The sequence below is a fragment of the Rothia sp. P7181 genome (assembly GCF_048513015.1).
Lineage (GTDB): Bacteria > Actinomycetota > Actinomycetes > Actinomycetales > Micrococcaceae > Rothia.
In genome coordinates, this window is sequence record NZ_JBLXXZ010000004.1 from 57,672 (window position 1) to 115,151 (window position 57,480).

Below are 57,480 nucleotides of genomic sequence, written 5' to 3' on the forward strand. Positions count from 1 at the left end.
TAGTGGACGTAGCCACCGGAGTTTTGCTACACGAGGACGAAAACCAGCCTCAGTACCTCGAGTTCCATGAGCGTAGAGAAGCCATCGGCCTGTTACCCGTTCCTCATGGACGGGGAGAACCATGTCTAAGATTTTTTCGAGTTCTTCACCTGTTGCAAGAACAACTAATTCTTCCGTAATTTTTTTATCGTTCATCATGTCTTTGATGCCGTAGCCGGCGACGTTGATTACGACTTTGTACCAGTTCAAAGATCGCCAGAGAACGCTCTGATTAATCTGTAGCCCTTGGATTCTTGATACGGGTACGCTCTGGGTCACGGTATCGAATAGTCCATAACGAATTTTAAGACCTTCAGGAGTATCTGCAATACGGAAATTATAGCGGCGGGCAAAAGTGTTAAATAGAGAGCTCGCAAAACCAAACAAAATGATGATGGACGTAATACTTGAGAAGAAGCCTACACCCACTTCTCGCAAAGTAACCACTATGAAAATGAGAAAAAGCAAAAGCTGGAATAGCACTTTCACGTCCAACAATAATGACGCGACAAGACGCTTGGGCGGAACTCTTAGAAGCTCTTGTTCTGAAGAATCCTCAACTGCCGTAGGCGTTGGGAGATTCTCCTGCTGTAAAAATTGTTGCAGTTTCTCTTCTTCCGAGAGCACTACGGTAGGTACGTCTTCTGATTCTTCTCGTGTGGGCGCAGCATGCTGAGACTGCTTAACGTCCGTTATTCTTTGGAGCAAAGTCGAACGTAATTGTTGAGCATGTTGGTGTTTGAGGAATTTAATCGAAAGAGCACTACCGTCTCCGTCCGCTACGTCAACTGTCATTTCTGATAGACCAAAAAGACGAGCGAGGAATGGGGACGTAATATCGATGGACTGAATTTTGTTGATATTTGCTTTACGGTTCTTTTTGACGAGAAGAACCCCCGTTTTAAGGTGAAAGAATTTTTCTCCAACAGCAAAGAATGTAAAGAACCAGCCAAGATACGTTACCCCATAATAAATCACCACAGATAACAGTGCCGGAACAAAAATTTTAGGGGTTGAAGTAATGAAAGTTAAAAAGTCTCGTAGAGACTCAAGCAAAGAAGTATCTGACTCTAAAAACCCCGATTCGAAGAGTTCTTTACCGGTAATCCATACGATCCACGCAAGAATAAACCAGCTTGAGGCAAGAGGACTCAGCGGGTGGGCACGTTTCCAATGAAGTTCTTCATCTGGTACTTGTTCGCTATTTTGAGGTTCGTCATGTGTGTTGTTCTTGGCATCATCGTGTCCAAGAGAAAAATTATGTTCTTGTGGTGTTTCGCTCATCGTTACTTCACCATCTGTTCTACGCCGTCTTGAGTCAGAATCTCTCGTATTTTTTCAGCTTCAGGTTGAGGAAGCCCCGGGATTTTTGCCTCTGTTCCAACAGAAGCTGTATGAAGCTCTAGAGAAGCGAGTTTAAAGATTCCTGACACGAGGCCAGAGGTAACGTCTACGTATTGCAAACGCCCATAAGGAACAGAGATGACTTTTCGCATCAAGATTCCTCGGGTGATAACGAGATGGCGTTCATCAAGGTGATACCCAATAGATTTGACGTAGCGAGGTGCCAGCAGAAGGTATGTCAGTTGTCCGAGGAAGAGAACGCCTAGGACTCCCAGAATAATAGGAAGTTTGAGGCCAGAGGAGAAGAACTCGTCTTCACGAAACATCCAGACAAGACCTGCGACACTCATGATGACCAGCAGGAAGATGGCCCTATTGATAAGGACAATCTTCACATAAGAGGGTGATACTCGTATCCACGGCCGCTGCTCAATATCTCCTATTGTTGAGTTCTGTTGAGTCATGAGAAGGTACCTCATTTTCTAGTGCCCATAATTTTAACTACACACTATCGAAAAGTAACCTGCATCTCAACCTTCAAAATAGTTATTAAATATCATCCTGACGTGCATATCCACGGCTATCACGCTCAAGAATGTGCTCGTCTTTAGGGACATGATCGTCAGAATCAGAAGGTGGTATTTTACACAGATGCTCCACCCAAACACCGACACCACATAAAAGCGCACCGGCAAGAACATCAACAATCGACGTTACCAGCGGAGGCCATGCGGCACGAAGAGTGAACATATACAACTGGTACGAAAGCAATGCGCTATGCCAGCCAGCAATCATCACACCCGTATAGGCGCTAGATTGAGCCAGCACAACAGTACGAGCTGCCAAAAGAGGGTTCATTCGCCCAGCATCAACCCGCCGGTCTCGCTGACGAAAACGTGATACCTGAACACCCAACCACATCAAGGGAGCACAAATTACCACTGAAACGAGAAGACTCGAAGGTGAAAGCATCAGCTCTGCGCCACCCCAACGCACGCTCAGCGCATTAGCTAAGGCGCCAACCATAAAAGCACCAAGAAAAACACTGAGTAATACTCTCAGACGTAAAGACGTCATGCACAAACCACCGGTGCTTCACGAATTTCGCGGATACCATCACGATCTTCAGCTTTTTGCGCCAACTCAGCAACCGGCACACCTTGTAGCTCGGCAGAAGGGTCCATACGAAGCCACGGTTCTAGAACAAATGCACGCTCAGCAGCTCGAGGGTGAGGAATCGTCAAATCGGTCTGAGTCATCTGAATATTGCCGTATTCGATAATGTCGATATCTAGAGTACGAGGACCCCAATGAACCTCACGTGTACGATGATGTTTCGTTTCTACGCTCTGCGTATACTCCAACAATTCAAAAGGACGTAAATCCGTCTCAATCTGAATCACTAGATTCAAAAAATCAGGCTGTCCGTCAGGCCCGCCCACTGCAGCAGTCACAGCAACCGGAGAAATGTTCTGTACAGAAATCTGCGAATGACTACACAAGTCTGCAATCCCCCTAATGAGGGTTTCTTCTCTATCTCCCATATTTGAACCAAGAGCGAGGATGGCAGTTACACTCATTTTTTCTCCCTGAAAATCGTCACCGATACATCCGAAAAAGTCACTTCAATAGGAGCTTTCGGTTTATGCACGGTTATCTCAACGGCAAGAAGAGGGAAATGTTCTAACACTTCTTGCGCAATTTTTTCCGCCAATGTCTCAATCAAATCGACAGGCTCTCCCATCACCACATCACGAATAGTTTCAGCGACTTCAGCATAATTTGCTGTCTGCGTAACGTCATCGTCAGCAACAGCTCGTGAGAAATCGGTGAACATCGTAATATCCACAAAGAACGGCTGACCAGTTTGCCTCTCACTATCGAGAACGCCGTGATACCCAACGCACCCAACACCATTGAGGGTGATACGGTCTGCGGTACGATACGCAGAGGGCACAGCTTGTTCTGTAATAGTGCGGTACTCCGTCACAATGTTCCTTTGTTCGGCAGTATGGGGTATTACCGTCTCCTATTATCCACTGTTCCTGAGCATACTTAGTGTTGTTTGTCGCCACATTGAACCCCGTCAACATGTCAACGAACCCCCTCTTCCGCACCATTGCAAGGTTTTAAAGTTAAAAAACGAACTAAATGCGCTTGGAATAGAGGTTAAGCTCACACATGTTTTTAGGTCAAAAACACCTCATGTCGCTTCATCAATACAAAAACATCACATTTCCGAAGAATAAGCTCTCACTTGTTGAACAACAGCAAGAGCATCAGCACTAGAGCGAACATCATGAACCCGCACACCCCACGCACCATTTAACGCCGCAATAACACTCAGCGCTGCCGTCGCCGCATCACGCTCATCAACAGCACGACCCCGAGGCTCAACACCCAGGCGTTCAGCACGCTGACAATCTTCAACCTCCAATAAACGCCCTAAAAAGCGCTTACGAGATCCAGCAATCAATAGCGGATGCCCCAGCTCTCGAAAACGTGTCATCGACGCACACAACTGCCAATCTTGCATACCAACTTTTGCGAAACCTAAACCAGGATCAAGAATGATATTCTTCGACGCCACTCCCCCAGAAAGAAGACGATCACGCAAAGAACGAAGCTCAAAAAACACTTCATCAACAACATCCTCATAGCTGGCACAATCATTCATCGTCGCAGAAGTACCACGAGCATGAGTCAAAATATAAGGAACATCCAGTGACGCAACCGTATCAATCATCTGCTCCGAAAGATTCATTCCCGAAACATCATTAATAATGTCTGCACCAGCTTCAACCGCAACACGAGCCGTATCGGGATTAAGCGTATCGATACTCAAAAAAGCAGGAATATCACGTAATTTCTCAAGAACAGGCAAAATACGACGCTGTTCCTCAACACTTGAAATACGAGTAGAACCAGGTCGAGTTGATTCACCACCAATATCAATAATCGTGGCGCCATCTTCAACCATACGGTATGCATGGTCTACTGCTTCTTGCAACGTATAGTGTTCACCACCATCCGAAAAAGAATCAGGAGTGACATTCAGAATACCCATCACATGAGTACCAGAAGAAGCAAACACAGAAGACACCACAACGCCCACTTTCTAAAAATTTATCGATAGCAACTAAAACATACAGACACCACAAGAATACGCACAAATACACACCGCATAAGGGTGAGGGCACCTACGAAAATATCGTAGGTGCCCTCACCCTTGCGTCGGCAGAAGATTCTTCACAAACTTCCGGAACTACGAGCGAGAACTATTAATCAAGCTCATTGCCTCAGCACGAGTTGCCTCAGCACGTAATTGACCGCGCACAGCACTCGTCACCGTCTTAGCACCCGGTTTACGAACCCCGCGCATTGCCATACACATATGTTCAGCTTCCACAACAACAATCGCACCAGCAGGACGTAGATACTTTTCAATAGCATCTACAATTTCCGTTGTCATACGCTCTTGTACCTGCGGACGTTTAGCGAATAAGTCCACGGTACGAGCCAACTTTGAAAGACCCGTCACTTGCCCAGAATCCCCCGGAATATAGCCCACATGTGCCTGACCAAAAAACGGTACAAGATGATGCTCACACGTAGAATAAAACGGGATATCCTTCACAAGCACTAGTTCTTTATGGTCAATATCAAAAGTCGTCCCCAGAATATGGCCGGGTTCATCGTGCAAACCAGAGAACATCTCTGCATAGGCACGCCCCACTCGAGCAGGGGTGTCGACAAGACCCTCACGATCGGGGTCTTCCCCAATCGCTAATAGAATCTCGCGAACAGCTGCTTCAATACGAGGCTGATCCACTGCCATTAGCGTGCACCACCCCAAGGACTTTCATCTGGGCCTTGAGCACCGTTATCATTGCCCATACCAGGAGCGGGGTCTACATCTGTCACAGGCTTCTGAACCGGAGAAGAATCCGTATCAATCACAGGCTGTTGAACAATAGGCTCATTCTCTTGCGAATCTTCTGAAGAACCGTCCACCTCGCTAGGAGCCTTTACTGGGGGTAAAGAAGAAGGTTCACGAGTTGTTTTAGAGTACCAATGTGAACGCTCAGGACGTTTACGAACATCCTTGAAAATCTCTGCAATCTCTTTCTCAAGAAGAGTTTCTTTCTCAAGAAGAGCATAGGCAAGACGATCCAAAACATCTCGGTTCTCGGTCAGAATCTCAAAGGCCTCATCATGGGCGTTCTCAAGCAAAGCAGCAACTTCTTGGTCTACCACATAAGCAAGTTCATCCGAGAAGTTATTGCCTCCACCAGCGCCACCGCCAAGGAACGGATCAGACTCACGAGCAGCAAGACGAACAGAGCCGATACGTGAGCTCATGCCGTACTCGGTAACCATCTTACGAGCTGTTTCAGTAGCTTTTTGAATATCATTCGAAGCACCGGTCGAAGGATCGTGGAAGACCACTTCTTCTGCTGCACGTCCGCCCATGGCGTAAGCCATCTGATCAAGTAGCTCATGGCGAGTTGTCGAATATTTGTCGTCCTCAGGCATCACCATGGTGTAGCCCAACGCACGCCCACGAGGAAGAATCGTAATCTTTGTTACTGGAGAAGAATTACGCAAAGCAGCCGCAACCAAGGCGTGTCCGCCTTCATGATAAGCGGTAACTTTTCGTTCATGTTCTTTCATAATGCGAGAAGAGCGCTGAGGCCCAGCCATCACACGATCAATAGCCTCATCAATGGCACGCTCATCAATCACGTTTCCACCATCACGAGCTGTCAACAAGGCAGCCTCATTCATGACATTTGCGAGGTCGGCGCCGGTAAACCCAGGGGTTCGTTTCGCCACAGAAGACAGCTCTACACGGCGGTCAATAGGCTTACCCGCCGCGTGCACCTCGAGAATACGCTGACGCCCCTTCAAGTCAGGAGCATCTACTCCAACTTGACGGTCAAAACGGCCCGGACGCAACAAAGCAGGGTCTAACACATCAGGTCGGTTCGTTGCAGCAATCACAATGATATTTGAGGTTCCGTCAAAACCATCCATCTCAACAAGAAGCTGGTTTAGAGTCTGCTCACGCTCATCGTTACCGCCACCCATACCGACACCGCGTTGGCGGCCTACAGCGTCAATTTCGTCAACGAAAATGATGGCAGATTTATGGTTCTTAGCCTCTTTGAAGAGGTCTCGCACACGAGAAGCACCCACGCCCACGAACATCTCCACAAAGTCAGAACCAGAAATAGAGTAGAACGGAACTCCAGCTTCCCCAGCAACAGCTTTCGCGAGAAGAGTCTTACCGGTACCGGGAGGGCCATACAAGAGAACGCCCTTAGGAATTTTTGCGCCAAGACGAGTAAATTTCTCTGGTTCAGCAAGGAACTCACGCACTTCTTCAAGCTCCGCGAGAGCTTCATCAACACCGGCAACATCAGAGAACCGTACGGTCGGGTTGTCTTTATTGAATTTCTTTGCACGAGACTTCGAGAAATTCATAATCTGAGAGCCGCCAGAACTGACTCGAGACATCAAGAACCAGAACAATAAAGCAATCAGAACAAAAGGTGCAAAGAATGTCAGTAACGAAGTAAACCAGTTATTCTGTACAGGCTGATCGGTGTAACTCTTCAGTTTTCCATTATCCACAGCCTGAACCACATCACCAGCGCGAGCATTTACGAAATAGAATGTGACATTCTTTCCGAGATTCTGCCCCTTAGGAGTGGAATAGTCGTCTTTAAGCTCTAAATCTACGCGCTGATCGCCATCATAGATTTTCGCGCTCACAGCTTTATCGTTCTTCAATAACTCTAAGCCGACATTCGTATCGACACGGTTTGAACCGTTAAACATCGAGGTAATCGAAAAAGTCGCGAAGATGGCTAAAGCGAGCACCACCCAGAACCATGGTCCTGAGATGAACTTGCTGAAGAACCCTTTATCTTCTTCTGGGTTCTTATTGGTTTTTTGCGCCAATGCGGTAATCCTCCAAATATGGGTGACTACCCGTCTAGTAGAAGCACGAGGCAACCACTATAGGGGCAGAGGTTATTCTGCACATTAATGTACAGGTGAAACCTGTTAAGTTCCCGTTCAGTCAGGTGCGTTCCCCTCAAGGCTAAAATTTTACGGTGCGAGCGAGCGTACTATTTTTACCTCGTTCGCACCGTACAAGAGGAGAATCTTAGGTGTATTTAGGAATAGACGTGCGGAGCTAAAGTCGCAATACAGTCCAAGTTACGGTAGCGTTCTGCAAAGTCTAAACCGTAACCAATCACAAATTCAGGGTCGATATCCCAACCAACATATTTGCACTGAACATCAGTTTTAACGCATGTTGGTTTACGCAGAAGAGCACAGATTTCAACGGAGTTTGCACCACGAGAAATGAGATTCTGTTGAAGCCACGCAAGAGTAAGCCCAGAATCAATAATGTCTTCGACAATCAGAACATCACGTCCAGTCAAGTCGGTGTCAAGGTCTTTGAGAATACGAACAACACCAGAAGACTTTGTTCCAGAACCATAAGAAGAAACAGCCATCCAGTCCATGGTGTAATGGGTGCTCAATGCTCGTGAGAGGTCTGCAACCACCATAATTGCACCTTTGAGAACACCTACCAGAAGAACTTCTTTACCTGCGTAATCTTTATCAATCTGTGCAGCGAGTTCTTTAATCTTTGCGTCAATATCTTCTTTGGTGAAAAGAACGTGTTTGATATCGTCCTGTACGTCTTCTGCCTTCACGATTCCTCTAATCCTTTGTGATTGATATGGGGGCTGTAGAAAATTAGTGTACCGTCTAGCAGATAGCTGCGCTAAAGCAAACCGGCACCTAAACATGTTTTTCTCGGTATTCGTTCTTTAAGTATGGAGCTTACACGGTGGTGAGTAAAACAATAACCCCAGTTTCTTTCAAAAGAATCTCTTTTTTCTCTGCAGATGAACGAAGTTCCACTGTAACTTTCGCAGGTGGACGGCGACGGTAAGCACTCACCTTACCTGCCAGCTGTATAGGGCCAGCAATAGTGTGGCCGCACAAGAGTTCTCCTAATGCTTGTAAACGTTCAAAACTTGGATTTTCTCCGCCCAAAGAACGAACAGCCAAAGATAATACTCGATGCTGTAACGCTGGATGTTCTTGACTCAACGCATAACGGTTAATCACTACGACACCCTGCATATTAGTCTCAGTAGGAAGGTTCAAAGATTCAACTCCACCTACCGCCGAGAGTTCAAGCTGTACCCGAGCAAAAACTCTCTCAGCTTCTTCTTCAAGATACTGTGCGTCAGGGCCACTAATAGCAGCAGTACGGGCCAATGAGAGAGCAACAGAACCACCTAAATGCTCTTCCAAAAAAGGAAGAATACTATGACGGACCTTCGCTCTCATAAGGCTCTGGTCGAGGTTCGTAGGGTCATACCACGGGTCTAAACACTCAGCAACACAAATTTGTTCGACCTCATACCGACGTAAATTCAGCAGAGGACGGAGATAATTCACACCATGGTGAACACGCACCGGACTCATCCCGCCTAAAGATTTTGTACCCGACCCTCGCGCTAAACCAAGAAGCACTGTCTCTGCCTGATCGTCTAACGTATGTGCAAGCATAATTCCTTGTGCACCAGTTTCTTTAACGGCATCTTCAAACGCCGCATATCGCGCAATACGTGCCGCCATTTCAGGTCCCTCATGGTCAGCGTCAACAGTAACAGAACGTACAAGCACCGGAGACAATCCCATATCACGGCATGTTTGTGCAGCCTGTGCAGCGACTTCGTCAGAGCCTGTTTGAAGCTGATGATCAACAATTATTGCACCGATACGTATCTCACCACGACGTACAAAGTGGGCTGCCAATGACGCTAACGCCAAAGAATCAGGGCCACCAGAACAACCCACCAAAAAAAGTGGAGGATTCTCTTGTGGACGCGCTTTACCTGAAGCGTGAATAAGTGTTTGCCCCAAAAAATGATTGATGTTTTGTTCAAGAAGGGTGCGTGCGCGTCCTACTGCCGGATGTAAACGTCCTCGTCGTCCGTTTTGCATGAGTTATTCTCCTGCCCAAGGGATGACGCGTTCCGTTGACGCTAACACCCTATCAATCCATTGCTGGGGGTGATGTATTTCTTGTTCAGTAGGAAGATTCTCAGGGCGTTCCCACATCATGTTGAAACGCTCCATACCCTGAGCGTCCACAATGTATTGAACGAATTTTTGTCCGTCTTTATATTGTTGAAGTTTTCGTTCCATGCCAAAGAGTTTTTGCACTATTTTGTGGAAGAAGGTGTGTGTTTGGCTGCGACGGTTAAACCGTTGGCGAATAGTTTTGATACTAGGAACTACTGATGCGTCAATAGAGTCCATGACAACGTTAGCGTGACCTTCAAGAAGACTCATCACAGCAGTCACCTCAGAAAGCGTCTTATGGGCAGAATCGTTAAGAGCCAAAGAATTTGCCTCTGATTGAGAAGAAGTAGAGTGGCCCAAGGAAGTTTTCGCTGTATGGATAACATGACCAAAGAGCTCTTCAGTGTTCGACCCTAAATCTGAAGATAGGCGGTGCACGAGTTGAAGGATATACTCATCAAGCCACGGCGCAGCGGCAAACTGCACACGGTGTGTTTGTTCGTGCAAACAGACCCATAGTCTAAAATCTTCGGGATCGAGGTGAAGTTCTTCCTCTAGTGCAAGGATATTGGGGGCTACGAGCATGAGCCGTCCACCCGATGCCCCGCACCCGGCGCGGGCAGCGTATGGTTCGTATTGTCCTAGTACTCGTGTGGAAAGATAAGCGAGCACGGCACCAACTTCAACTGCCGTTGCATAGTTGACTAATGTTTTTTGGGTTTTTGTTAGTTTCTTCATCTTCTGTGCTAGACGTGAAGAAGGTTCGGTGTTAAGCATGGTTGAGAATGCTTGTGTGTTTGCTTTAGACCATGTGGGGCGGTCTACAACGAGAACTTGTGAGTCTGTGAGCTGGTGAGCTACCTCAAGTTGAGTGATACGGTGTACGTGCTCCACTGACACTAAAGCCGCATAACGGATACTTTCTACAGCACGAGTCATCTCTTGAACTGTTTTTTGAGGTCCAGCAGGTACAAGCTGAGCAGCAACTTGGGCTGCTGTATCCCAAGCTACAAGGTGAGAAAGAGTATTTTTTTGAGTCATTGTTCTTTACTCTATACCACAGTTTTCTCATCTTTCTTATCCTTTAGTTCTTCACTCAACACACGTTGCACGTTTCAGAAAGATGTTGATTGTTCAAGGTATCTGCTTGCTGTAGTTCTTTCCATAAGGAGGTTTATCTCTGGCAACAGAGGCGAACCTTAGAAAAGTTTTACTCGTTTTATATCGTCTATAAATAAAGAGGTGTCATGGACAAGATACATGTTCTTGCCCATGACACCTTATAGGTTTTGGTTGGAAGTGCTTAACCTCTAACGCATGAATTTATGCGTTGTGGCGGTCGATAGCTTCCTGAACCATTTTTTCTGCAGCTTCGCGGCCTTCCCAGCCTTCACCTTTAACCCATTTACCGGATTCGAGGTCTTTGTAGCGTTCGAAGAAGTGCTGAATTTCTGCTTTGAGCTGTTCAGAAACGTCTTCAAGTTCTTGGATGTGGTCATAGCGTTTATCGGCAGGAACGCAGAGAACTTTTGCATCTCCGCCAGCTTCGTCAGTCATATTGAAGACTGCGATGGGGCGAGCTTCAACAACAACTCCGGGGATAACGTCAACGTCGAGGATGACCATTGCGTCCAGTGGGTCGCCGTCTTCACCAAGGGTGTTATCAAAGTATCCGTATGCGGTGGGGTACTGCATTGAGGTGAATAGAACACGGTCAAGGCGTAGACGTCCGGTTTCGTGATCGATTTCGTACTTTACGCGTGAACCGCGATTGATTTCGAGGGTGACGTCAAGTTCCATGAGGTCTCCTTATATGTTGTGAGTTGGGGCGTACCTGTTGCAGGTACGTTTAGCATATCGGTGTACAGTCTAACCTAGACATGAGATATACCTGAGTTTTTACGGCTATTCTCTTATAGTCTAACGTTCGTGACTTTTGCTGGTGAATAGTGTTGGGAGAATATATGAATGGTGAGGAATTTATGTCTTCGTCAGAGACATCAAAGAAACGTCAATGGATATTACCTAGCGTTTTAGGTGTTGCAACGCTAAGTGTTGGGGCGTGGGCAATTCCTCACGTACAGTCAGCCCATACTTTAGCTGATGGTGCAACGTCTTCGTATGTTAGCCCTCAGCCTGTTCAGATTCCTTCTGCTGTTCATTCTTCAGTAAGCTCTCAAAAAGCGACTCTTACGCAAACTCTTGACCAGATTTTAGACTCTTTACCTGACGGGAACGTGACGGGATTAGTGATTGATAAAGATTCGGGTGAAGTGCTCTATCAGCGTGGTGCTGAACAGCAGAGGGTTCCAGCATCTAACCTGAAAATTCTTGTCGATTATGCTCTTCTTCAGCGGGTTGATCCGACCGCACGTTATGAAACAAGTGTCCGTCGTCAAGACCATGTATTGACTCTTGTAGCGGGCGGAGACACTCTTTTAGGAACTGGTTTATCGCGCCCTGACGATGTTGTAGGTCATGCAGGTTTAAGGACGCTTGCTCAGAAAGTAATTCAGGGGCTATCACAGGGGTCTTCTCATTATCGTGTCAATCTTGATACGTCTATCTATCAGGGGCCTTCGGTTAATCCGGCGTGGGCGCAAGGAGATATTGATGCTGGGGAGGTCTCTGCAGTCAGCCCTATTGCGTTCTACTCTCATTATTCTCCCGATGCTCAGGGGAAGGCTTCTCGTTCCCGACCGGCACAAGCAGGACAGGAAGTACACCGTTATTTTGTGTCTTTACTCAACGAGTTAGGTGCGCAGAAAAATCTAAGTTTCTCTATGGGGGAGGAAACAAACGCACCAGAACATTCAGAGGTTCTTGCTCAGGTGAGTTCGGCAACGGTTGCTGAGCAGGCAGCGTATATGATGCAACATTCAGATAACATGTTGGCAGAGACTTTAGGACGTAATCTTGCGGTTTCTTTAGGTCGTGAAGGCTCTTTTGAGCAAGCACGTACCTCAATTCAAGAGACGTTAGAACAAAATGGTATTGATACGACGGGGTTTCATCCGGTAGATATTTGTGGTCTTTCGGGTGATAACAAAGTCACCAATAAGATGATTGTTCAGGTACTTGAAGCTATTGCTGACTCGTCTTCTCACACGACATTGGCGTTAGACGGTTTTCCGGTTGCTGGTGGTTCGGGTACGTTAGCTTCACGTTTTGGTGCTGCTGATACAAGGCAGGCACAGGGATATGCGCGTGCGAAGACTGGAACTTTATATTCTGTGATTTCTTTATCGGGTTATGCACGTTCTGCTTCCGATAAAACTTTGGTGTATTCGTTTATCACTAATGACATCAACGATATTGGTGGGGCTAAAGAAACGTTGGATCGTGCGGTAGCTGTTTTAGTCCAGCGTTAGGTGCATTAAACACATCAAGCTTTGGGTGTGAACCAATATTGGTTCACACCCAAAGCTTTATATGGATGAAGTTTTGTACCGTGTCTTAGCTTTTGAAGGCGCGTACACGTCCTGTGCGTGAATGCCAGGCGATAGTGTAGCCTTTACTGAAACGCTGGTGCACTTCAATACCGTGGCGATATTCTCCGGTGATGGGGTATCCGTATCCGCGTTCGTAGTCGTTGCGGCTCCATTCTGCGGAGATTGCACCGTATTCGAGGATGGGGTGCGCGCCGTAGCGTGGGTGCCACATAATTTTGGTGACGCGATTTCCTCGTTTGAATCGCTGGTATGCGCCACCGCCGATGAGACCGCCTGTTTCGTACATGAGGGGGTATCCTAGGACGTTTTCTTCACCGTGTCGTGCCCAGTACCGACCAATATCACCTTCAAAGTGCACTGGGTACGCGCCGGTGTCTGCGGTCCAAAGGAATTGGGAGATGTTGCCGTTTTTACTGTAGTTCTGGTAAATGCCCCCTTCGACGAGTCCACCTTTTTCGTTCATGATGGGGACGCCGAATCGAGCTTCGCCGCCGCCGTTATGGTAGCTTGCACCGATTCCGCCTTTGATGGCGTAGGTTGGCTGTGTGGATTGTGTTGCGATACGGCTTCCGCCAGCGATAGTGGGTTGAATGTCTGATGGTCCACGTCCACGTTCGTAGCGGTAGATTCCGACGTTTCCGAGGACTCGCCAAGGGAGTCCGCGTCCGTTGCCGTAGCATAGTCCGATTCCGCAGGTGTTTGCTTGTGGAGCAAGAATTGCGGCGCGGTGCGGCGGTGAGCTCTTCCAGAATGCTAGAAGTTGGCTGATATCCCCGTTGTAGGACAGTGCGATGACTTCGCGCACAAAGCTGTATCCGCGCACTTTGGGGTTGTACATGAATTGGGTGCCATGCGAGAAGTAGCCCTGAATAAATTGGCGCCGAGCTTCTATGTCCATTACGGATGCAACGGTTGCTGAATGTTGCAGGGGTTGGAGCCCGTATTGTGCGCGATATTGGTTGATGAGGTTGAGTAAGCGCTGCGCATCTGCATTTCGGTATGCGGTGCTTACTCGTCGAATATCGCTATAAGCGGCTTGGGCAGCGGTGCTACCTAGCGCTGTTGCGCCGAGTCCCGCAAGAGCAATTTTTCCTACCTGGCGTCGGTTAGGAAGAAGACTCTTGAGAGAACTGAGTTCTGTATTTGACATGTCTTTCTCCGATGGCGATCTTTTGGAATGCTGTAATAACGGACAATGTGCGTACACAACTTTATAGAATCGTTATCAAATTCTATGGATATTTTATGGTTTTTTGTGATTTTTGTGTCCATATTTTCGATAATTCACAGGATTCGAACACTGCTTAGCGTCTCTATATTTCAATTAAAAATCTGTGCTATATATGCGTTTTCTTGCACAAATACACAGATGGCTTAGTTTGCCATTATGGCTAACGAGGGGCACATTTGAGAGAAATTCACAGGTTTTGTTCGATAATTAGATGCGCTTTCTTGGCGTTTCGTTCACCACTATTCACAGCTTTTCGAAAATCAATTCAGAATATGAGATATATTCGATTATTTATTCGAACATTAGATATATTCATCCGTACCATTGCATTCTTAATCGACATAAAAGCAATTAAATGAAAAATATGTATTTTATTAATATCTCACCTAAAAATTTCACTTTGACCTGACAAGCTCATTCCCACAAGACGTTGTTACCTAAGCATTTACCGCCTATTTACCGACCTTTAAAACAACAATATTTTTGCCACGCAACGACACAATTCCCTGCACCCACTGACGAATACACAGGTTTTGGCACTACCCCCACAGCACAAACCACGACCGCTAAAATCAGTACAACAAGACCACAAGCTCGTCCACGAACAGGCACCCTCATAGCACGAAAGACACCATGAGTTCAGAAGAGTTCCAAGAACACACCCCATACCTATTTCACCAAGAAAACCTCACCATAATCCTTGGAAAATCAGCACAGCTAGCAACCATTAAAGAACTCATACACTCCACCCAAACACCCACCACAACAACATACTGGGGGCAACACGCATCAGAAGAACTCATCAGCTCACTCGCCACACCCCTGACCAGCCAAAATTTCTGGGAGACAATCACAGAAGGGCTCCTTCTGCAAACCCATTGGCCCACACATCCAGAGGGAACCCTCTACTACCCCACCACGCCCCCATGGCTTAACAACGCACCATCATGGGAATATGACCCCATCTGTCCACCTGACGGGCCGGGGCCCCTCGGAGGCTGGATACATCTGAAAGGACCCACACTGCCAAACCACCAACTCGCCCTCTTCCAACTCACAGACAAAGACTCATTCTGGATTTTTAGCTCACCAGAAACGCTCCAACACATACTGCAACTATGCAAAGACATCGCACCCATAAGAGAACATTTCGAATACGCCACAGGCTATCTCGGCGATGACGCACAATACCAGTGCATAGCACTACCCATTACCTGTAGAAATATCCTCGAAGACGAACTCACCCTCCAAGGAAAACACTACGACTCCTTTTTCTGGGAGTAAGCTACGCCTCTTTTAAGCGCAAAGACTGGCATACTTAACTCGTGTATGTTTTGACCTTTATTCGCCGCAAAGGCGCAAAAGCTCTTCCCCTCGAAGAGCTCTGCGAAAAACTCAACGCTCTAGAACCGTTCGTCCCATTCACCAAAACCTACCCCGACGAAGTACAAGGCGCGTTCGATCACCCAGAACATGCAACACGAGCGTTCCTACTCGGGTCCCTCTACAACGGGTACTGGATTGGTATTGGGGTGGGAGGGCTACGCGTCCCACGATTTGCGATGGCTCTCGGCGCTATCGGCACACCAGAATGTTCCGGAGACGCTATCAGCTACTCACGTCTTGCCGTAGAACAAGCACCCACCGGAGCACCCTCAAAATGTGTCGTGGTACTTGGTAACGACCAAAAACTTTCACAACATGCCACAGGTATTGCACGATTGCTCTATCGAGTCTGCTCAGAACGCTCAGAAGCCGAAAACCGCGTCATATCCTTACTAATCCCAGGTGTGCGAGGGCAGCAAAAGGCAGTAGCGCAGGCGCTCGGTATCAGTTCACAAGCAGTCAGTAAAACACTAGTTAGAGCACAATGGCATGAACAGGAAGCAGCGTTACCAGTACTTCAAGAGCTCCTCAGCTCTATCCATCGGCTGACGCCAAAGCATTAGAACTCTTACGAACGTCGTGGCAAAGAACAGGTAGATCCGGGAAGACGCCAGCGATTCTCTGCGATGAGAGCGTACACTTTTTCAGCAGGTAAACGTCCTATAGGAGACAGAAGATACCGTCCTAGAAGTTGTAAAGAACGACGTTGGCTCGTCTTCAGAACAAGTCCCACGGCAATCACACCATAGGTCGTATGTCCGTCATCTGTTACAAGGGGAATAGCTCGAGAAAAACGTTGAGGGTCAACCTTCGAAGAAAACTCCTCATCGCTCCAGGCCGGAAGAATGTCAGCACCTACCTCTTGCTGAGCAAGCCAATGACCTGCTTGAGTGCAAATACCACAGTCAGGGTCATAATAGAGTCTCATACAGTATCGCCTAAGAAAGAAGCGTCGCTAAAGTACGTGCTACGCCATCATCATAGACACTAGTAGTGACCTCATCAGCAACAGCAATCACTTCCTCAGGGGCTTGTCCCATGGCAACTCCACGAACTGCCCAACGTAACATCTCTTTATCGTTATGCCCATCGCCAATAGCAACCGTATAGGCGGGATCAATGCCGAGGGTACGTCGTAGTTGTTCTAAAGATGATGCTTTTGACACACCGTGTGCAGCGATATCTAACCATGCGGTCCATCCCACTGCATAGTTCACTCCGTGAAGACCTGCGGCATAGATGGCCTTTTTAAAGTCTTGAGGGTCAACGTCTTCGGCGAAGACAACAACACGGGTGGCTTCACGATGTTCGAGAAGATCTGTTTTTGTTACAGGAATCGATGATGCGCCAAAAGATCCATCTTCAAAATCGTCTGTTGCATAAATATCGCCAGAGATGGTCTCCAACGCCATCTGAGCATAAGGAAGTTTCTCCTGTAATAAGCTCAATGCGCGCTGTGGGTTAAATGCCACACTATCAATGACGTAATAGCCGCCATTTTTGTCAGAGAGCTCGAGCGTAACCGCACCGTTAGAGGTCACCATATATCCTTCGGCGATACCAAGCTGTTGTGCAATGGGAAGTGCTGCTTGACGAGAACGCCCCGTCGCGATAATTACGGCATGACCAGCTGAGATAACATCTTGAACAGCTTTTTTAACGGCCTCGCTTAAGGTCCCGTCGTGATGCACCAGAGTCCCGTCAATGTCTATGGCAATCAAGTAGCGGGTATTCGGTTCAAGAACCCAGCTACTTGAGACAGGCGGGTGGACTCGTAGTTTTTCCATCATAGTTTCAGGTGTCTTTTCTTATGGTGGGTTCAAGGTAAAAATAGCGGTCGTTCAAAGACTCTACCCGCTCAATAGGCTACCCATCATACTGGAGTATTAGCGAGTATTCTCTCCTGTTAGTATATTCCTATGTCTCTTTCTGATTTATCTGAAAGCACCCAAAACTATCTTAAAGAAATCTGGGGAATATCGGAGTGGTCTCAGCACGTCGCAACGACAACATTACTTGCACAAAAAACAGGTAATCGGCCTTCGAGTGTTTCTGACGCGCTTAGAAGGTTGGCGAATGCTGGTCTCATTTCGTATCGCCCATATGCTCCAATTGAGCTAACAGAGCTAGGGAAAAAATATGCGGTGTCGATGGTTCGTCGACACCGCCTTTTAGAGACGTTTCTTGTGCAGGTTCTCAACTACCCTATTGACAAAGTTCATGATGAAGCAGAGGTGTTAGAACATGCTGTCTCAGATATCATGATTGAACGCATCGATGCACTACTAGGACATCCCACTCGTGACCCTCACGGAGATCCTATCCCTGCCGAAGACGGTACGGTAGATAACCCAGAACAGAGCACCCTCACAGACTATCTTCTAGAACATTGCTGCCAAGATCCACAGCGCCTCAGAATAGAACGTGTTAGTGATAAAGATGCCAAGATTCTCAGCTTTTTTATTCAACACCAACTCGTTCCAGGAAAGACTATTCTTGTACGTAGCAGCAGGAACCTAGAAGATATACAAGTTCGCCATGAAGGTTCAGCAAAAAGTATTGAACTTAACTCTGAGCAAGGGAAGAAGATTTTTGTGATTGAGTGCGAATCTTAGTGTAGATACGCTCTGAGATGAAGACTACCGCAAACATGACTCCTTGAGTAAGCACCACTGCACCACCAGGAGAAATATCAACATAGTAACTAATGTATAGTCCGCTAATAGACCCGACTAATGCAAAAGTCACTGAGTAGCACAGCATTGTTGTGAATTTATTTGTCAAAAGACGTGCGGTAGAACCTGGAATAATCAGCATTGCAACCACCAAAATAACACCAACAACTTGCAACGCAACAACAGATGTTAACGCCAGCGAAAACAACAAAATACCCGATAACAAGCGAGTAGATAGACCAATAGCGGCAGCGTATGAAGGATCAAAAGCGTAGAGAGTAAGATCTTTACGTTTGTAAAGTAAAACGCCTGTGACAAGAGCAGCTAGCACACACACCTGAGTAAGAGCAGCGACACTAACACCAAGAACGTTACCGTAGATGATTTCGTTCAGGTCAATGTGTGAAGGTGTTACAGAAACCATCACAATACCTAAAGCGAAGAGTGTCGTGAAGACAATACCCATGGCAGAGTCTTGACGAATCTTTCGATGAGAACCGACAGCCCCGATGAGCATCACCGCCACTAATGCTGTGACAAGTGCACCAATCGCAAAAGGAATTTGAAGAATATAGGCAAAGACAACACCAGGTAGCACAGCATGAGATATAGCGTCCCCCATCAAAGACCAACCCACAAGAACCAACCAACAAGAAAGCACTGAGCAGACTAGTGCTGCAACGATAGTTACAGCAAAAGCGCGCTGCATCAGCCCTAGGCTAAGCGGGGAAAGAAGAAAATCAAGCATGACAGTTTCGCTTTCTGTCCGCATTGTTGGTTGGTTAATGCGGGCTGGTTTATGAGGGGGAAAAGAAAAGTTACTGGGGTGATAGAACGTCCGTACCAAAAACCTTCATGAGGTTTTCGGGGCGGAGAACTGTTTCGACATCAGCATGAGCAAGCACTGTGCGTCGCAACAGAATTGCTTCGGTTGCTAACTGGCTCAAAGAGCTTAAGTCGTGGGTGGAAACGAGGATAGTTGCCCCATCTTGTGCTAACTCATTGAGGAGACTAACAATCATCTTTTCAGAACGCTTATCGACCCCTGCAAAGGGTTCGTCAAGCAAGAAAATGTTTGCTCCTTGCGCCATCGCACGCGCAACAAAAGCTCGTTTCCGCTGACCTCCCGAGAGTTCACCAATTTGGCGTTCTGCGAGGTCTGTAAGTTCTACACGTTCTAATGCCCGTGCAACCGCCTGTTTTGCTTGAGCATCGAGGCGGCGAGTTGTTCCGAGTCGCCAGTATGTTCCCATTGAAACCACATCACGAACAGATACCGGAAAGGTGAAATCTATTTCTTCGCTTTGAGGAACATAACTGACGACTCCAGTCGAACGCGCCTGTTGTGGGCTATGACCGTCAAGGGTAACAGTACCTGTACAGTCACGATGTACTCCCATCATGGTTTTGAAAAGGGTTGATTTTCCTGATCCATTCATCCCAATCAAACCGCAAATACGTCCTGGTTCGACGCTAAAGTTAACGTCGTCGAGGGCGTGGACGGAACCATAATGGGCAGAAACCCCAGTAACTTTGATGGCGCTCATAATATTTTTTTACTTTTCCTGAGTTAGAGCTTTAGAGATGGTCTGTGCATCGTAGGTGATCAGGTCTAGATAGGTCGGAACAGGTCCACCCTCTTCAGAGAGGGAGTCTACGTACAGTGTTCCACCAAAAGGTGTTCCGGTTTCGGTAACAACCTGTTGCATGGGGTTGTCAGAAACGGTGGATTCGCAGAATACTGCAGGGACTTTTTTGTCTTTGACGAATTCAACAACTGATTCGATTTGTGAAGGTGTTGCTTGAGCGTCAGAGTTGACTGCCCAGATGTATTTTTCTTGAAGTCCTGCGTCTTTAGTGAGGTAGGAGAAAGCTCCTTCACAGGTGACGAGTGCTCGTTGTTCTTCGGGGATAGTGGAGATACTTGCGACGAGGTCGTCATGTACTTTTTGTAGTTTTTCTTGGTAAGCGGAGGCATTGGCGCGGTAGTCAGACTCGTGTGCTGGGTCGAGTTTTACGAATGCGTCAGCGATATTATCGACATATTTCTTGGCGACGAGCGGGCTCATCCATGCGTGAGGGTTTGGTTTACCAGCATAAGCGTCTTCGGTAATGCTGATTTCTGGGACGCCTTCACTAACTTTGACGTGGGGCGCATCGGTGTTTTGAACAAATTTTTCGAACCATGTCTCGAGGTTTAGTCCGTTGTCGAGGATGAGATCTGCTTGGGTTGCTTTTTCGATATCACCGGGGGTTGGTTCGTAGCCGTGGATTTCTGCGCCAGGTTTGGTGATGGATTTGACCTCTAGGTGGTCACCAGCAACGTTTTGGGCGATGTCTTGAAGAACGGTGAAGGTGGTAAGAACCTGTGGTTTGCCGCTGGATGCTGATGCTTCTGCGCTGCTCTTTGCGGAGGGAGAGCCTGCACCACCGCAGGCACTAAGGAGCAAGACTGCTGAAGTGCACAGAGCTAGGAATTTAGGTGATTTTTTCACGATGAATACCTTTCACATCATGAGGTTTGATAAGGCTACGCCTTGTGTTATCTGAGAGTTAGAAGTCTGTGTGTATTGACGAGTATAACTTAAATGTTCGTCTAGACGAACATTTTTCGAGGGTGTCCCGATAACACCTCATATACAACAAAAGAGGTAGCCCTTGAAAACCAAGAACTACCTCTTTAATGAGCCATAAAAATAGCAAACACTACTGAACGACAGGAATAACCTCTAGCCCACCCATATATGGGCGCAAGGCCTCAGGAATACGGACAGAACCGTCCTGCTGCTGATGTGTTTCTAGAATGGCGACAAGCCAACGAGTTGTTGCTAGCGTTCCGTTGAGCGTAGCTACCGCACGAGTGCCACCCTTCTTCGTTTTACCAGAAGAATCAACAGTGTCAGCAAGACGTTCACGAATGTTCAAGCGACGAGCCTGGAAGGTTGTGCAGTTTGATGTTGAGGTTAGCTCACGGTAGGTACCTTGGGTAGGAACCCATGCTTCGCAGTCAAATTTACGAGCAGCAGAAGATCCGAGGTCTCCAGCGGCGGTATCAATAACACGGTAAGACAGCTCGCACTTTTGAAGCATCTGCTCTTCCCATTTCAGAAGCTGAGCGTGCATATCTTCAGCCTCTTCTACGGGGCAGTACACAAACATTTCAGCTTTATTGAACTGGTGCACACGAATAATTCCACGAGTGTCTTTTCCGGCAGAACCAGCTTCACGGCGATAGCAAGAAGACCAACCGAGGTATTTCTTTGCACCCTGGGAGAAGTCAATAATCTCGTCAGCATGGTAACCTGCTAGGGCAACTTCCGAAGTGCCAACGAGGTATAAATCGTCGCGTTCTAAACGGTAAATTTCGTCATCGTGCTTGACATTAAAACCTGTACCATTCATTGTTTCTGGACGCACGAGGGTAGGTGTTGTCATCATGGTGAAACCATCAGAAACAGCTTGATCCAGAGCCATGAACAAGAGGGCTTGCTCTAGACGGGCAACGTGACCTTTGAGGAAGTAGAAACGAGAGCCAGAGACTTTAGCCCCACGCACCATGTCAATACCGTCTACTAGTTCACCAATCTCGAGATGGTCACGAGGAGAGAAACCTTCTGCTTCAAAGTTTCGAGGTTCACCAACGGTCTTGAGAACAACGTAGTCATCTTCTCCACCAACAGGAACACCGTCAATAACGAGGTTTTCCATGCGAGTGAGGAGTTCTTCTTGCTGAGCTTGTGCCTTTTCGGAAGCTGTTTTTGCTTGGGCTACACGTTCAGATAGTTCTTTGACCTCAGCAAGCAATGCCTGTTTTTGCTCACCTTGAGCCTGAGCGACCTTCTTGCCGAATGTTTTTTGTTCAGCGCGCAGATTCTCAAATTCAGTGATGCTAGAACGGCGGGTTGCATCAGCTTCAAGAATCTGGTCTACCAAAGACTCATCAGCGCCACGTTTACGCTGCGATTCACGGAATAGGTCTGGGTTTTCACGAAGAAGGTTAATATCAATCACGGTATAAATTTACCGCAATTACTGCGGGTTCGCTCAAATTCACACACCCCATAGTTGATACGCTAACTATCATGAACATCAGCACACGGAAAATAGTCATCTATAGCACTCTCGCTTTAGGTGCAGGATGTAGCGCCGCTACGTGGGCGTTTAATATGCTCAACAGACACGGAGGGCGAGACGTTTTCCCTATATACCAGCCATCACACGTGATGCTGTCACCGGGAGAGCCTCAGAAGGTTGCGGTTATTTTTAATCCAACGAAACCTCAGGCAGAGTTAAGTTGCCAGACCATCAAGGAACAGTTGGCTCAGGCGCAATGGCCAGAGGCATTATTTTATGAGACAACGGTTGAAGACCCCGGCTATCACGTTGCGCAAAAGGCTTTAGAGCATGGGGCACAGCGCGTTATAGCTATTGGTGGTGATGGCACCGTTCGTGAGGTTGCTTCAGCTTTAGCCGGCAGCGAGGCCACGTTAGGTATTGTGCCGATGGGTACAGGTAATCTTCTCGCACGCAATCTTAACTTAGCCTATGGAGATGTTGCAGAGTCAGTTAATACTGCTTTGTATGGGACTCCCGAACGAGTTGACATGATTCAGATGACAATGACTCATCGAGATCAGAGCATCACTGAACGGCGCTACATCATCATGGGTGGTGCAGGTTTTGATGCCCAAATTATGCATGACACTGATGAAAAGCTAAAAACTAAATTTGGGTGGGTTGCGTATTTGCAGGCAGGTTTAAAAAATCTTCTCAAGCCACGTAAGTCTGTCAAAATTACAGTAGATGATCGACCTCCTATACGACGTAAAGTCCGTTCAGTTCTTATTGCTAACTGTGGTCAGGTGCAAGGTGGGGTAAATCTTACGTCTACGACAAATGCTCAAGATGGTCAGCTAGAAGTTATTATTCTGGCTCCTCGCAATTTGAGTGAGTGGATTATTGTAGGGGTGCAATTTGTTCTAGGTCCTCAAATATTCGATAAGCGCCGACGAGTTCTTGAGCATGTAGTGGGCAAGAGTGCAAACATTAAGTTCGTTCGAGAAGAACAGCCGGTAGAGATTGATGGGGACACTCTTCCTCATGCAATTCGTTTACAGGCGGAGGTCTTACCGGGCGCGGTGAAGATTTCGCTTTATCCTCAAGAATCAGAATAAGAGCTAAATGGTGGGGTGTATATTCTGAAGATGGAATATACACCCCGTGATTTTATAGTCAGCTAAGGGGATAGGTTATTGCAGTAGGGATTTTACCCACTGCTCAGCTTGAGAGAATGCCTTATCAGTATGCACAGGGTCTACAGTATTTTTTTCGCAGAGCGCACGAGGATATGACCCTAAAAAGGTGAGTTGCGGGCTGATTCTATGGAGTCCACGTAGCGCATCTTGCATCCGTGATTCAAAAAGGTGACCGTCAGCGTCAATTGAGAAAAAGTATGACCCTAAGAACTGTCCTGTTGGACGCGATTCGATACGCGAAAGGTTAATACCACGAGTCGAGAATTGTTCTAGGAGGTTAAGTAATGCTCCAGGTTTATCTTGAGGCAACGGAACTACCAGCGTTGTTTTATCTGCACCAGTAGGTTCGGGGATAACGGGTTTTTTTGCAACCAAAATAAACCGTGTAACAGCTTGTTTGTTGTCACCAATGTTTTCTGCAAGGACAGTTAGCTCAGGGTTGTTTTGAGCGACAGCTGGTGCGCAGACCGCAGCATCATAGGTGGGGTGATCTTCAAGTAGACCCATGGCGGCAGCCGCTGTTGATTGCCCTGGAACATAGTCTACTTGTGGAATGTGTTGTTCTGCCCACTGTCGTATTTGTGCCCATGCATGGGAATGTGTTGATACACGTTGAATATCGTCAAGGTTGATATTTTTGCGTGCCACGAGGGAGAATTCGATGGGTACGAGCACTTCGCGGATAATTCGCAAGCTTTTTTCACGAGCGATAGAGTCAAGCGTTGCGCTGACTCCTCCTTCGACAGAGTTTTCGATAGGGACCATAGCCGCGTCTGCTTGGTCTAAGAGAAGTGCTCTAAAGGCGGCAGGAACGGTGGGTGAGGGGAAGCGTTCACTGGTATGAGCTTCGGGAATACTCAGGAGTGCCGATTCGGTGAAGGTTCCAGATGGTCCGAGGAAGGTGTAGCGCATGCGTTCTAGTGTATCTGTTTCTTAGGAGGTGTTTTGACGTAGCGACAGGTGTATAAAAGATGCTTGGATTAGGCATCATGACGGTGTTTTACATATTAAACAACCACCCAAAGGTGAAGTATCTCACACATAATTGTTATCTTTGCGCAACCGCTAGAGAATGATATTTAGGTCACACAAGGCCTATTTGTATATTTCAGTCCAATGGAGGATCTCATGCGCATTAGCGTACCCCGCGAGATAAAACCACAAGAACAACGAGTTGGCATGACCCCAGACGGTGTTCACGCTCTCGTCGAAGCGGGACATGAAGTTCTTGTAGAAACCGACGCCGGCGTCGGAGCAGGCTTTAGCAACAAAGAATACCAAGAAGCCGGTGCACGCCTTGTCAGCGCAGATGAGGCATGGAACAACGCAGAACTTCTCGTCAAGGTCAAAGAACCTATTGAATCCGAATACCAGTATCTACGCGAAGATTTAACCCTATTTACTTATCTTCACCTTGCAGCAGACAAACCACTCACACAAGCTCTCATAACAGCAAAAACACGTGCTATTGCTTATGAAACAGTACGCGTTGGGCGAGCCCTACCGTTACTCCTACCCATGAGTGAGGTTGCAGGTCGTCTTGCCGGCTCTGCAGCAGCACAATATCTATTGGGTTCCCAAGGTGGCCCTGGCATCCTTCTTGGTGGCGTTCCAGGTGTTGCACCGGCACGAGTTGTTGTCCTTGGCGGCGGCAATGTTGGTACCCATGCGGCACAGATGTGCGTAGGACTTGGTGCCGAAGTCACCATTCTTGAAGGATACGGCCCTCGAGTACGCGAGTTGAATACTATTTTTGGTTCTACAGCTCGTATTCTGAACTCAACTCCACGCAATATTGCGCGTGAGATTTCCGAGGCAGATGTTGTCGTTGGGTCAGTGCTTGTCCCTGGGGCAAAAGCTCCTAAGCTAGTACGCCGAGAGCACCTGTCTTCTATGAAAACTGGTGCACTGCTCATCGACGTAGCAATTGATCAGGGTGGTTGTTTTGAGACTTCCCGACCAACCACCTATCAAGACCCTATCTATGAGGTCGATGGTATCCGCCATTATTGTGTTGCAAATATGCCGGGGGCTGTTCCACGTACCTCTACGGTGGCACTGACCGATGCCACCTTGCCTTATATCCTCAAGCTTGCACAGGGCGTTGATCAAGCGTTAGCGGAAGATTCTTCCTTGCAAGCAGGACTCAACACTGATAGCGGAAAAATTACGTTCCCAGCTGTTGCAGATGCATTCCCTGATTTAGTGAAGTAAGTTCCCGCTTGTTCATATGTCATAGGGGGTGGTGTTCAAGAACAAAATTCTTGAACACCACCCCCTATGACGTACTGTGCTTGTATCAGGTAAAGATATTTTAGGAAGTTTGTTTTAGTCGTTGTGCTGCTTCAGAGTCAGAGTCGTTGAGGAATTTTTCAATACGTTCAGATTCATCTGACTCTCCAATCGCAGATGCTGCTCCACCCAGTAGATATAAGGCTTTGAGAAAACCTCGGTTTGGCAGGTGAGTATAGGGTATGGGGCCGTGCCCACGCCAACCATTAGCACGGAGAGAATCTAGCCCACGGTGGTATCCCACACGAGCGTAAGCATAACCTTGAATCAGATTACCTTCCTCCAGTGTTTTTTCCGCAAGAAGCGCCCAAGCCAGTGACGATTTAGGAAAGGATTGCGCTAACACTTCAGGCGATTCCCCTTGTTCAATGCGGGCAAGCAATTCCGTTTCTTCTGGCAAATAGGTGGGGGCAGGCCCGTCTAGAAGATTTTTTCCGGCTAAAGACATGATATTTTTCCCTCTTTTTTGTGTAATTACAATTTTTTGTCCCTCAACTATTATGCAAGGAGTATACGCAGTCATCCTACCGAGGATTACCCTGACCTTAGTTCATTTACGGCACGCAAGAAAAGCTGCCCGCCACAACAAATTGATGACGAGCAGCTTTTTAATCATCTAATAAAAGTTAGCTACCTCTAAGAGAAAATACTTAGTTACGTTATTCGGCAAAAGAGGTCGCACCGTTGACACCTAGAACGCTATCTCTTTTTGATGTTTCAGGGCGCTCTACCTGCTCAAGGTTCTGAGTTTTGTACCATTTGATAGCAAGAAGGTTCTTTTTAAGCTGAGTTACCAGCACAGCGACAACCAGCGCTCCTACCGTAAGCGCCACTAAAAGATATACGAGAACGAACACCGTTGTTGTTTCTACAGACATCGCAGATTCTCCTTAGGATTGCCGATGCATTTTGGGTAAAACACTTCACCCTTGTGAGCGATGTTACTCTTCATATTCTTAGAAAGTCAACAAAATCTTTAGAAAATCAATAAAAAATACGGTGCGACAAGCTCACATTGTGAACCTATCGCACCGTAACAACGATAAAACGTTATTCTTGCAAGAACTACTTGATAGATGTTCCCACAGAGCCAAGCTGCTGAGCGGCCTCAACAACGCGAGCGCTCATGCCAGCTTCTGCTGCAGCACCCCATACACGAGGATCATAGGTCTTCTTGTTTCCGACTTCGCCGTCAACTTTAAGAACACCGTCGTAGTTGGAGAACATGTGTCCAACAACAGGGCGGGTGTATGCGTACTGGGTGTCAGTGTCAATGTTCATCTTGACAACACCGTAAGATACAGCGTCAGCAATTTCTTGCTCAGTAGAACCAGAACCACCGTGGAATACAAGGTAGAAGGGCTTCTCTTTACCGTACTTCGCACCGACTTCTTCCTGAATTTCTTTGAGAAGTTCAGGGCGAAGGTGCACGTTACCAGGCTTGTAAACGCCGTGGACGTTGCCGAAGGTAAGAGCTGCCATGTAGGTGCCTTTTTCGCCAAGTCCAATAGCTTCTACAGTTTTGATAGCGTCTTCAACAGTGGTGTAGAGAGAGTCGTCGATAGCGCCTTCTACACCGTCTTCTTCGCCGCCGACTGCACCAATTTCAACCTCAAGAACCTGGTGGTTCTTTGCGGTACGTGCAATCATCTGCTGAGCGATTTCGAGGTTTTCTTCTAGTGAGATAGCAGAACCGTCCCACATGTGAGAGTTGAAGATGGGGTCTTCGCCACGAGCTACAGCTTTTTCAGATTCTTCGAGAAGGGGAAGAACATAGGAGTCTAGCTTGTCTTTGGGGCAGTGATCGGTGTGTAGTGCAATGTTTACATCGTATTGCGCTGCGACAACTTTGGCGTATGCGGCAAATGCGAGTGCACCAACGACCATGTCTTTTTTGCTAGATCCAGACCAGTAAGCTGCGCCACCGGTTGAGGCCTGGATAATACCGTCAGATCCTGCTTCTGCGAAACCTGCGATAGCAGCGTTGAGCGTCTGAGAGGAAGTAACGTTGATTGCAGGGTACGCAAAACCTTTAGTCTTTGCGTTTTCGAGCATTTCTGCGTATTTTTCCGGGGTTGCAATAGGCATGCGGACTCCTTGGAGTTTTGTTAGATAGCCACCGGTATTGATGACTGCGTGTTCACGGTACGCTTGTTCAGCTATGTGACATAAGCGCACGTTTGTACTTCTTATTCTAGCAACTTACAGGCTAATAGCTACGGAATTTTTCGCAATGTTTCGGACATAAACCCACTTAATAACACGCTATTTCGTCACCTTACAAACAACTATTACCAGCTTTAACACCCTTTCCATGGGAAAGAAAAAGCCTACTAAACTCAAATGTCACAGCAAAACCCACGCTTTTCCACGCCATTAAATACCACCACCAAGAAAGCTGACTAAATCTCACACAATGGCACATCACGCCCCTACACAACACACCTAGAACAATTCTCATTTTTTGGAATAAAAGATGTCTTTTTCTACACTATCGGCGTGCCTAAGATAGCTTTACCACCAACCTTGTGGCTAGAATCACCGAATACGCATCACATTTTGTGAGGGCTCAACGACGCGCCCTCCACACAGCAATAAAGGAACTACCACTATGAGTAATCCGCACCCACACGTCACAGGGGACCACCTCAAAAACTACGAGCCAGTCCCTACACAAACCATCGATCAAGTACAACTCTCACGAGGCTCACGTGCAGAAGAAATAGAATCCGGTGAACGCACCAAGCGACTCATCGGCCTATTCGGAGGTCTATTCGCAGCAGTACTGATGTATTGCATCCTGCCAGCAGATATGCCTCACGCCGCACGACTCACCGCAGCTACGGCCGTCCTCATGGGTGGCTGGTGGATGACAGAAGCTCTCCCCATACCCGCAACAGCACTGCTACCATTAGTGATTTTTCCGGTCTTCAACCCAGAAGTAAAAATCAACGACGTAGGAGCCTCCTACGGCAACAGCATCATCTTCCTCTTCATGGGAGGATTCCTCCTAGCCCTTGCCATGCAACGGTGGAACCTGCACCGGCGTATCGCCCTTCTCACCCTACGAGTTATGGGCTCCCGACCCTCAGCCATGGTTGCCGGCTTCATGATAGCTACAGGCTTCCTCTCCATGTGGGTCTCCAACACTGCAACAGCTGTCATGATGCTCCCCATCGGCGTTTCAGTTCTAACCCTTATCGCTCAAATTCAGCATAAAGACACAGGAACAAGCACCAAAGATGCGACAGCAGAACTCGTCACATCAAATTTTGGTACGGCACTCATGCTCGGTATCGCGTATTCTGCATCTATTGGTTCGCTAGGAACGCTCATTGGAACCCCACCAAACACCCTACTTTCCGGTTACCTTGCTGATACGCACAACATCGTCATTGGATTTGGACAATGGATGCTTGTTGGTGTTCCCCTAGCCGTCATCATGTTATTCATTTGCTGGTTTATGCTCACCCAAGTAGTATTCCGACCCGAAATTAAAGAGATTCCAGGCGGTAAAGAACTCATCAATAACGAGTACAAGAAACTTGGTCCCATGAGCTCAGGAGAGCTTCAAGTGCTCATTATCTTCATTGGTGCAGCACTTGCATGGATTCTTATCCCCGTTATCTGGGGCAAGCAAGCACCTATTACTGACGCCGGAATTGCCATCCTCGTCGGATGTATTCTCTTCATGCTCCCCGCTGGCAAAGCCGGTAAAAAAGGTGTTCGACTCATCGACTGGGATACTGCGATGCAACTACCTTGGGGCGTCCTCATGCTTTTTGGTGGAGGCCTTGCACTCTCTAGCCAATTCACAAAATCCGGTCTTACCGAATGGATTGGTAAAGCAGTAGGTCACCTCGACGCGCTACCTCTAGTGCTCATGATTTTCTTAGTAACAGCAGGAGTCATCTTCCTCACAGAGTTAACCTCAAATACTGCAACAGCAGCAACCTTCTTACCTGTTGCCGGTGGTATCGCCATGGGAATGGGATTCAACCCAATGCTACTAGCTATTCCTGTTGCGCTCTCAGCAACCTGCGCTTTCATGCTTCCAGTAGCTACCCCACCCAACGCCATTGCATACGGCTCTGGTTATGTCTCCATCTCGCAAATGATTAAAGGCGGTTTCTGGCTCAACGTCATCGGGGTCTTCCTCATTACTGCAACCACCATGACTCTAGCCACCTGGGTCTTTTCCCTCTAACAACAGAAATATAACGGTCCAAAACTAAGAGATACATTACTGGTGGGGCGGTTAAGAATGTTCTTAACCGCCCCACCAGCATCGTTTTAATAGTTATAAAGCCCTAGGACGAATGCACTTTTTGCCCAAAGACATGGCGACGTACCCATGCGTGCATGGCCACTGCTGCAGCACTTGCCGCGTTCATCGAACGTGTAGAACCAAATTGTTCGATAGATAAAGTAGCTTCTGCTGCATGGTGAATCTCTGGTGACAGACCGGGGCCTTCTTGCCCAAAAACAAGAACACATTTTTCAGGCAGATCGTAAGTTTCTAACTGCTGTGAATCTGGAAAAATATCGATACCAATAACAGCAATATCTTCACTACGCGCCCACTCTAAGAACTCTTCAATTGTGGGGTGATGACGCACATGCTGATATCTGTCAGTCACCATTGCGCCGCGTCTATTCCAACGCCGTTTACCGATAATATGTACTTCTTGCGCAAGGAACGCATTAGCTGTACGTACAACAGTTCCAATATTCAAATCGTGTTGCCAGTTTTCAATGGCAACATGAAAGTTGTGACGCTTGGTGTCGAGATCAGCAATAATTGCTTCCATTTTCCAGTAACGGTATTTATCAACAACGTTACGACGGTCGCCTTCTCGTAAGAGCTGCTCATCCCACCAGTCACCATCTGGTAGCTCTCCTTCCCACGGCCCAACACCAATGGTGTGAGATAGCTCCGCGGAGGTTTTTTCATCTTTTGAGCTAGCGTATTCTTCGCTCACCTTATCTCCATCTGCCAAGAAAAGAGTGGTAGCAGCAACACCAGAAAAGGTGCAGCTGCTACCACCAGAAAAGTTTTTTAGTCGAGACCTAAATCAGTTTTTGAGTATGCATAGAGGCAAGGGACTCCTGCAACCTCTTCAATATGTTCTTTTGCGCCAGTAGCACGGTCTACAATCACAGCTACAGCAACTACCTGAGCGCCGGCAGCGCGTAGGGCTTCAACCGCGGTCAAAGCAGAACCACCGGTGGTTGAGGTATCTTCAACAGCGACAACACGACGTCCTTGCACGTTAGGGCCTTCTACCTGACGTCCCATACCGTACGATTTCTGCGCTTTACGAACCACAAAAGTGTCAATAGCGCGGTCTTCGTCGCCGGCAGCGCGCATGATGGCATGCCCGACAGGATCAGCGCCCATGGTGAGCCCACCAGCGGCATCAAATTCAATACCGGCAGAGTCAATCAGGTCTAACATGACCTGACCGACAAGACGTGAAGCCTCGTGGTGTAAGGTTACTCGACGCAAGTCCACATAGTAGTCTGCTTCCTGACCAGAAGCGAGAGTTACTTTTCCGCGAACAACGGCAAGTTCTCGGATAAGTTCTTGTAGGCGTTGGCGAGCTTGTTCAATGGGCATTTTTTCGGAGAGCTTAGTCATGCTCTCTAGTCTAGTCATCTTCTTCAGTTCACACGAGATAAAGCATCGCTAAGATGATGAAAAACTCGTAGGTATCTAGGCTTCGGCATCATGGCCAGTTTGGTTGCCAGTGGTGAACATTTGATTCGGTAGTACACAGTTATTCTGTTTGCGAAGCAACTGGTTTTGCGTTGGTCCTGCTACTTTTCACAAGCGGGAACTTTTTTGACCCTGAGTAGTTAAGTGTGCACCCCAGTTAGGGGGTATTCACGTATACTCGTTTCGCCTTATAGGTCGTAGGAATACATATCAGTTATATAGTAGGTTGTGGAATTTTTTCCATACCTAATTATATCTATTTCCCTAGTTTTGCTAAGAATATTCCAATACATATAGAAGCAACACAGGCAAGGACCCCACTAAAGTAAACCAATGTATCTACAAATGGATTGCGTATATATGCAGAAAATGCGAGTATTGAAAGTAGTGAGAGAATTATTGGATTGTTTCTAAAAATATTATCTTTTTCATAAGACCTCTTAGATGCAAAAATAATTATTATCATCCAGAGAGCCACATAAATTATATTTAATAGTGTCAATTATTAATCTAAGCCCTTTCTACCCTCGGAGTTCTCTAACCAAAGAAACACATGACCCTATTCCTAGCAGATCAAACACCTCGTTCATGACGAAAGTTAGATCGGAGGCAACTGCCACTGTCTTATGAACCTTTTCATGACGACTCCCAATTGCTACGAGAATCCATTACCGGATTTAAAAATGTGATTCAAAACATATTTGCCAATGTTTTGAACAACTATAGAGCGAATCCTGGGAATGGTCAATATGTTCCTAAAAAGTTCACAAGGCTTAGGGTGGCCCTTAGCCAATTATTACCTGATACTGACGCGGCAGTGGTGCATTTCAACGCCAGACGTGTGTAAGAAAAAAGTTCCTATAAACCGGGTCAGAGCTGATAGGGAAGTGCGTGGGTGGAATTGGAACGGGTTATAGATCTGGAGAGAATACTACTTTTGGAAACTAGTTAAAGTAGCGTTCCCCAAAGATTTCGCTGCTTCAAATGCCACATATCTCTCAACAATTGAGGCATTTGGGAACACCCGCGCATACTCTGCAATTGCTTGCCTACGTTGCCCTGCTACAACATAACCACAGAACATCTGTAGCTCTGGTGTTGCAAAATACTCGTAGACACCTTTCGTCTGAAACATTCGCAACAGAGTTTTTACCTTTTCGTTTCCAAACATTTTTCTCCTAAATCACCCATGGGGTTGCGCACCAGCCACCTGCAGCTACCAGATATGTCACGATACCTACGAGTCCGCCTTCAAGCACGTTGACATCAACTAGCCAAGCTAACACCCAAGCTACTTCACACCAATTCTGAGTTGCTAGAAGATAGTCGCTGACCGGCAAAAATCCAGCTATAGGAGCTGGGCAACCATAGTTCCAGTCAACTTCACACCTGAAGGCGTTAAGCACAGAAGCAGTTTCTTAAAATCATGAAACCCTCCCGCTCTTATTATGCAAAACATATGTTATGCATGACTTGTATCTCACTGTAGAGAGCTTTTTGAGAGAAGTAAACGTCAAAACAGGTATTTTTAAATATCAAAACAAGTATTTTCTAGTTAGTTGGGGTATCCCCCTGCTCTGTTCGGCAAAGAGTGAGCGCTGGACGCAACTAGACAGTACAAGTCCAGTTAGTTACTCTTACAAACCACCACACGACGACAAGAACCACCCCTTAGCTTCCAACACCAACAGTTGCCACCAGAGCCAACATCAACTACGCTAAAACAAGAGGCCTAAGAAGCTCCACGTTTGGTGATTACACTGTACTTGCTAAACGTCGCCTTATACCCCCGTCACGCACCCCAATGCGCTCGCAAACTCCTCTCAAAAGATTTTTATAAAAAGGGGCAAATCAAAGACGTAATTAGACGCGAAAACGTGGTCAATGTCGATAACCAACGCACGATAGAAAAAGGGGCTGGGCTGTTAAAATGCGTACTTGTATAGGTCTGCCCGTAGGGGTTTTGGTCAGCGGGGCGCTCCTGGTTTCTGAGCAGAGAAAGACCCTCTGGACGTCTGTGACGTGTACGGCGAACCGGGCTTCTTTTGTTGCGGTTCTGCTGGATAGTACTAGACTCGTAGACACAAGCTTGGATTCCTTTCGCAGTAAGACACGAGACGGAATTTGTGAACCGGAAGAGTTACCGTTCTTCCAGTTCTTTTTTATCTAAAACTGCTCTAAGCCCGTTCTAAATTCTCTATCGGCTCCTTATGAATGGCTCGACCGCGCAACGCTTGCAACATATATCCCAGTGCTTATCGCGATAATTAGCAGAGCTAGCATCGAATAGTTACTGACAGCTTCGTTTATAAAGCCCATGCTTCTAGCAACTAGTAGAGATATACCGATAGCAAAAAATACCAAAGGCAGGATAATTTTATTTTTTGTTAGCACTTTAATTCAGCACCTTTATTGAGATGAACAGCCTGTAACAATTCCGTTGATTTCTGTGAAAGTGACCCCATTTCCATCTTGAGCACATTCTTTAAGCTTTTCCTGGTTATTCCAGGCCCATCCGAAGAAGATTCCGCCCGCTACTCCAACAGGCCAATAACCCGAGCCCAAAAGGCCAGCAAGTCCTGCCGAGTCCTTTACCTGCCCATACCCATCAATCATTTTCTGGACTTTGCAGGAATCTAACTTAACATCATTGGTTTGGCCGCCAGTAATAAAATCAACTGATACGACCTCAGTTTTCGTTTCGCCCTTACACTCTTCCGCAACTGCAGGAGTGTATATTCCTCCTGCTAAGCCAAGAGTTAGAAATCCAACAACAAAACCAGTTGAAATTTTTTCATAAAAGTCATTGTTCTTTTTTCCATCTGAGCACCTCTACTCTGGTGGTTAGCATAATATTAATCCAATCATGGCAAAAATAATCAGTCAACTTATCACATCACAAATTGATAAAGCCACCAAACCCTCGTGTGTACGGGGAAATCTTTTTAGAGTCACGTATAAGGAATGAGAAATAAAATATCCCAAAATTCTTGATTCAAACTCCTTGACCACGCACAATACAATGTGCCATGTATGTTACATGGCTACTACATCAGATAGCGTACTCACAGTACGCATACCAACCACCCTCAAAAAGCGTTTAAATGCATTGGCTCAGCGCACTGAACGCCCTGTTGCTTTTTATGTCAAAGAGGCATTGGAACAGAGTATCTCAGAACTTGAACATGCTTATGAATTGCAGACTCGTGCTCAAGCAATACGTGAAGGTAGAGTCCGCACATATACCCTTGATGAAATCCGTACTGAATTAGGTCTATAACATAGCTAATTCTTTATGGATGAAGGTCTTTGATAAGCAGATAAAACACCTCTGAGAGGTGGCGAGTTATCTACAGCTTCTCACGCGCACGTTTAAGTACGAGGTTTAATGAAAAAACTTCTTGAAAGAAGCTTTTTTGTAGTGGAGTAAAAATAGGGGTAAAAACGGTTATTAACTAGGTTAAACAGTGGTTACATGGATTTTTAACTTCCACCCAAATGTCACACCCTAGATTAATGAGCTGTTTGCCTTCCCTATCGTGCAGTCAAAGAGAAAATCTGGCTTCGTGAAAACGGCTCTTGAACACTTAGAATCACCCTAAACGTTACCCAGCAAGGTGCAAGAGAAGCCGCCCATCACCACATCCAAGGTCAAGTACTTCATCTCCGTCGTTTACGATGCTCTCAGCGGCGGCAAAGTCCCATGTTGCGCGGACAGTTGTTGCTTCGTATTCATCAAACAAGGGCTCATCGAAATAGTATTGGCTTACTCGAAGTTTTGCTATTCCAGACCTCACGATTTTGTCTATTGGTGGTTGCAAATCAATGGCATCTAATGCTAATTGATTATGCTCGAATCTGCTTGTTCCAGCAGTCATCTCAGTATCCTCTTTTCTTTTTTTGAAAGTTGTTGTTTATTAGACCGATTTACAAACACGCCAAATAATCCTACGAACGTAGCTATAAAACCGACTATAACTAAAGCAAGACCAGCTTGATCAACATGTATAAAAGCGGAACCAATAAAACCTATAAATACTGCAGTTTGCAGGAGTAAAACATAGGCAGGCATCTGAAGAACTCGCTTTGTCGAGTCTACTCTTTTGATGATGAACCCTGACATTAGAGTGTTTTGAACACCGTTAGCAACGCCAATGAATGCTGCTGCTACCACTATCTGCCAAGTAAGTTGTGTTGAACCTACTATTACGATGCTGAGACCAATTACGGCTGCTGTTATAGAAGCGCCAGGCGCCTCGCCGATTTTCTTTCCTACAAAGCTAGAAAAAATTACGGGGCCTGCTACCAGGCCAGTGCTCAACGTTGCAACGATAACTCCGTAAATCTCGGCGTTTATACCGAGTTCATTACGGATTCTTACCAGAAGAAGAACGTTTAATGCGCTAGTTACCAAAACTGTAATGAGGAGCGGAATGATTGCACGAGATACTCCTTCAGTCCGGAGTAATCCCAATATATCTACGCTTTTACTATCTCCATAACTATTTTTCGTACCTACACCAACGTTCAATAGTTTAGGTAACGATATAGCAGTGCAGGCTACAGAAATAAGCATGAGAATAGCTACATACAAGAACCCCTGAGGCCCGGGTGATAAGGCAAAAAAGATACTTCCAATGAGTGGTCCAACAACATATCCAAGGTTACGTACCGATTGAATCACTCGGTTTGCTCTATCGATTCCTGCCTCATCAGTAAACAATGCAGGAAGCGCAACCATCACCGCAGACCAGAGTATAGAGCCTAGACACCCAAGTGCTGCGGAAACTATGAGACACCAGAACAGTGTATTCATAAATGATGCAACAGCAATAAGTGTTGCTTCAGCGATAAATACAATATTGATTACACGCCGAGCGCCGAAAAATGCAAGCAAACGAAGTGAAAAAAGCCAGCTGATATACCTCCAAGAAGCCCAGCAGCAAGTAATGCAGATACTTGTGCAGGTGCAGTTTGACCTGTCTCTGAAAAACGTAAGGCAAACATAACTTGCGTTGCCTCATCTCCAAAGCTTCCTAGAAATAGTGCTACGCAAGCTATACCTGTGGCAATTTTAGTGTCAGACCTTTTAAAGAAATCATCTATGTAACTCATAAATGCAGCTCTTACCCTTTATCGTGGGGATTGTTTGTCCCAATCTAGTCGCTCTACAACCATCACCATGAGTACTGCTACCAGTATCCCAATGAGTCCCGGTATGACTGCCCCTACCGGATCATTGCCCCATTTTTCTGGCAATAGCGCTTTGACAACTACCGGCACACCCCATAGGAGACACAGTGCCCCTATAAGGGTGAGGGTAACTGTCTTTTTCTTTGAGCGACCAAAGAACTGTCGGGCTGGTTGTTCCTGCGTGTTGTTTTTGATTCCTAGCCATGTAAGCATCTGAGACTCCTATCAGCTGATGGATATTGATAAACAAATCACCAAAACAGGTAATCGCTCATTTTATTTAAACCACCTTGTTAAAGTGAGACTTAAATTTTCTCAAGAAAATTTATAAAATTATAATATTTATTCCATAAATTACTCTAGTTTTTTCATTGATGGCACAAGCGGCAACCCTATGACCAAATCTTTATTTGACGACCCGACGCCCCGTGTCTCAACGCCATGGCAGGAACAAGAAAAATCCATAAATTTTTACACTACTCATGTGTCGTTTTTATAGACATAACATCGCAACGGTGACCCGACCAAAAACACCCGGCTTGTGATATACAGTTCCGGTATTTTGTTCACATTGATGATGTAACTAGGTTTGCACGCATTGAAGGATTCGCATGACAGGCAAGTAGCTACCGAAAAGTTCGGCTGAGTATCGCTACGGTAAAACACGATTTTGAAGACCCGCTGATTCTGATTGATAGGACCGCTAGCTGTCACCCGTTGTTCCTAACACGTACTTCCAGCAAACAACCAAGCCTGCACATATAGACCATGTTTGCCAGACAAACGCCGGTTCCGCTATCAAACCGCTAATTAGCCTGAGCCTTTATAAACCTCGTTCTAACCTGTTTCCTGCTCCACATTGCTCTAAACATCCAATACCCAAGCAGTCCAGCAAAAGGCCAGATACCAGAAAAGATATTTAATAATGCCACTTGTTAATCTAAAATCTTTCTGTCCTCTGGTGACAATGAGAATCTATTACCCAATTAGATGATTCACATATATGCCACTATGTTTTGAATCTTATAGATACATTTTCCGGAACTAGCTGACACCTCTCTACTACATCAAGAACCGACTAGACTGAAAATATGAGTATTTTTTCTTCTGACCCAACCGAAAAAACATCCCAAAAAATAACACGCTACGTTCTTGGTACCGGTCTGAGTTTCATGGGTGCGTTGCACTTCAAAAAAGATTCAGTCGAAAAATTTGCGAGTATTGTTCCACCCATAGTTCCAGGCTCAGCTGAAAATATTGTGTACCTTTCTGGCGTAGCAGAGCTCACTATCGGAGGAACACTCCTACTCGTACCACGAGCACGAAAAGCTGCTGGTTTAGCAGCCACAGCACTATTTGTGGCAGTTTTCCCAGCCAATATTTATCAATACCTTGAAGGGATTGATATTCCAGGTGTATTTGAGACAGATGCTCAACGGCTACGTCGCCTGCCCTTGCAGTTACCGTTAATTATGGCTGCCCTCTATGTGGCACAGCAGCGTTCAACTTCGTCAACATCTCCTGATACTCAGCTTCAGGATGAGAATCGTAGACGATAGCGCCTCCTGCACTCACAGATATGGTGCCGTCAGCGTCGATAATGAGTGTTCGAATCACAATGGATAGCTCAGCCGAACCGTCTGCACTAAAAAACCCCAGAGCACCCGAATATACTCCGCGAGCGCGTTTTTCCAATGAGTCAATGATGCTCATCGTAGATGCTTTAGGCGCTCCGGTCATCGAGCCGCCAGGAAAACATGCGGCCGCTGCATCGACAGCAGTGATTCCCTCACGTAACTGTGAACGAATAGTGGACACAAGTTGATGTACCGTAGAGTAGCTTTCTACTCCCATCAGCACCGGAACGTTAACCGTACCTGGTTGGCTCACTGTTGAGAGATCATTTCGCAGTAGGTCAACAATCATCAGGTTCTCAGCCCGTGTTTTTGGGTCGTCCCTGAGCCATTGTGCTCGTTGTTGGTCTTCTACGGGGTCGTGGCTGCGAGGAATGGTGCCTTTGATAGGTTTCGTTTCCACGATTCCGGTGTTTTTCACCTGAAGGTAGCGTTCTGGGGAAGAACTGAGCACATACCATCCTGCACAGTTGAAGAAAGCGGCGTAAGGGGCAGGGTTCTTTTCTCTTTGAGCGAGATAAATCCCTAGGGCTTCTTCTGCACTCAACGGTTTTTCTGTGTGTATGTGTGTGGCGGTGGTGAGGCATACTTCGTAACTGTTGCCGTCATGTATCTGCTCTAGGCATGTTTCTACATGCTGGCAATAGTCCTGTTTTGAGGGCGTTGGAAAGTTCAACGGAGGTGCCGGAATTGGCTGGTATATCGTGAGGTTACGAAGCTGCTGCTCCATGTGATGGATCCATGTGCTATCTCCAACTAGCCAGCTCTTTGCTGTGCGATGCTCATAGATGAGGTAGTTCGTTGCAGGAAACCATAAAGCATCTGGTGTAGTACGGGGAGCATTTTTTGCATGTGGAGTATTAGCACCGATGTCTAAATCGAGGTGTGCTTCGTACCCAAAATATCCGACGTATCCGCCCAGTAGTAGAGTCTCTTCAGGAGAGGACATGGTGCCCGATGCGGGGGTGGGTGCTGTCTCTAATTTTTGGTGGAGAACTTCCCAGATGTCACCATCAATGGTGCCGTTGGGTGTTCCGTTTCCGTTGTAGAGGTGTACTTGTGGGGTTGGTGTTCCAGCGTGAACATAGTGCAATATCTGGGAGTCTTCAGGAACTACACCAATATAAGAATAATGAGACATGCTAGAGCTGGCTAAAGCGCTATCAAGCCAATAAGAATACCTGCTATCAGCAGTAATAACCGGATAGGCTTGGGCAGGTTCAATAGGGTAGCTCAGAGCTAAAATCTCTAGTTCCACAGGCTTATTCACCCAATATATGCTACCGGATGTACGGGACTGATAATTTTCTTCTATCCGGTAGATTCTTTTGCCCTACAGACAAGAGGTGTTCTCTAAAGCCTCATAAGAGGCATGAAAAAGTACAGTATTTTAGAGAACTTGAGGAGTGTCTCCATTGTCAGAAACCATAGGTTTTTGAGCATCTGCCCACGCGCCCATTCCACCAAGAACGTTAATCGCATCAAAACCGTACTGGTTAAGATAGGCAGTTGCTTTCAAAGAACGTCCACCGGAACGACAGATAACATACACATCAACGTCGGTAGGTACTTCTCCGTAACGTGCAGGTACCTCTCCCAGTGGGATATGTTGAGCGCCTTGAATATGGCCAGCTTCCCATTCGAAGTCTTCTCGAACGTCAAGAATTTTAGCGCCTTCAGGAATCTGTTCAACAGTTACTTGCGATAGCTCGTCATTCATGATTTTTTACTCCTAGAAATACGGACGTTAGATACAACTCTTCCATTAGATGGACGAACCAACAAGAGGATTTTTGAAGGAATGTTAAAAAGTTTCTCCTAATTTACGATGTGTTTCCTCTGATAAAGCATGTTTTACAAGGCAATATGCTAAGAATATGCAGATAAACCAGTTTTTGGACTAAGGTTTTACAAGAAAACATCTGTGTACAAGATGTATCAGTACCCCAAAAAAAATTTAGCGAGTTGATATGAATTCTGCAGCAGCAGGAAACTCTCCGGTATCGGATCCTCATAACCCGACCGGCAAAAAATTCTTTGGCCATCCCCGTATGCTGGCAAACCTTTTCTCCGTAGAAATGTGGGAACGTTTCTCGTTCTACGGCATGCAAGGCATCATGGTCTACTACCTCTACTATTCGGTGGCAGACGGTGGCCTTGGACTTCCAGAAAGTTCAGCTACCGGTATCATCGGCGCTTATGGGTCGATGGTTTACCTCTTCGCTATCGTCGGAGGGTTCTTCGGTGACCGCGTATTTGGGCCAGAACGAACATTGTTCTATTCGGCGCTTGCCATTATGGCAGGGCATATAGCTCTTGCATTACTCCCTGGTGTTGCCGGAGTTATTATCGGTATGGTTCTTGTCGCAATCGGCTCTGGTGGCCTTAAAACTAACGCGTCAGTGCTCGTCGGATCACTCTACTCACGAACTGACCCGCGACGAGATGCTGGGTTCACTATCTTCTATATCGGTGTTAATATTGGTGCTCTCCTTGGTCCTCTATTGACTGGGTTTGCATGGAAGACTCTTGGATTCCACTTTGGTTTTGGTCTAGCTGCCATTGGTATGGCGTTTGGTCTCATTCAATATTCTTTGACACGTAAGAATCTTCCCGCTGAGGTTCACACTATTTCTGATCCTCTCCAAGGACACGAAAAACGCCGTTACAGCATTGCAGCTATCGCGGTGCTCAGTATCATTGCGCTTCTTCTTTCCTTGGGTGTTGTGACTGCAGATAATCTCTCTAGCTGGGTCATGGGTCTTATCCTCCTTGGCGCTTCTGCGTTGGCGTACCAGCTACTCACCTCGCAGCAGACCACTGAGACAGAGCATTCACGAGTTATTGCGTTCTTGCCGCTATGGGTTGGTAACGCCGTATTTTGGGCTCTCTACCAGCAGCAGTTCACCGTCATGGCAGTGTACTCTGATACTCGCCTTGACTGGAACATTCTTGGTTTTGAATTCCCTCCCAGCACCATTAACTCCATCAACCCTATTTTTATTATCCTTTTCGGTACTGTTTTTAGTACGATGTGGACCAAACTTGGTGATCGCCAGCCTCCAACACCTATTAAATTTGCCCTTGGCATCATTGGTGTAGGTATTGCGTTCCTGATCTTCCTGACACAGGCAGGTAACCCTTCTGTCAATGTTGGTTGGATTGTTCTTATCCTCTTTGTGTACTCCATCGCTGAGTTGACGATTTCTCCGGTGGGTTTCTCGCTAGCGACAAAGCTTGCCCCTGAAGCTCATCGAAGCAATATGATGGCGTTCTACTTTACGTCAGTGTCCATGGGAACGGTGCTTTCTGGTTGGTTGGCACAGTTCTATTCTGAGGAGACTGAGGTAGCCTATTTCTCCATCCTCGGTGTTGGCACCATTGTTATCGGCATTATCCTCTGGTTCTTCAATGGTTGGATTCTTCAGCGTATGAAAGGTATCCGCTAATGAGCTGAGGCCTATAAGCGTTCAAGAATTATTATTCTGCCGGTGGGTGCACCATGATGATGGTGCACCCACCGGTTTTTTATGTGGTGTTTTGTGGTTTAAGAGATGTCGTTATATGGCTCTTAACCGTTGAGTTTGGCATATGTTGGTGGAGTGTTTCACCTTGTATGTGTGCTCTGTCTATTGCTTTTCTTGGGTTCAGGTGGGGTTTCCTGTCATATTTTGGCGTACAATAATCAGCGGTTCTTTTACATACTCACAATCAGCAGGAGCCTCTTATGAGCTCAAATACCTCACCTCGTTCCCCGTTCCGTTGGGAACTTCACGGTAACGGTAAACATATTTCCCCCGGAAACGTCGTTGCTCCGCACGAACGACTCACATGGGGACGCACCATCGGAATTGGCGCTCAACATGTTGTTGCCATGTTCGGTGCAACCTTCCTTGTGCCTCTGATTACCGGTTTTCCGCCGGCAACGACGCTTCTCTTCTCTGGATTAGGAACAATTCTCTTCCTCATCATTACCGCAGGACGAGTACCTTCCTACCTTGGATCTTCTTTTGCTTTTATTGCCCCTATCGGGGCTGCAATGAATCAGGCAGGACCAGCTGGTGCTCTTGGCGGCATTGTCATGGCAGGTATCTCACTTTTTATAGTGGGACTTATCGTTCAGGTGGCTGGCACCGCATGGCTCACAGCGTTAATGCCGCCGCTCGTTACGGGCGCTATTGTTGCTCTCATCGGTTTCAATCTTGCCCCTAGCGCAAAAGATAACTTCATGAAAGCACCTGTTACGGCTCTCGTCACTCTTAGTTCCATACTTCTCATTTCCGTTATCTTTAGAGGGATGACAGGACGTTTGTCCATCCTCTTGGGCGTTATGATTGGCTACCTGACTGCTGTCATTCGTGGAGAAGTAGACTTTAGCGTCATTCATAAGACGTGGGAGGAGCAAGGGCTGATTGGCCTTCCTCATTTCCAAGCGCCTGAGTTCCATTGGAACCTAGCAGGTTTGTTCATTCCAGTCATTCTTATTCTGGTCGCTGAGAATATTGGGCACGTTAAGTCTGTTGCTCTGATGACTGGTGAAAATCTTGATTCTTATTCTGGTCGTGCCATCATGGCTGACGGTCTTGCAACAACAATTGCGGGTATGGGTGGTGGCTCTGGTACTACCACTTATGCAGAGAATATTGGTGTCATGGCAGCGACTAAGGTGTATTCGACTGCTGCTTACTGGTTTGCGGCTCTTTTTGCGATTGCGCTTTCCGTATTCCCTGTCTTTGGTGCGGCTGTAGCGTCTGTTCCTGCTGGTGTTCTTGGTGGCGCAGCGACTGTGCTTTACGGCATGATTGGTATGCTTGGTGTGCGTATTTGGGTAGAAAACCGTGTAGATTTCTCAAATCAGGTGAATTTGAGTGCGGCGTCTGTAGCTCTTATTATTGGCATTGCTGACTACACGTGGGATATTGGTAGTCTTCAGTTCGCTGGTATTGCTTTAGGTACTGCGGCAACTCTTGTGGTGTACCATGCGATGGCGTTTATTGCGCGTTCTCGTCAAAGTGCACCCGAACCGTTAGAACCAATGTCTTCAGATTCTTCTGGTGATGGTTCGGATCGTTCTGCGATTCTCTAGGTTATTTCATTACATACAAGTTTCGTAGCTTGTTAATAAGGAAGAAGCCAGGCTCCCCAGCCTGGCTTCTTCCTTTTATCATCAACTCGAAAGTCGATAACATTATCACACACACATTTCGCTTCTCAGCAAGGGCTCTATCGAACCGTCTAATCAATAGTTAACACTGTTCACCTTTGGGAAGAATAGGTATAAAGTGAGAGAAACCTGAACATCTCATAACGATTCGATATCGAAATAATATTTATCCTAGTCAAGCTGATTATGCGAGGAAATATTTACGGCACAAAAGATAAAGAAAAGGGTTATTTTTCAGAATTATCACAGTGCGCACTCAAAAACTCTTCGATAATTTGAGCTACACCATCTTCGCTAAAAGCAGGACAGGTACGTCCTACCTGCTCAATCAGAGCAGCAGAGCCAGAAGCCATCGCATACCCCTCCCCTGCCCATAACAACATCTGCGCGTCATTCGGCATATCACCAAAAGCAACAACATCAGCAGCGGGAATACCACGTTCATACGCGAAACGTTCTAAGGTATGTCCTTTATGAACATCAGCACGAGCAATCTCAACAAGCGCCTGACCTTTCACGCCCAGTGTCGCTCCTAAAGATTCCCCAATCACCGCTTGTACACGTTCTAACAACTCGTACGGGTCCGCGTATGGATGGTGAATCAGATACTTCACTGCAGCATCTTCTTCGGTAAACGCATCTGATAAATCACCAGAAATAATCGGAGCACCTTCTAAGACAGACGTTATTTCAAACTCACCCTGAACATAAATCTTCTCAAGCGTCTCAAGAGTAAACGTTGCTTCAGGAAAAGACTCTGTTAAACACTGATGGGCGGTGGCGATATCACGCATAGGAGTCAAAGAGGTTGAAACAATTTCACCCCGCCCCAGGTGATACACCACCGCACCATTAGAACAAATCGCATACGAATCATAGGCAAGTTGCTCATGCAAAGGGGTAAGCCAACGAATGGGACGGCCCGTCACAAAGACCACTTCAACGCCTGCCGATATAGCTGCCTCTAAAGCAGCTATAGTACGGGGGCGAAAGCGAAAGTCTTCTCCAAGTACGGTGCCGTCCAAATCGCTAGCAATTAGCCGCATCATGAAGAGGGATGTTCCTCATAGGTCACTGTTAAGAAAGCACGAGCAATACCGTGGAAGAAAATGTTAAATTCCACGACGGCAGGGGCAGTATTCTCATCCACCTCAAGCTTTTCAACATCTAATGCGGTAACACAGAAAATGTAGCGGTGAGCACCATGTCCGGCAGGAGGAGCGCAGCCAATAAAGGAGTCAGTGCCACCGTCATTACGATGCGCAAGCGCACCCTCTGGCAGTTTCTGTGCAGCACCGCGCTCTAAAGATGTCACCTGGGCAGGAATGTTTGAAACACACCAGTGCCAAAAACCAGAAGGAGTTGGTGCGTCAGGGTCAAAACATGTCACCACAAAAGATTTAGTTTCTTCAGGGAAACCCTCCCACGATAGCTGTGGTGAAGTGTCAGTTCCTCCCTCAACACCAAAAAGAGCTGATGTGAGCCACTGCGGAGCTTTTTCTCCGTCACGAAGATCCTCAGATGTAAGCGTAAAAGAGGGTAGCTGTGGTAGCTGTGCATAGGGTTCGCGTTGAAGCATGGGGGTGCACTCCTATATGAGAGTAGTTTATATCTTTAGATTACCCTGATTCTGAACTGGCATAAACCTTTATCTCATGTTGTCAGCACGTTGAAGAACAACAGCTTGTCTCTTCATGACATCACCATAAAAATAACAGTATTGCTCATCGTGAATCAGAGTAAGGGCGTTCTTGGACTAACACGTCAAGAACATAGGAATCATCATAGAAGCCAAAGATGAGATTTACCTTAGAAAAATTTTCTACTTTTAGGCTTTCACCTGCTAAAACACACTAAATGAAGGTGAAAAGTGTATTTTTCCGGCCGTCCTTTACCATGCGTTCTCAAAAAATTCAGAGAGTATTTTCCGTTCTGTAAACACCTTCACAGAACTTCTTTTCAATGCTTCATAGAGTATGACATACATTCTGTACACAGAAGAAAGAACATATGATGAACACTCAATCGTTTTCTAACACCACCAAGTCCACCATTCTAGCCACTACTATCGGAGGGTTAGCAGGAGGCGTTATTTTTGGCATGATGATGGCAATGATGGGAATGCTCCCCATGCTTGCTAGCATGATTGGCTCAGAATCAGCATTTGTAGGCTTTGCAATGCACATGATGATTTCTGGTGTATTTGGTGCTCTTGCCGGCGCTATTATTCACTTCTCAGGTCAAGACCAATCACTTACTCACGTTTCCGGTGCACTCATTGCAGGTAGCCTTATCGGAGTACTGTTCTGGATTGTTGGGCCTCTTCTGATGATGCCACTGATGATGGGAGCACCAGTATTCACCATTACATCCGCTACCTTGCTCTCTTTGATGGGGCACATCGTTTATGGTGTTGTTATGGGACTCACTGCTATGGTAGTTCTCAAACGCGCATAATATTTTCGGGTTCAGCGCACCGACTATCAGTAGCTTGGAGCAAATATGGATAGCGATTTTGCTTGTATTCGCGAATCAGATCTTTTCTCTCATTGTTCGCCCGAACAAATGAGCCATTTAGAATCACTTGCTCCTGCACAGTTTTTTAGCCGTGGTGAACTGATTTTCTCTCGACAAGACCAGCAGCAAACGCTCTTTATCCTTAAAAAGGGAAGAATCCGTGTATTTCGCATTATCGATAGCGGTAAAACGTTAACCATCGCCATTTTGACCCCCGGAATGGTTTTTGGCGAGATGGCACTCATGGGACAGTCAATGCATGAAAACTATGCAGAAGCTCTCGAAGAATGTCAGGTATGCGCTTTAAAGGTCAGCCATATTGAAGAGCTCATGAGCACTGATCCACAGTTTACGGTGCAAGTCTCAAAAATTTTGGCTGAACGCGTTCAAGAGCTAGAGGAACGGCTCTCAGATAACCTGTTGAGGCCACTTCCAGCACGTATTGCACGGGTTCTTCTCAAAACATCAGAAAAAGCTCTCATCACAGGAAAACCTATTGTTCGTCTAACTCATGAACAGATTGCAAACCTTGTAGGTGTGAGCCGTGAGATTACAAGTAAAACCTTGGCAGATTTTGCTACTCAAGGAATAGTGCGACAAGGACGTGGAAAAGTCATTCTTACCGATATGCCAGCATTATATACGCAAGCATCCATTCACCCTTCAACCGATGATTTAAGGAAATAAACATGGTGACCCATCATTCAGATTCTTCTGCGCAACTTATTGGCGTTTATGCCGCAGACGGAGGAATTAAAGGGGAGCTTTCGTATGTGTGGGGAAAGCTCCGTCATACGCGCTCTTGTGCGCTTTGCGATATTACACATGGTCTTAACCCGCTCGGTAAAAAAGAATGGAAAACAGCCTGTGCAACATTGCCAGTTCCTTTTAGCGCCGTACATTTGAACGAACGAGATGACCTGTTAAAAAAGATTATTCCTGATACACAGGCTCCTGCTATTGCGTATATTCAAGACGGAACCGGCTTTATTTTGATTAATGCTGAAGAACTTGAACAATGCCATAAGTCTGCTGAAGCGCTAGTATCCCTTATCTCTCAGAAGCTCATGAACATTGAAAGGCAGAGCTAAAAGATGCGCCGTTATACGGTACGCGCAGTAGCATATGGTCAAGAGATTGCTCGCACCTCAGATGCACTGTTAATAGAGGGAAACTTTTATTTTCCCTCTCACGACGTTATTTCTGAGGCACTAGAGCCAGCACGGTTGCGCACACTGTGTGTATGGAAAGGCATTGCTCGTTATCAGCATGTGATAGTCAACGGTGAACGTATCTCTCATGGTGCATGGGTTTATCCATTGCCCTTGCCGTGGGCATGGTTTGTTAAAGGACGCGTAGCATTTGATGTCACTCAAGGAATTGATGTCGTTCAGGAGCCTACCCAGACAGACATCAACGTCCAGAGAAAGTAGAGGATGAGTTTGGTGGCTCTCGACAGGATATAGGCTTTCTAGCCTTTAGAGTTCCCCTTGAGTCGCATAAACCACACAAACACACCCCTAGTATGTAACGAGGAATCACAGACAACAATAGACATGTTCCTCGTCTGGAAAGATTCTAGCTACTTCATCATTTCACTCGAGTTGCTGCAGCACCGGGCGTCGCTTCAACAAAAGCAGGAGCACCAAAACCCTGCTGTTCAAAAGCATTCACCACAGCCTCGGCGATATCCTCAATTTTCTGTTGAGGGACCAAAGCAAGCACCGAACCGCCAAAACCGCCGCCTACCATGCGAGCGCCTAAAGCACCGGCATGCTCAGCAGCTTCGGCAGCGACATCTAGTTGAGGGACAGTCACTTCATAATCATCACGTAATGAAGCATGAGAACAACTCAATAGCTCTCCTAGACGTTTCCAGCTCTCATCGGTTACAGAAGCAGAATATATATCGATACATTCTTGGACTCGCACCATCTCATGAACTACGTGACGTATGCGTGCTATGGCTTGTTCTGGGGTGGTGTCTTCAGGAAGTTCGACGTCGTTTAAGCTTTCTTCCCAGCGTCGAACAACGGCTTCTGCATCTGCGTAGCTCATATGCGTTGGCATAGCGTTACGCACGTTGTCTACGTTTAATGCCTCTGCTGCAAGCTCACAAATAGCGCGGCGGCGAGCGTATTGTCCGTCAGCTAGTTGGTGTGGTGCTTTTGTGTCAATCACGAGAAGCGCCAATCCGGCAGAAGCCACATCAACAGTGAGGGGTTTAGTGCTAAAATCACGGCAGTCGATGGTCAGCACAGAGCCTTCAAGCGCACGTAAGGAAATGGATTGGTCCATTCCACCTGTTTGGGCGCCGGCGATATCGTTTTCTGCAATAATACATACCTGTGCCAAGGTTGCCCGCCCTGTATCAGTTTGGTGAAGTGGAGCTGTTTCTTGTGCTTGAGCGGTAAGTTCGTCCAGTGCAAGCGCCACAGAACATTCCAACGCTGCAGAAGAGGAGAGTCCGCCTCCCACGGGAACGGCTGAGGTGATGGCAAGGTCGGCACCTACAACATCGATATCAGCAATTTTTTTCATCCCCCATGGGACACCAGCAACATAAGTAAACCAGCCGCTCAACGCACCTGGGGCAATATCTTTAAGAGCGATCTGCTCAACACCGTTAGCGTGATCTGATACAGCTCGTAGTATGCCGTCTTGGCGAGGGGCTGCCGCGACGAGGGTGCGATGTGGTAATGCCAAAGGCATAACGGTTCCGCCGGCATAATCAACATGTTCGCCAAGCAGATTTACGCGCCCCGGTGCAGCCCATACGCCAGTTGGTTCGTAGCCGTATTCTGCGATGAATGCGTCAATAACTGTGCGAATTTGGTCTTCTTGGGTGGGGTTGGTAATCCATTGTGGAGTGCTCATGGGAGTTCAACTTCTTTCAGACGAGCAGCAATTTCTTCGGGTGTCCGGTCGTTAATCCACGCTGCCATTGCAGATTCAGAACCGGCAAGATATTTGAGTTTTTCGGGGGCACGTTTGAGGGAGAATACGTGCAAGAACATGCGGGAGATATGCTCTGCACCGTCGGAGGGAACCTGATGCCATGCAGAGATATAGGGCAGTTCGATACCGTCAAAGTAGCGGTTAAGTCGTCCTAGTAGGTCTAAGTAGAGTTCGCTTAGCTCATCAAGCTCTTCGGAGGTGAAACCCGTAAAGTTTTTGACTGCTTTATGAGGCATAATCATGAATTCGACAGGCCATTTAGCCGCAAACGGGACGTAAGCAGTAAAGTTTTCAGTTCGTCGAATGATGCGCCGCCCGTCTCGGACTTCGCTCAATAGCACATCGGCAAGAAGGTCTTTGCGGTTCTTTTGCGCATAAGCATCTGTCTGTCTTTTAAGGGCTGTGGTATATGGGGTAAGGTACGAGTAACCGTAGATTTGCCCGTGCGGGTGGTGCAAAGTTACGCCGATTTCTTCACCTTTGTTCTCAAAGATAAAGACTTCACGTACGGAGTCTAAAGCGAGTAGTTCTTTAGTGCGGTCTTTCCATGCTTCAAAGACAGTGCGTGCTCGTTGTTGGCTCAATGTTGCAAAGGAGCCGATGGCGTTAGAGGTGAAGCAGACAACTTCGCAACGTCCAGCAGGGGTTGTCTCATAGTTGAGGGTATTATCGTTGAGAACTTCATAGGGCCCTTGTAGTGAGGGGAAGCGGTTTTCAAAAACAACGACATCGTATTCTGGTTCAGGAATTTCGCTGGGGACGCTTCCTTGTCCGGCAGGTGCTAGGGGGTCTTCATCTGCTGGGGGGAGGAAGGTGCGGTTTTGTCGATGTGCTGCAATAGCTACGGGGTATCCGGTGAGAGGGTCGGTGCGTATGGATGCGGCGTCGTGTGGTGGTAGGGTTCGTGCTTCTAGCGGACGCGGGTCGTGGACGGTGCGGGTTTTTTCTCCGCTAACGTATGCTGCGGAGTCATCATAGAAGATAATTTCACGTCCGTCAGCGAGTGTTGCTGATGTTTTGACGACGGTTGGTGTGAGCGGTGTGCGCGTAGTGGTCATGATGCTAGAACTACCTCGTTAACAGTGTCTTTCAAAATGGTGAGAGTTTCGTCGGGGATATCTGCGCCGGTAATGACGGTGTTAATTTTTTCCCAAGGGGCAAATTGGCTCAAGCCTCGAATATCCCATTTACTGTGGTCAAAAACTGCCACAACTTGTGAAGCGGAGGATATGAGAGCGCGGTTCGTTGCGGATTCAATCAGTGTGGGGCTCATAAGGCCTTGTTTGAGGTCTGCTGCGTAGGTACCGAGGAAGAGCACGTCCATGTGCAAGGTTCCTAGTGCGAGGTCGGCGATGGGTCCAACGAGCGCGTCTGAGGGGGTGCGTTGCCCTCCGGTGAGGATTACTTGAGCGTCAGATGGGGATTGGTGAAAAGTTTCATGGACGCGCAATGAGTTTGTAATGACGGTCAGTTCTGGAACTTTGAGGCAGTTCATGGCGATGGTTGTGCAGGTTGTTCCGGCGGAGAATCCGATAGTTTGCCCAGGATGTATATAGTGTAGGGCGCGTTGGGCAATCTGTTGTTTTTCGGGTTCGTGAAGGAGCATTTTTGTGGCGAATGTTGGTTCGCTACTGGCTCTGAAGGAGGTCGCTCCACCGTGGACTTTGACGAGTAATCCTAGGTCAGCTAGTTCGTTGAGGTCTCGGCGAATAGTCATGGATGAGACGTTGAGTAGTTCAACGAGTTCTCCGGTGAGCACAGTGCCACGGGCCTCGATTTCACGCAGAATCTGGCTATGCCGTTCTGATGCAAGCATGGGGCCTCCTGTTGTTGTGCTGTTGGCTGTAGGTAGAAGGATGTATCACCCTCCATTCAATCACAAACAAACATTTTTGAACACAAGTTTTTTATCTAGATGGAAAACATTCAGATAATTTTAGAAATATTCTTGATTAATCCTTGCATTAAAAGACTTATAGGGGTTTACTGGTCATTGAATTGGCAATGTTGCCGCACACCACATATAAACAAAAATAAACATTTCAACGTGGTCGTTGTTGTGTTTTCAAAACCCAGGAGCTCCACTATGTCTCTTGTAGCATCTGCTGATGGAGTGAGACTCAATCTACATTTTGTAGATTATCTAATGCTCATCATCTACTTCGTTACCGTCCTCGCAATCGGCATTATCGCCCGCCGAAGCGTCAAAACCTCCATGGACTTCTTCCTCTCTGGACGGTCCATGCCGGCATGGATTACAGGCCTAGCTTTCGTCTCTGCAAACCTTGGAGCCACCGAAATTCTCGGCATGGCAGCAAACGGCGCAGAAATCGGCATGTCCACCATGCACTACTATTTCATCGGCGCTATCCCCGCGATGGTATTCCTTGGCCTTGTCATGATGCCGTTCTACTACGGCTCAAAGGTACGAAGCGTCCCCGAATTTATGCTTCGACGCTTCGGACGACCAGCACACCTCGTTAATTCTTTAGCGTTCGCCATCTCCAACGTACTCATCGCAGGTATCAACCTCTACGCAATGGCGATCATTATCGAAGCAATGCTGGGATGGCCACAATGGGTTGCTATCATCGTCTCTGCACTTTTCGTTCTTGTATACATCACCCTCGGAGGACTATCCTCAGCAATCTATAACGAAGTTATGCAATTCTTCGTCATTATTGCTGGCCTCGTACCACTAACCGTTGTCGGTATGCACCGTGTAGGTGGTTGGAGCGGACTCAAAACAGCCCTCATGAACACCGAAGGCGTTAACAACCTTCACCTTTCCGCATGGCAAGGCACCGAAATTGGTCACGTCACCAACCCCATTGGTGCAAACTGGCTGGCGATTGTTCTTGGCCTAGGATTCGTCCTTTCCTTCGGTTACTGGACCACCAACTTCACCGAAGTTCAACGTGCATTCTCCGCAAAGAACATGTCTGCAGCTCGCCGCACCCCGCTCATTGGCGCTTTCCCCAAACTCTTCATTCCTTTCATCGTGGTTATCCCCGGAATGATTGCCGCAGCAACCATCGGTAACCAATTTGCAGATGGAACTCTCACCTACAACGACGCCATCCCAAAACTAATCCAGATGTATCTACCTTCTGGTGTCCTTGGTGTCGCTGTTACCGGTCTTATGGCATCGTTCATGGCAGGTATGGCAGCAAACGTCTCCTCTTTCAACACCGTATTCACCTACGATATTTGGCAAGAATACGTCAAACCTAAGATGAGCGACTCATACTATCTCTCTACAGGTCGTTGGGTCACTGTAGGAGGCATCCTTATCGGTATCTTTACCGCATTCCTCGCGGCACAGTTCGGTAATATCATGACCTACATGCAGACGCTGTTCTCTTTCTTCAACGCACCCTTGTTTGCTGTTTTCATCCTCGGTCTCCTCTGGAAGAAGATGACTCCGCAAGCAGGTCTTTGGGGATATGTCAGTGGTATTATCGCCCCAGCACTTGTGTGGATCTGGTATTTGAACGACCCCACGCTCTTCGAGACTGGTACTGCTGGAACCCTCTACATGGCTATTATTTCTTTCATCACCGTGATGGTTGTTTCCGTGGCCGTATCAATGTTCACCACACCTAAAACAGACGATGAACTTGCAGGGTTGGTCTATGGTATCGGCACCATCGACCTCACCAAAGATGCTGTCGCCAGCGATACCGTATGGTACCGCTCCCCAGCACTTCTTGGAACAGTCGCCCTCATCCTCTGCGTTCTGCTCTATCTTCCCATTATCTAAGGAGTCACTATGAGCAACAAAAACCAACCAACAGCTGTAGTGCTTAGCCCCGAAGAAAAAGAGCAACTCGTTCGCTCTACCCGCCGTACTGACCTACGTAATATCATCGGCGCGCTCTTCGTTGTTTATGGCGTCCTTGTAACAGTTACAGGAATTCTTGACCCAGTAGCAGACAAGGCATTGACCGGCGGTATTCCCATCAACCTATGGACAGGGTTGAGCATGTTCGTCGGCGGTATCCTCTTCTTCTTATGGGCGAGGCTCTCCCCCGTCCCCGCGGAGGATATTCTCGCCAATATTGAATCTATTGGAGAAAAAATTGCTGAAGGTGAAGCAAGCACTTTAGCTGAAGAACACTAAAAATAATGCTGTGGCTCAATAGTATGAACTATTGAGCCACAGTGCTATTTTCTTGCAAGATTCTCACACAATCGTCTATCTACGGAGAAGTTTATGTCTACATCATTTTCTGGGACAACCTACACGTTAAACGCTGGTGGGTATAGCGCCACCATTGCCGAGGTGGGAGCTAACCTAGAATCCCTTATATCACCCCAAGGCAAACAGCTTATTCTTCCAGCTTCTCCCAACGAATTACGCGCTGGAGCACGTGGCTCACACCTTGCACCGTGGCCCAACCGTATCGACGGCGGACGATACACTTTTTCCGAGGTCGAGCATCAACTACCAATATCTGAAGTGGAACGACACAATGCTATTCACGGGCTCGTGATGTGGCAACGATGGTCTTTTGAAGAGCCCGTCATAAACGCTCATCAGGCTCAGCTATCAGGCACTCTTGAGCTTCCACCATGCCCCGGATACCCTTTCTTTCTGAAATACACAGTGACGTATATTCTCAACGATGAAGGACTTCACGTAGAGTTTTCTGCGCAAAATGTGGGAGATGAGCCCGCACCCTATGCATACGCGGCTCACCCTTATCTGAGTGCCAGTGGGAATGTTGACCAAGCATCAGCCCTAAACCGGTGGGTGCTGGAGATTCCTGCAGAAAAATATCTTGAAACAGATGAGCGCTTACTACCCGTAGCAGAACATTCTGTTGAAGGAACATCCTTAGATTTTCGTGCTGGTGCGCTCTTAGGCAAGATGGAGCTAGACCATGCTTTTGGTTCGCTCTCTTACACTGATAAGCGCGGCCATGTTCGTCTTTATGCTGATGTTCATCGTTCTTCTGGTGTGGAACTGACTTTTGATGAAAGTATTCGATGGGTTCAGGTATACACCGACGGCTTAGAACGTCGGGCTTTAGCAGTTGAACCGATGACAGCACCTGCCAATGCATTCAATAGCGGAACTCATCTTGTGGTTCTTTCTCCTGGTGAAGAGCATATTTCACGGTGGGGAATTCGTGCTTTTGATCAGGCGTAGAAAATACACACCCTCTTTATATTCCCTAATCGGTATATAAAGAAAAACTCTGTAAAATACGGAATTACCTTATTTCTGCAGGTAAGCTGTGAAACGTTAGATGAACGCAACGAGGCGTACATCTAACGTTTTACAAGCACATATGCTCGGAGAATACGAAGACGTATCACCGCAAGGAAGAAGGAAGCCGTGGCGCTCTCTAGCACCCTAAAAAACACTACATGGAACGACGCAGAATCAGCAGCAGAACAAATGATTCCGCTCATTGGAAAACTCAACCGAGAATACGGTGTAGTTGTCAGTATTCATGGACGTTCCCTCGTCAACCAATCCGTCATTCAGATTCTGAAATTACACCGATTTGCTCGGCAAATCGACCATGAAGAGCTCGACCCCAACCGCTCTCTAGAAATTTTACAAACACTCATCCAACTCCAATTAGCACCTTGCTCTATCGGATTAGCAGAACTATACCGACAATATGAGCGTTCTGGCTCAACAGAGCTCGAAAAATGGTTACGCGAAGAACTATCCCCCGTTGTTGAAAAAGCAGGAACACAAACAGCAACCAACCAAGACGTTGTTCTCTACGGTTTTGGTCGCATCGGCCGTCTTCTAGCCCGCATACTACTTGAACGAACAAGTGGTTCCGGGCTTAATTTACGTGCCGTTGTCGTCCGTAAAAATGGAGAGAACGATCTCTACAAAAGAGCCTCACTCTTGCGACGAGACTCCGTACACGGAGCATTCGCTGGAACTATCCGCGTAGACGAGCAGAATTCCACCATCATTGCTAACGGGACGCCAATTCGTTTCATCTATTCCAACGACCCAGCAACCATAGACTACACAGAATACGGTATTCGTGACGCTATCATCGTTGATAACACTGGGCGTTGGCGCGATGATGAAGGGCTCAGCCAACATCTCAATAGCAAAGGAGCCTCTCGAGTATTGCTCACAGCCCCTGGCAAAGGAGATATTAAAAATATTGTTTGCGGTGTTAACGACTCTGTTATTACGTCCGAAGACACCGTTCTTTCAGCAGCATCGTGTACAACTAATGCCATCACTCCAGTACTGAAAGTTATGGACGAAAACTTTACGGTACTCTCTGGTCACGTTGAAACGGTTCATTCCTTCACCAATGATCAAAACCTTATTGATAACTTCCATCGTGGTGATCGGCGTGGGCGTTCTGCAGCGTTGAACATGGTTATTACTGAGACAGGTGCGGCAAAAGCTGTTTCTAAAGCACTTCCTCAGCTTGAGGGGAAACTGACCGGTAGTGCCATTCGTGTTCCAACACCAGATGTGTCACTAGCTATTTTGAATCTGCGTTTAGAAAAACAACCAGATTCTAAAGAGTCACTTAATGCTCTCTTGCGTGAGGTATCTTTAACCTCGTCATTACGCCGTCAGATTGATTACACCGATTCACACGAGGTGGTTTCTACCGATTTTGTGGGGTCGCGCACGGCGAGCATTGTCGACGGGTTAGCCACGCTGGTCACCGAGGATACAACGGTTCTGTATCTGTGGTATGACAATGAATTTGGGTATTCTTGTCAGGTAATCCGAGTCGTAGAGAAGATGGCAGGTCTGCATATTCCAGCATTCCCGCCCGCACGATAGAGCATGTACCCTAGAGGGTATGAAGATTGCTACCTGGAACGTAAACTCTATTCGCGCACGAGCTGAACGCGTTGAAGAATGGCTAGACCGTTCTGACGTTGATGTGCTTGCTATTCAAGAGACAAAAGCTCAAGAGAAAAATTTCCCTTATGAAATTTTTGATTTTATGGGTTATGAAGTTGCTCATTTTGGGTTAAGTCAATGGAATGGTGTGGCCATTGCTTCACGCGTGGGATTAGAGGATGTTGAGCGGACTTTTGCAGGTCAGCCAAGTTTCGCTAAACCTGGTGATACTCCGGTTCAGGAGGCGCGTGCTATTGGTGCAACGTGCGCCGGTGTTCGCATTTGGAGCTTATATATTCCTAATGGGCGCGGACTTGAAGACCCTCATATGGCGTATAAGTTGGAGTGGCTCAAAGAGCTACGTTCTAATGTTGATTCTTGGCTGAGCGCGGATGCTCAAGCACAGTTTGCGCTGGTAGGAGATTGGAACGTTGCTCCTTACGACCATGATGTGTGGGATATTGACTACTTCCGTGAGCATCAGATGACGCATGTTAGTGGGCCAGAGCGCGACGCGTTCTTTGCTTTTATGAACAAGAGCGGACTATCTGATGTCGTCCGTCCGTTCACGGAGGGCGAGTACACGTATTGGGATTATACGAAGCTACGATTCCCGAAGAATGAGGGTATGCGTATTGATTTTCAGTTATATTCTCCGGCGTTGGCGCAACGTGTAAAAAGTGCTCATATTGATCGTGAGGAGCGTAAAGGGAAGGGTGCTAGTGATCATACGCCTGTTGTTGTAGAGATCGCAGACTAGCTTCTAAACCTTGTGGCAGGAGAGCGCTTGACCGAGAGCCTATTTTGGTTCTGGTTAGGCGCTCTTTTGATTTTAATGACGCCCATAAGGAATGTTTCTTGGTGAAGTGTGTTAAATAGAAAATCCACCTGCACGTTAGAAGCCCGTGCAAGTGGATTTTGTGGCTCCGACCGGCGTCGATCCGGTGACCTTACGATTTTCAGTCGCACGCTCTACCAACTGAGCTACAGAGCCAGGCATATGCTGTAGATATGCCACAACCGCGATATTTCATCATAAAGAAATACGCGGTCGGAGCGACCCCGACGGGACTTGAACCCGCGACCTCCGGCGTGACAGGCCGGCGCGCTAACCAACTGCGCTACGGGGCCATAGCTGAAATTATCAACTAGGGCTTTGTAGATGTAATCTACAAGTACCCCCAACGGGATTTGAACCCGTGTTACCGCCGTGAAAGGGCGGCGTCCTAGGCCGCTAGACGATGGGGGCCTGGACTGAATCAGCGGTTTTTTACCCCGCCGTTCAAGACTCAATAAGCTTACGACAGTTTTGGGACGCATGCAAACTCAAAATGGGCAAAAAACCATTTTTTCTTGTTAAAAACTGACCAATACGCGAGATAACAGCACAATAAAAGCCATGAAAACCGCTAAAAATCAAGGAAGTTTCAGAAAATATACTTTCCTTATCAAGTAAAAAAATTTCTCAAAAAAGTTTTAAGAGACCGCAAAAAACCGCCACCAACGCCTAAAAACACCTCATCCACGATGCCATTACCTCAAAAACGCCAGCGCATAATATTCACCTTTGTTACCAACGTTACTCCTGTTCACACAGAAACAGAATACTTTCACCCAAAACGCCCGATTCGGAATAAAAAGCAC

The 57,480-nt window shown here is 46.9% G+C and carries 58 protein-coding genes and 3 tRNA genes (1 of these 61 cut by a window edge); 20 read left to right on the top strand and 41 right to left on the bottom strand.

Going from position 1 to position 57,480, the window contains the following annotated elements:
• From ACN08Z_RS03130 to ACN08Z_RS03185, 12 genes are all read right to left on the bottom strand, one after another.
• Positions 1–1,323, bottom strand: partial view of a PH domain-containing protein gene (locus tag ACN08Z_RS03130; RefSeq protein ID WP_419103145.1) — the 5' portion only. It extends 258 nt beyond the left edge of the window; 1,323 of the gene's 1,581 nt are visible here — the first part of the coding sequence; the start codon lies at positions 1,321–1,323; its stop codon lies off the left edge, out of view.
• 2 nt (positions 1,324–1,325) lie between these two features.
• On the bottom strand, positions 1,326–1,847 hold the full coding sequence (locus ACN08Z_RS03135) for a PH domain-containing protein (protein ID WP_419103146.1): 522 nt from the start codon (positions 1,845–1,847) through the stop codon (positions 1,326–1,328).
• 85 nt (positions 1,848–1,932) lie between these two features.
• Positions 1,933–2,460, bottom strand: a complete 528-nt coding sequence (locus tag ACN08Z_RS03140) for a DUF3180 domain-containing protein (RefSeq protein WP_419103147.1) — start codon at positions 2,458–2,460, stop codon at positions 1,933–1,935.
• Complete coding sequence (gene folK, locus ACN08Z_RS03145) at positions 2,457–2,963, bottom strand: 2-amino-4-hydroxy-6-hydroxymethyldihydropteridine diphosphokinase (protein WP_419103148.1); 507 nt, start codon at positions 2,961–2,963, stop codon at positions 2,457–2,459. The genes ACN08Z_RS03140 and folK overlap by 4 nt, the downstream gene beginning before the upstream one ends.
• Positions 2,960–3,373 (bottom strand): dihydroneopterin aldolase, encoded by a 414-nt coding sequence (folB, locus tag ACN08Z_RS03150; RefSeq protein ID WP_419103149.1) that lies wholly within the window; start codon positions 3,371–3,373, stop codon positions 2,960–2,962. The genes folK and folB overlap by 4 nt, the downstream gene beginning before the upstream one ends.
• 240 nt (positions 3,374–3,613) lie before the next feature.
• On the bottom strand, positions 3,614–4,486 hold the full coding sequence (gene folP, locus ACN08Z_RS03155) for a dihydropteroate synthase (RefSeq protein WP_419103150.1): 873 nt from the start codon (positions 4,484–4,486) through the stop codon (positions 3,614–3,616).
• Positions 4,487–4,648: 162 nt separating this feature from the next.
• Positions 4,649–5,221: a GTP cyclohydrolase I FolE gene (folE, locus tag ACN08Z_RS03160; protein ID WP_419103151.1), complete on the bottom strand. Its 573-nt coding sequence runs from the start codon at positions 5,219–5,221 to the stop codon at positions 4,649–4,651.
• The gene (ftsH, locus tag ACN08Z_RS03165; RefSeq protein ID WP_419103152.1) at positions 5,221–7,350 is read right to left on the bottom strand and encodes an ATP-dependent zinc metalloprotease FtsH; all 2,130 of its coding nucleotides are present in this window, start codon (positions 7,348–7,350) and stop codon (positions 5,221–5,223) included. Before ftsH ends, folE begins: the two co-directional genes overlap by 1 nt.
• A gap of 218 nt (positions 7,351–7,568) precedes the next feature.
• Entirely contained in the window at positions 7,569–8,120 is a 552-nt protein-coding gene (gene hpt / locus ACN08Z_RS03170; protein WP_419103153.1) for a hypoxanthine phosphoribosyltransferase, read from the bottom strand.
• 130 nt (positions 8,121–8,250) lie between these two features.
• The gene (tilS, locus tag ACN08Z_RS03175) at positions 8,251–9,426 is read right to left on the bottom strand and encodes a tRNA lysidine(34) synthetase TilS (RefSeq protein ID WP_419103154.1); all 1,176 of its coding nucleotides are present in this window, start codon (positions 9,424–9,426) and stop codon (positions 8,251–8,253) included.
• 3 nt (positions 9,427–9,429) lie between these two features.
• Positions 9,430–10,548, bottom strand: coding sequence for a zinc-dependent metalloprotease (locus tag ACN08Z_RS03180; protein ID WP_419103155.1), 1,119 nt, complete (start codon positions 10,546–10,548; stop codon positions 9,430–9,432).
• Between the two features lie 282 nt (positions 10,549–10,830).
• The gene (locus ACN08Z_RS03185) at positions 10,831–11,307 is read right to left on the bottom strand and encodes an inorganic diphosphatase (RefSeq protein WP_419101111.1); all 477 of its coding nucleotides are present in this window, start codon (positions 11,305–11,307) and stop codon (positions 10,831–10,833) included.
• Between the two features lie 182 nt (positions 11,308–11,489).
• Between ACN08Z_RS03185 and dacB the strand changes: the two genes are divergently transcribed.
• A complete protein-coding gene (dacB, locus tag ACN08Z_RS03190; protein WP_419103156.1) occupies positions 11,490–12,878 on the top strand; it encodes a D-alanyl-D-alanine carboxypeptidase/D-alanyl-D-alanine-endopeptidase in 1,389 nt (462 codons plus the stop codon).
• 85 nt (positions 12,879–12,963) lie between these two features.
• Here dacB and ACN08Z_RS03195 read toward each other — a convergent pair whose 3' ends face one another.
• Positions 12,964–14,109 carry a CAP domain-containing protein gene (locus tag ACN08Z_RS03195; protein WP_419103157.1) on the bottom strand — a complete coding sequence of 382 codons (1,146 nt, stop codon included), beginning with the start codon at positions 14,107–14,109 and terminating at the stop codon, positions 12,964–12,966.
• 714 nt (positions 14,110–14,823) lie between these two features.
• On the opposite strand from ACN08Z_RS03195, the gene ACN08Z_RS03200 reads away from it, so the two are divergent.
• Both ACN08Z_RS03200 and ACN08Z_RS03205 read left to right on the top strand, forming a co-directional pair.
• Entirely contained in the window at positions 14,824–15,474 is a 651-nt protein-coding gene (locus tag ACN08Z_RS03200) for a hypothetical protein (protein ID WP_419103158.1), read from the top strand.
• A 41-nt stretch (positions 15,475–15,515) separates the two neighbouring features.
• Positions 15,516–16,139, top strand: a complete 624-nt coding sequence (locus ACN08Z_RS03205; protein WP_419103159.1) for a recombinase RecJ — start codon at positions 15,516–15,518, stop codon at positions 16,137–16,139.
• Positions 16,140–16,144: 5 nt separating this feature from the next.
• Here ACN08Z_RS03205 and ACN08Z_RS03210 read toward each other — a convergent pair whose 3' ends face one another.
• The gene (locus ACN08Z_RS03210) at positions 16,145–16,504 is read right to left on the bottom strand and encodes a thiol-disulfide oxidoreductase DCC family protein (protein WP_419103160.1); all 360 of its coding nucleotides are present in this window, start codon (positions 16,502–16,504) and stop codon (positions 16,145–16,147) included.
• A 10-nt stretch (positions 16,505–16,514) separates the two neighbouring features.
• Positions 16,515–17,366 (bottom strand): HAD family hydrolase, encoded by an 852-nt coding sequence (locus tag ACN08Z_RS03215; RefSeq protein ID WP_419103161.1) that lies wholly within the window; start codon positions 17,364–17,366, stop codon positions 16,515–16,517.
• Positions 17,367–17,495: 129 nt separating this feature from the next.
• Between ACN08Z_RS03215 and ACN08Z_RS03220 the strand changes: the two genes are divergently transcribed.
• Entirely contained in the window at positions 17,496–18,191 is a 696-nt protein-coding gene (locus tag ACN08Z_RS03220; RefSeq protein ID WP_419103162.1) for a metal-dependent transcriptional regulator, read from the top strand.
• Here the strand turns inward: ACN08Z_RS03220 and ACN08Z_RS03225 are convergent.
• The 4 genes from ACN08Z_RS03225 to serS all read right to left on the bottom strand — a co-directional run bounded on the left by ACN08Z_RS03225 (position 18,142) and on the right by serS (position 22,262).
• Positions 18,142–18,999 carry a metal ABC transporter permease gene (locus ACN08Z_RS03225; RefSeq protein WP_419103163.1) on the bottom strand — a complete coding sequence of 286 codons (858 nt, stop codon included), beginning with the start codon at positions 18,997–18,999 and terminating at the stop codon, positions 18,142–18,144. The genes ACN08Z_RS03220 and ACN08Z_RS03225 overlap by 50 nt on opposite strands.
• Before the next feature lie 70 nt (positions 19,000–19,069).
• A complete protein-coding gene (locus tag ACN08Z_RS03230; RefSeq protein ID WP_419103164.1) occupies positions 19,070–19,798 on the bottom strand; it encodes a metal ABC transporter ATP-binding protein in 729 nt (242 codons plus the stop codon).
• 9 nt (positions 19,799–19,807) lie between these two features.
• Entirely contained in the window at positions 19,808–20,746 is a 939-nt protein-coding gene (locus ACN08Z_RS03235; protein ID WP_419103165.1) for a metal ABC transporter substrate-binding protein, read from the bottom strand.
• A gap of 211 nt (positions 20,747–20,957) precedes the next feature.
• Entirely contained in the window at positions 20,958–22,262 is a 1,305-nt protein-coding gene (gene serS, locus ACN08Z_RS03240) for a serine--tRNA ligase (RefSeq protein ID WP_419103166.1), read from the bottom strand.
• A gap of 71 nt (positions 22,263–22,333) precedes the next feature.
• Between serS and ACN08Z_RS03245 the strand changes: the two genes are divergently transcribed.
• Positions 22,334–23,425: a diacylglycerol/lipid kinase family protein gene (locus ACN08Z_RS03245; RefSeq protein ID WP_419103167.1), complete on the top strand. Its 1,092-nt coding sequence runs from the start codon at positions 22,334–22,336 to the stop codon at positions 23,423–23,425.
• Between the two features lie 75 nt (positions 23,426–23,500).
• Here the strand turns inward: ACN08Z_RS03245 and pheA are convergent, their stop codons facing one another.
• Positions 23,501–24,418 carry a prephenate dehydratase gene (pheA, locus tag ACN08Z_RS03250; protein WP_419103168.1) on the bottom strand — a complete coding sequence of 306 codons (918 nt, stop codon included), beginning with the start codon at positions 24,416–24,418 and terminating at the stop codon, positions 23,501–23,503.
• 216 nt (positions 24,419–24,634) lie between these two features.
• Here pheA and ald point away from each other — a divergent pair, with 216 nt between their 5' ends.
• Positions 24,635–25,720: an alanine dehydrogenase gene (gene ald, locus ACN08Z_RS03255; protein WP_419103169.1), complete on the top strand. Its 1,086-nt coding sequence runs from the start codon at positions 24,635–24,637 to the stop codon at positions 25,718–25,720.
• A gap of 100 nt (positions 25,721–25,820) precedes the next feature.
• Here ald and ACN08Z_RS03260 read toward each other — a convergent pair whose 3' ends face one another.
• From ACN08Z_RS03260 to fbaA, 3 genes are all read right to left on the bottom strand, one after another.
• Positions 25,821–26,246, bottom strand: coding sequence for a DUF3151 domain-containing protein (locus ACN08Z_RS03260; RefSeq protein ID WP_419103170.1), 426 nt, complete (start codon positions 26,244–26,246; stop codon positions 25,821–25,823).
• A 211-nt stretch (positions 26,247–26,457) separates the two neighbouring features.
• The gene (locus ACN08Z_RS03265) at positions 26,458–26,676 is read right to left on the bottom strand and encodes a hypothetical protein (RefSeq protein ID WP_419103171.1); all 219 of its coding nucleotides are present in this window, start codon (positions 26,674–26,676) and stop codon (positions 26,458–26,460) included.
• Between the two features lie 187 nt (positions 26,677–26,863).
• The gene (gene fbaA, locus ACN08Z_RS03270; protein WP_419103221.1) at positions 26,864–27,886 is read right to left on the bottom strand and encodes a class II fructose-bisphosphate aldolase; all 1,023 of its coding nucleotides are present in this window, start codon (positions 27,884–27,886) and stop codon (positions 26,864–26,866) included.
• A gap of 523 nt (positions 27,887–28,409) precedes the next feature.
• On the opposite strand from fbaA, the gene ACN08Z_RS03275 reads away from it, so the two are divergent.
• Positions 28,410–30,005 (top strand): SLC13 family permease, encoded by a 1,596-nt coding sequence (locus ACN08Z_RS03275; protein WP_419103172.1) that lies wholly within the window; start codon positions 28,410–28,412, stop codon positions 30,003–30,005.
• A 103-nt stretch (positions 30,006–30,108) separates the two neighbouring features.
• Here the strand turns inward: ACN08Z_RS03275 and ACN08Z_RS03280 are convergent, their stop codons facing one another.
• The 4 genes from ACN08Z_RS03280 to ACN08Z_RS03295 all read right to left on the bottom strand — a co-directional run bounded on the left by ACN08Z_RS03280 (position 30,109) and on the right by ACN08Z_RS03295 (position 32,923).
• Positions 30,109–30,780: a TrmH family RNA methyltransferase gene (locus tag ACN08Z_RS03280; RefSeq protein ID WP_419103173.1), complete on the bottom strand. Its 672-nt coding sequence runs from the start codon at positions 30,778–30,780 to the stop codon at positions 30,109–30,111.
• A gap of 77 nt (positions 30,781–30,857) precedes the next feature.
• Positions 30,858–31,439 (bottom strand): orotate phosphoribosyltransferase, encoded by a 582-nt coding sequence (pyrE, locus tag ACN08Z_RS03285; protein WP_419101131.1) that lies wholly within the window; start codon positions 31,437–31,439, stop codon positions 30,858–30,860.
• Between the two features lie 1,009 nt (positions 31,440–32,448).
• Entirely contained in the window at positions 32,449–32,688 is a 240-nt protein-coding gene (locus ACN08Z_RS03290; protein ID WP_419103174.1) for a hypothetical protein, read from the bottom strand.
• 7 nt (positions 32,689–32,695) lie between these two features.
• Positions 32,696–32,923: a hypothetical protein gene (locus ACN08Z_RS03295; RefSeq protein ID WP_419103175.1), complete on the bottom strand. Its 228-nt coding sequence runs from the start codon at positions 32,921–32,923 to the stop codon at positions 32,696–32,698.
• Between the two features lie 1,634 nt (positions 32,924–34,557).
• On the opposite strand from ACN08Z_RS03295, the gene ACN08Z_RS03300 reads away from it, so the two are divergent.
• Positions 34,558–34,797 (top strand): antitoxin, encoded by a 240-nt coding sequence (locus tag ACN08Z_RS03300; protein WP_419103176.1) that lies wholly within the window; start codon positions 34,558–34,560, stop codon positions 34,795–34,797.
• A gap of 325 nt (positions 34,798–35,122) precedes the next feature.
• Here the strand turns inward: ACN08Z_RS03300 and ACN08Z_RS03305 are convergent, their stop codons facing one another.
• From ACN08Z_RS03305 to ACN08Z_RS03320, 4 genes are all read right to left on the bottom strand, one after another.
• Positions 35,123–35,314, bottom strand: a complete 192-nt coding sequence (locus ACN08Z_RS03305; RefSeq protein ID WP_419103177.1) for a methionine biosynthesis protein MetW — start codon at positions 35,312–35,314, stop codon at positions 35,123–35,125.
• A 77-nt stretch (positions 35,315–35,391) separates the two neighbouring features.
• Positions 35,392–36,414 carry an MFS transporter gene (locus tag ACN08Z_RS03310; RefSeq protein WP_419103178.1) on the bottom strand — a complete coding sequence of 341 codons (1,023 nt, stop codon included), beginning with the start codon at positions 36,412–36,414 and terminating at the stop codon, positions 35,392–35,394.
• Complete coding sequence (locus ACN08Z_RS03315) at positions 36,384–36,632, bottom strand: hypothetical protein (protein WP_419103179.1); 249 nt, start codon at positions 36,630–36,632, stop codon at positions 36,384–36,386. Before ACN08Z_RS03315 ends, ACN08Z_RS03310 begins: the two co-directional genes overlap by 31 nt.
• Before the next feature lie 18 nt (positions 36,633–36,650).
• A complete protein-coding gene (locus ACN08Z_RS03320) occupies positions 36,651–36,923 on the bottom strand; it encodes a hypothetical protein (RefSeq protein WP_419103180.1) in 273 nt (90 codons plus the stop codon).
• An 878-nt stretch (positions 36,924–37,801) separates the two neighbouring features.
• On the opposite strand from ACN08Z_RS03320, the gene ACN08Z_RS03325 reads away from it, so the two are divergent.
• Positions 37,802–38,269: a hypothetical protein gene (locus ACN08Z_RS03325; RefSeq protein ID WP_419103181.1), complete on the top strand. Its 468-nt coding sequence runs from the start codon at positions 37,802–37,804 to the stop codon at positions 38,267–38,269.
• On the opposite strand, the gene pabB is transcribed toward ACN08Z_RS03325, so the two are convergent.
• On the bottom strand, positions 38,181–39,614 hold the full coding sequence (pabB, locus tag ACN08Z_RS03330) for an aminodeoxychorismate synthase component I (protein WP_419103182.1): 1,434 nt from the start codon (positions 39,612–39,614) through the stop codon (positions 38,181–38,183). The genes ACN08Z_RS03325 and pabB overlap by 89 nt on opposite strands.
• Positions 39,615–39,734: 120 nt before the next feature.
• Positions 39,735–40,064, bottom strand: coding sequence for a rhodanese-like domain-containing protein (locus tag ACN08Z_RS03335; RefSeq protein ID WP_419103183.1), 330 nt, complete (start codon positions 40,062–40,064; stop codon positions 39,735–39,737).
• Between the two features lie 250 nt (positions 40,065–40,314).
• Here ACN08Z_RS03335 and ACN08Z_RS03340 point away from each other — a divergent pair, with 250 nt between their 5' ends.
• The gene (locus ACN08Z_RS03340) at positions 40,315–41,793 is read left to right on the top strand and encodes a peptide MFS transporter (protein WP_419103184.1); all 1,479 of its coding nucleotides are present in this window, start codon (positions 40,315–40,317) and stop codon (positions 41,791–41,793) included.
• 278 nt (positions 41,794–42,071) lie between these two features.
• On the top strand, positions 42,072–43,430 hold the full coding sequence (locus ACN08Z_RS03345; protein WP_419103185.1) for a uracil-xanthine permease family protein: 1,359 nt from the start codon (positions 42,072–42,074) through the stop codon (positions 43,428–43,430).
• A 305-nt stretch (positions 43,431–43,735) separates the two neighbouring features.
• Here ACN08Z_RS03345 and ACN08Z_RS03350 read toward each other — a convergent pair whose 3' ends face one another.
• Entirely contained in the window at positions 43,736–44,557 is an 822-nt protein-coding gene (locus ACN08Z_RS03350) for an HAD-IIB family hydrolase (RefSeq protein ID WP_419103186.1), read from the bottom strand.
• A complete protein-coding gene (locus ACN08Z_RS03355) occupies positions 44,554–45,087 on the bottom strand; it encodes a YbhB/YbcL family Raf kinase inhibitor-like protein (protein ID WP_419103187.1) in 534 nt (177 codons plus the stop codon). The genes ACN08Z_RS03350 and ACN08Z_RS03355 overlap by 4 nt, the downstream gene beginning before the upstream one ends.
• Before the next feature lie 431 nt (positions 45,088–45,518).
• On the opposite strand from ACN08Z_RS03355, the gene ACN08Z_RS03360 reads away from it, so the two are divergent.
• Genes ACN08Z_RS03360 through ACN08Z_RS03375 form a run of 4 tightly spaced genes read left to right on the top strand, consistent with a single transcriptional unit; the run spans position 45,519 to position 47,458 of the window.
• Positions 45,519–45,965 (top strand): hypothetical protein, encoded by a 447-nt coding sequence (locus ACN08Z_RS03360; RefSeq protein WP_419103188.1) that lies wholly within the window; start codon positions 45,519–45,521, stop codon positions 45,963–45,965.
• Between the two features lie 45 nt (positions 45,966–46,010).
• A complete protein-coding gene (locus ACN08Z_RS03365) occupies positions 46,011–46,712 on the top strand; it encodes a Crp/Fnr family transcriptional regulator (RefSeq protein ID WP_419103189.1) in 702 nt (233 codons plus the stop codon).
• 2 nt (positions 46,713–46,714) lie between these two features.
• Entirely contained in the window at positions 46,715–47,116 is a 402-nt protein-coding gene (locus tag ACN08Z_RS03370; RefSeq protein WP_419103190.1) for a hypothetical protein, read from the top strand.
• A gap of 3 nt (positions 47,117–47,119) precedes the next feature.
• A complete protein-coding gene (locus ACN08Z_RS03375) occupies positions 47,120–47,458 on the top strand; it encodes a DUF427 domain-containing protein (protein WP_419103191.1) in 339 nt (112 codons plus the stop codon).
• A gap of 157 nt (positions 47,459–47,615) precedes the next feature.
• On the opposite strand, the gene galK is transcribed toward ACN08Z_RS03375, so the two are convergent.
• Genes galK through ACN08Z_RS03390 form a run of 3 tightly spaced genes read right to left on the bottom strand, consistent with a single transcriptional unit; the run spans position 47,616 to position 50,799 of the window.
• Complete coding sequence (gene galK / locus ACN08Z_RS03380) at positions 47,616–48,902, bottom strand: galactokinase (protein WP_419103192.1); 1,287 nt, start codon at positions 48,900–48,902, stop codon at positions 47,616–47,618.
• Positions 48,899–50,041, bottom strand: a complete 1,143-nt coding sequence (gene galT, locus ACN08Z_RS03385) for a galactose-1-phosphate uridylyltransferase (protein ID WP_419103193.1) — start codon at positions 50,039–50,041, stop codon at positions 48,899–48,901. Before galT ends, galK begins: the two co-directional genes overlap by 4 nt.
• Positions 50,038–50,799: a DeoR/GlpR family DNA-binding transcription regulator gene (locus ACN08Z_RS03390; RefSeq protein WP_419103194.1), complete on the bottom strand. Its 762-nt coding sequence runs from the start codon at positions 50,797–50,799 to the stop codon at positions 50,038–50,040. Before ACN08Z_RS03390 ends, galT begins: the two co-directional genes overlap by 4 nt.
• A 270-nt stretch (positions 50,800–51,069) precedes the next feature.
• Between ACN08Z_RS03390 and ACN08Z_RS03395 the strand changes: the two genes are divergently transcribed.
• From ACN08Z_RS03395 to ACN08Z_RS03415, 5 genes are all read left to right on the top strand, one after another.
• Positions 51,070–52,746, top strand: a complete 1,677-nt coding sequence (locus ACN08Z_RS03395) for a sodium:solute symporter family protein (protein WP_419103195.1) — start codon at positions 51,070–51,072, stop codon at positions 52,744–52,746.
• 9 nt (positions 52,747–52,755) lie between these two features.
• Positions 52,756–53,106, top strand: a complete 351-nt coding sequence (locus tag ACN08Z_RS03400) for a hypothetical protein (protein ID WP_419103196.1) — start codon at positions 52,756–52,758, stop codon at positions 53,104–53,106.
• 93 nt (positions 53,107–53,199) lie between these two features.
• Complete coding sequence (locus tag ACN08Z_RS03405; protein ID WP_419103197.1) at positions 53,200–54,138, top strand: aldose 1-epimerase family protein; 939 nt, start codon at positions 53,200–53,202, stop codon at positions 54,136–54,138.
• Between the two features lie 189 nt (positions 54,139–54,327).
• A complete protein-coding gene (locus tag ACN08Z_RS03410) occupies positions 54,328–55,773 on the top strand; it encodes a glyceraldehyde-3-phosphate dehydrogenase (protein WP_419103198.1) in 1,446 nt (481 codons plus the stop codon).
• Between the two features lie 19 nt (positions 55,774–55,792).
• Positions 55,793–56,596 carry an exodeoxyribonuclease III gene (locus ACN08Z_RS03415; protein ID WP_419103199.1) on the top strand — a complete coding sequence of 268 codons (804 nt, stop codon included), beginning with the start codon at positions 55,793–55,795 and terminating at the stop codon, positions 56,594–56,596.
• Positions 56,597–56,757: 161 nt separating this feature from the next.
• Here the strand turns inward: ACN08Z_RS03415 and ACN08Z_RS03420 are convergent.
• From ACN08Z_RS03420 to ACN08Z_RS03430, 3 genes are all read right to left on the bottom strand, one after another.
• A tRNA-Phe gene (locus tag ACN08Z_RS03420) sits at positions 56,758–56,830 on the bottom strand.
• A gap of 63 nt (positions 56,831–56,893) precedes the next feature.
• Positions 56,894–56,967, bottom strand: a tRNA-Asp gene (locus tag ACN08Z_RS03425).
• Between the two features lie 45 nt (positions 56,968–57,012).
• Positions 57,013–57,085: transfer RNA gene (locus tag ACN08Z_RS03430), tRNA-Glu, on the bottom strand.
• Positions 57,086–57,480 lie beyond the last annotated feature (395 nt).

Coding starts and splice junctions, on each gene's coding strand:
- ACN08Z_RS03135 (WP_419103146.1), bottom strand. CDS start 1,847: ATGACTCAACAGAACTCAACAATAGGAGATATTGAGCAGCGGCCGTGG.
- ACN08Z_RS03140 (WP_419103147.1), bottom strand. CDS start 2,460: ATGACGTCTTTACGTCTGAGAGTATTACTCAGTGTTTTTCTTGGTGCT.
- folK (WP_419103148.1), bottom strand. CDS start 2,963: ATGAGTGTAACTGCCATCCTCGCTCTTGGTTCAAATATGGGAGATAGA.
- folE (WP_419103151.1), bottom strand. CDS start 5,221: ATGGCAGTGGATCAGCCTCGTATTGAAGCAGCTGTTCGCGAGATTCTA.
- tilS (WP_419103154.1), bottom strand. CDS start 9,426: ATGCAAAACGGACGACGAGGACGTTTACATCCGGCAGTAGGACGCGCA.
- ACN08Z_RS03180 (WP_419103155.1), bottom strand. CDS start 10,548: ATGACTCAAAAAAATACTCTTTCTCACCTTGTAGCTTGGGATACAGCA.
- ACN08Z_RS03185 (WP_419101111.1), bottom strand. CDS start 11,307: ATGGAACTTGACGTCACCCTCGAAATCAATCGCGGTTCACGCGTAAAG.
- dacB (WP_419103156.1), top strand. CDS start 11,490: ATGTCTTCGTCAGAGACATCAAAGAAACGTCAATGGATATTACCTAGC.
- ACN08Z_RS03195 (WP_419103157.1), bottom strand. CDS start 14,109: ATGTCAAATACAGAACTCAGTTCTCTCAAGAGTCTTCTTCCTAACCGA.
- ACN08Z_RS03200 (WP_419103158.1), top strand. CDS start 14,824: ATGAGTTCAGAAGAGTTCCAAGAACACACCCCATACCTATTTCACCAA.
- ACN08Z_RS03210 (WP_419103160.1), bottom strand. CDS start 16,504: ATGAGACTCTATTATGACCCTGACTGTGGTATTTGCACTCAAGCAGGT.
- ACN08Z_RS03215 (WP_419103161.1), bottom strand. CDS start 17,366: ATGATGGAAAAACTACGAGTCCACCCGCCTGTCTCAAGTAGCTGGGTT.
- ACN08Z_RS03220 (WP_419103162.1), top strand. CDS start 17,496: ATGTCTCTTTCTGATTTATCTGAAAGCACCCAAAACTATCTTAAAGAA.
- ACN08Z_RS03225 (WP_419103163.1), bottom strand. CDS start 18,999: ATGCTTGATTTTCTTCTTTCCCCGCTTAGCCTAGGGCTGATGCAGCGC.
- ACN08Z_RS03230 (WP_419103164.1), bottom strand. CDS start 19,798: ATGAGCGCCATCAAAGTTACTGGGGTTTCTGCCCATTATGGTTCCGTC.
- ACN08Z_RS03245 (WP_419103167.1), top strand. CDS start 22,334: ATGAACATCAGCACACGGAAAATAGTCATCTATAGCACTCTCGCTTTA.
- pheA (WP_419103168.1), bottom strand. CDS start 24,418: ATGCGCTACACCTTCCTCGGACCATCTGGAACCTTCACCGAATCGGCA.
- ald (WP_419103169.1), top strand. CDS start 24,635: ATGCGCATTAGCGTACCCCGCGAGATAAAACCACAAGAACAACGAGTT.
- ACN08Z_RS03260 (WP_419103170.1), bottom strand. CDS start 26,246: ATGTCTTTAGCCGGAAAAAATCTTCTAGACGGGCCTGCCCCCACCTAT.
- ACN08Z_RS03265 (WP_419103171.1), bottom strand. CDS start 26,676: ATGTCTGTAGAAACAACAACGGTGTTCGTTCTCGTATATCTTTTAGTG.
- fbaA (WP_419103221.1), bottom strand. CDS start 27,886: ATGCCTATTGCAACCCCGGAAAAATACGCAGAAATGCTCGAAAACGCA.
- ACN08Z_RS03275 (WP_419103172.1), top strand. CDS start 28,410: ATGAGTAATCCGCACCCACACGTCACAGGGGACCACCTCAAAAACTAC.
- pyrE (WP_419101131.1), bottom strand. CDS start 31,439: ATGACTAAGCTCTCCGAAAAAATGCCCATTGAACAAGCTCGCCAACGC.
- ACN08Z_RS03290 (WP_419103174.1), bottom strand. CDS start 32,688: ATGTTTGGAAACGAAAAGGTAAAAACTCTGTTGCGAATGTTTCAGACG.
- ACN08Z_RS03300 (WP_419103176.1), top strand. CDS start 34,558: ATGGCTACTACATCAGATAGCGTACTCACAGTACGCATACCAACCACC.
- ACN08Z_RS03315 (WP_419103179.1), bottom strand. CDS start 36,632: ATGAGTTACATAGATGATTTCTTTAAAAGGTCTGACACTAAAATTGCC.
- ACN08Z_RS03320 (WP_419103180.1), bottom strand. CDS start 36,923: ATGCTTACATGGCTAGGAATCAAAAACAACACGCAGGAACAACCAGCC.
- ACN08Z_RS03325 (WP_419103181.1), top strand. CDS start 37,802: ATGAGTATTTTTTCTTCTGACCCAACCGAAAAAACATCCCAAAAAATA.
- ACN08Z_RS03335 (WP_419103183.1), bottom strand. CDS start 40,064: ATGAATGACGAGCTATCGCAAGTAACTGTTGAACAGATTCCTGAAGGC.
- ACN08Z_RS03340 (WP_419103184.1), top strand. CDS start 40,315: ATGAATTCTGCAGCAGCAGGAAACTCTCCGGTATCGGATCCTCATAAC.
- ACN08Z_RS03345 (WP_419103185.1), top strand. CDS start 42,072: ATGAGCTCAAATACCTCACCTCGTTCCCCGTTCCGTTGGGAACTTCAC.
- ACN08Z_RS03350 (WP_419103186.1), bottom strand. CDS start 44,557: ATGATGCGGCTAATTGCTAGCGATTTGGACGGCACCGTACTTGGAGAA.
- ACN08Z_RS03355 (WP_419103187.1), bottom strand. CDS start 45,087: ATGCTTCAACGCGAACCCTATGCACAGCTACCACAGCTACCCTCTTTT.
- ACN08Z_RS03360 (WP_419103188.1), top strand. CDS start 45,519: ATGATGAACACTCAATCGTTTTCTAACACCACCAAGTCCACCATTCTA.
- ACN08Z_RS03365 (WP_419103189.1), top strand. CDS start 46,011: ATGGATAGCGATTTTGCTTGTATTCGCGAATCAGATCTTTTCTCTCAT.
- ACN08Z_RS03370 (WP_419103190.1), top strand. CDS start 46,715: ATGGTGACCCATCATTCAGATTCTTCTGCGCAACTTATTGGCGTTTAT.
- ACN08Z_RS03375 (WP_419103191.1), top strand. CDS start 47,120: ATGCGCCGTTATACGGTACGCGCAGTAGCATATGGTCAAGAGATTGCT.
- galK (WP_419103192.1), bottom strand. CDS start 48,902: ATGAGCACTCCACAATGGATTACCAACCCCACCCAAGAAGACCAAATT.
- galT (WP_419103193.1), bottom strand. CDS start 50,041: ATGACCACTACGCGCACACCGCTCACACCAACCGTCGTCAAAACATCA.
- ACN08Z_RS03390 (WP_419103194.1), bottom strand. CDS start 50,799: ATGCTTGCATCAGAACGGCATAGCCAGATTCTGCGTGAAATCGAGGCC.
- ACN08Z_RS03395 (WP_419103195.1), top strand. CDS start 51,070: ATGTCTCTTGTAGCATCTGCTGATGGAGTGAGACTCAATCTACATTTT.
- ACN08Z_RS03400 (WP_419103196.1), top strand. CDS start 52,756: ATGAGCAACAAAAACCAACCAACAGCTGTAGTGCTTAGCCCCGAAGAA.
- ACN08Z_RS03405 (WP_419103197.1), top strand. CDS start 53,200: ATGTCTACATCATTTTCTGGGACAACCTACACGTTAAACGCTGGTGGG.
- ACN08Z_RS03415 (WP_419103199.1), top strand. CDS start 55,793: ATGAAGATTGCTACCTGGAACGTAAACTCTATTCGCGCACGAGCTGAA.